Source organism: Amycolatopsis sp. NPDC098790, from assembly GCF_044759945.1.
Classification (GTDB): Bacteria; Actinomycetota; Actinomycetes; order Mycobacteriales; family Pseudonocardiaceae; genus Amycolatopsis.
This window is the reverse complement of record NZ_JBIWAI010000005.1, coordinates 111,879-169,549: the sequence shown is the minus strand read 5'-3', so window position 1 is coordinate 169,549 and position 57,671 is coordinate 111,879. Positions and strand designations below refer to the sequence as shown.

The window sequence follows — 57,671 nt, the reverse complement described above, 5'->3', positions numbered from 1 at the left end:
GGCCGCGCTCGCTCGACGAGGTCGTCGGCCAGCAGCACCTGCTGCGCGAAGGCGCCCCGCTGCGGCGGCTGGTCGAGGGCGCCGCGCCGGCGTCGGTGCTGCTCTACGGCCCGCCCGGCACGGGCAAGACGACGCTGGCCAACCTCGTCTCGATCGCCACCGGCCGCCGGTTCGTCGCGATGTCCGCGCTTTCGGCCGGCGTCAAGGAGGTGCGCGGCGTCATCGAGGAGGCGCGGCGGCGGCGCCAGTACAACACCGAAAACACCGTCCTGTTCATCGACGAGGTGCACCGCTTCTCCAAGACGCAGCAGGACGCGCTGCTCGGCGCGGTCGAGGACCGCACGGTGCTGCTCGTCGCCGCGACCACCGAGAACCCGTCGTTCTCCGTCGTCTCGCCGCTGCTGTCGCGGTCGCTGGTGCTGCAGCTGCGTCCGCTGACCGACGAAGACATCACCGAGCTGATCGAGCGCGCGCTGGCCGACGAACGCGGTCTCGGCGGCGAGCTGACGCTGACCGAGGACGCGCGTGCCCACCTCGTCCGGCTCGCGGGCGGGGACGCGCGCCGCGCGCTCACGGCGCTGGAGGCGGCGGCGGACGCCGCGTCGGCCACCGAGGCGAAGACGATCGACCTGCCCATCGTCGAGTCCACTGTGGACAAGGCGGCGGTCCGCTACGACCGCGACGGCGACCAGCACTACGACGTCATCAGCGCGTTCATCAAGTCGATCCGCGGGTCCGATGTGGACGCCGCGCTGCACTACCTGGCCCGGATGATCGAGGCGGGGGAGGACCCGCGGTTCCTCGCGCGGCGGCTGGTCGTGCACGCCAGCGAGGACGTCGGGCTGGCCGACCCGACCGCGCTGCAGGCGGCCGTCGCGGCCGCGCACGCCGTGCAGTTCATCGGCATGCCGGAGGGCAGGCTGGCGCTGGCCCAGGCGACCATCCACCTGGCCACCGCGCCGAAGTCCAACGCGGTCGTCACGAGCATCGACGCGGCACTGGCCGACGTCCGGGCCGGGCTGGCCGGCACCGTGCCGCCACACCTGCGGGACGGCCACTACGCGGGCGCCAAGAAGCTGGGCAACGCCCAGGGCTACCGGTACCCGCACAACGTCCCGGAAGGCGTGCTGGCCCAGCAGTACCCGCCGGACGACCTGGTCGGCCGGGACTACTACGAGCCCACCCAGCGCGGCGCCGAGCGCACCCTCGCCGACCGCGTCCCCAAGCTGCGCCGGACGATCCGCGGCGAACGGTGAGCCGGGCGGACGATTCTTCGGGCCCTGATCAACTTCGCGGCCCGCGACCGGCAAGATCATCGGGTTTCGTAAGCTGCACGCCTCGAAGGTGACCCGAACCCCGCTGGAGGCGTGCCCGTGCCCGCGACGCTGCAGTGCATCGTCCTGGATTGTCCGGAACCGGTCGTGCTCGCCCGGTTCTACCAGGCCCTGCTCGGCGGCGAGGTGGACCGGCCGGACCCGCGCTGGCGGGTCGACGAGGACTGGTCGACCCTGCATGTGAACGGGATGGTGCTGGGCTTCCAGCGGGCGCCGGACCACCAGCCGCCGCGCTGGCCGAACCCCGCGTTCCCGCAGCAGTTCCACCTCGACTTCGAGGTGGACGACTTCCGGGAGTCCCACCACGCGGTCCTGGTCAACGGCGGCCGGCTGCTCGACCCCGACCTCGGCGGCCGCGGCTGGCGCGTCTACGCCGACCCGGCGGGTCACCCGTTCTGCCTGCTCGGCGATTACTGAGCGCGGTGCGTGGGCACGTGGGAACCATGAGCGTCGCGTTTCTCGGAACCGGAATCATGGGCGCGCCGATGGCGGCCAACATCGCGAAGGCGGGCCTCGAGGTCCGGGTCTGGAACCGGACCCGGGCGAAGGCCGAGCCCCTCGCCGACGTCGCGACGGTCGCGGACTCGGCGGCCGCGGCGGCCGAAGGTGCGGACACCCTCGTGACGATGCTCGCGGACGGACCCGCGGTGTCCGAAGCGTTCGAAGCGGCTTCTCCTGCGTCGGGCACGTTGTGGCTGCAGATGAGCACGGTCGGGCTCGAGTGGACCGACCGGCTCGCCGAGCTGGCCGAGAAGGCGGGCGTGGTGTTCGTGGACGCGCCGGTGCTGGGCACCCGGCAGCCGGCGGAGCAGGCGCAGCTGCAGGTGCTGGCGTCCGGCCCGGAGGAAGCCCGCCCCAAGGCCACGCCGGTGTTCGACGCGGTCGCCGTGAAGACGCAGTGGCTCGGGCCCGCGGGCAACGGCAGCCGGCTCAAGCTGGTCATGAACGCGTGGGTGCTGGCGCTGACCAACGGCACGGCGGAGAGCCTCGGCCTGGCCCGGGCACTGGGCCTGGACCCGGCGCTGTTCCTGGAGACGATCGAGGGAGGCGGCCTCGACGTCGGCTACGCGCACGTGAAGGGCGGCGCGATGCTGTCGGGGGAGTACCCGCCGTCGTTCCCGGCGGGCCTGGCGGCGAAGGACGCGCGCCTGGTGGTCGAAGCCGCGGGCGACGACGTCGACGTGGCGGGCGCCCGAGCGGTCCTCTCGCACCTGGAAGCGGCGGTGGACGCGGGCCACGGCGACGAAGACATGGCGGCCCTCTACCGCGCGGTGCTCAAGGAGCGTTAGACGAGCGTCGCGAGCCGGTCCACGCCGAGGCCGCTCGTCATCAACCGCTCCTTCGCGTTGCCCGTCAGCTTGCGGGTCCACGGCGTGAAGCCGCCGTCGCCGACCTCGGCCAGGGAACCGCCGAAGGCCGCGTACACCTTGAAGCACAGCCCTTCGTAGTACCCGCCGCGCCCGCCTTCGCGCTCCGGGAACGGGTGCACCGGCACGCCTACCTCGTCCAGCAGGCCCTCGAACCGCGGGTCCAGCACCGTCACGCCGAGCGAAGCCTCGGTGGCCCCCAGCGCCCGGCAGGCCGCGACCACCAGCTCCGCGTGCTCGGCCAGCGCCGCCCGTTCGAACGCGAGGTTGCCCGTGTCCCGGCCCGCCGTCACCGCCCCGAACAGCGAGAAGTGCGCGAACAACCCCGTCGGGACCCGCTGGGCGCGCACCACCCGCTGCACCGTCGCCAGGCGGACCACGGACGCCGAAGCGCGCCGGACCGCCGCCTCCAGGGCCAGGCCCGCCGTGGGGTCCGCGGCGACCTCGGTGCCGCGGCCGGTCGGGACCACCCGGTGCTGGGCCAGCCCGGCCACCGCCGAGTGGGTGCCGAGCGGCGCCAGCGGCGAAAGCGCCACCAGCTCGAACGAAGCCGCCGCGCCGATGAGCGCGTCCTCGACCCGCCGCAGCAGCGCGAACGGCAGCGGGCTCGGCGCCGCGAACCGGTCTTCGCGGTGGCGGCGCAGCACGTCGGGACCGGACAGCCGGGCCGCCCGCCGCCGCGCGACCTCCAGCTGGACCGTCGTCAGGTCCGCACCCGGCAACGCGGCCAGCACGTCGGCCGCCGGTCCGCCCGGCCCGGAGAGGACCCGGCGCCCGGGTCCGTCGTCGTGTGCCACCGCCCAGGTGTACCGCCCCGCGGCGACCCGGGGCGACGGGTTTTCCGGCCCGCGCGGGGTGACACGGTCGGGAACCCGGCCAGGCGGTAACCTCACCAGCACCCCAGACCTGTGAACAGAGGAGGGCCCGTGTCGGCAGGGCAGATCGCCGCGTTGATCGCCGCAGGAGCATTCGTGGTGCTGGTCGTCCTGCTGGCGATCCCGCTGATCAAGCTCGGCAAGACGCTGGACGCGGCCACCGAGGCGATCGAGCGCACCAACAGCAACACCGACCCGCTGCTGATCGGCGCGAACCAGACGATCACCCACGTCAACGCCCAGCTCGAGCGGGTGGACGGGATCACGTCGAACGCGCAGGCCGTCACCGGCAACGTCTCCGCGCTGGCGTCGGTGTTCACCGCGACGCTGGGCGGCCCGCTGGTCAAGACCGCGGCGCTGTCCTACGGCCTGTCCAAGGCGATCAAGGCGCGCAAGAAGAAGAGCGCGCTGAAGGCCGCGAAGAAGGCCGCGAAGTGAAGCGGCTGTTCTGGCTCGGCGTCGGCGTCGTCACCGGCGTCGTGCTGTCCCGCAAGGCCGCCGAAACCGCTCGTCAGGCCACCCCGGCGGGGTTAGCATCGAACCTGGGCGACGCCGTGCGCGAGCTGGCGGGCGCCGTGGGTTCGTTCGGCGCCGAGGTGCGCGCGGGCATGAACGAGCGGGAGCAGGAGTTGCACGACATGGTCGAGGAGCGGGCGGGCGTCGCGGCGCCCCGCGCCGAAGGACGGCACGCGGCTGCCGCCCGGCGCCCGGTCCGGCGAGCTCGCCGGGCGGAGGGCTGATCCGGGCCTGCCCGGAACCCTTCCGCCGTCGCCGTCCGACCTCGTTCGCAGCCACCAGCACAAGGACTGACCCGTGGACACACACGAAATCACCGACCGCTTCCTGCGCCATTTCGAAAGCAAGGGCCACACGCGCGTGCCCAGCGCGCCGCTGATCCTCGACGACCCGAACCTGCTGTTCGTCAACGCCGGCATGGTGCAGTTCAAGCCGTACTTCCTCGGTGAGGCGCCGCCGCCGTACCCGCGCGCGACCTCCGTGCAGAAGTGCGTGCGCACGCCGGACATCGACGAGGTCGGCAAGACCACCCGGCACAACACGTTCTTCCAGATGGCCGGCAACTTCTCCTTCGGCGACTACTTCAAGGAAGGCGCCATCGAGAACGCCTGGGAGCTGATCACCAAGCCCCAGAGCGAGGGCGGCTACGGCCTCGACCCGAACCGGATCTGGGCGACCGTCTACAACGACGACGCCGAGGCGGCCGGGCTGTGGCGCAAGCTCACCGGCCTGCCGGGCGAGCGCATCCAGGAGCGCGACGGCAAGGACAACTACTGGGACATGGGCGTGCCCGGTCCCGGCGGCCCGTGCTCGGAGATCTACTACGACCGCGGCCCGGCGTACGGCCGCGAGGGCGGTCCGGTCGCGGACGAGGACCGCTACATCGAGATCTGGAACCTCGTCTTCATGCAGGACGTCCGCGGCGACCTGAGCCCCAAGCTCGGGCACAAGCCGATCGGCGAGCTGCCGAAGAAGAACATCGACACCGGCATGGGCGTCGAGCGCGTCGCGACGATCCTGCAGGGCGTCGAGAACGTCTACGAGACCGACCTCGTCCGCCCGGTCATCGGCCGCGCGGAGGAGTTCTCCGGCCGCCGCTACGGCTCGAACCACGCCGACGACGTCCGCTTCCGCGTCATCGCCGACCACGCCCGCACCGGCGTGCTGCTGATCGGCGACGGCGTCACCCCGGGCAACGACGGCCGCGGCTACGTCCTGCGCCGCCTCCTGCGCCGCATCGTCCGCTCCACGCGCCTGCTGGGCGTGCAGGAGCCGGTGCTGCAGGAGTTCGCGAAGGTCGTCCGCGACACGATGGGCCCGACCTACCCCGAGCTGGTCTCCGGCTTCGACCGGATCAACGAGGTCGTCCGGATCGAGGAGGAAGCCTTCCTCTCGACCCTCACGAGTGGCTCGCGCATCTTCGACATGGCGGCCGAGGAGACCAAGCGCGGCGGCGGCGACGTGCTGGCCGGCGACAAGGCGTTCCAGCTGCACGACACCTACGGCTTCCCGATCGACCTGACCCTCGAGATGGCGGCCGAGCAGGGCCTGACCGTCGACGAGGAGGGGTTCCGCACGCTCATGAACGAGCAGCGGACCCGCGCGAAGGCGGACGCTGCGGCCCGCAAGACCGGCCACGGCGACCTCTCGGAGTACCGCAAGGTCCTGGAGCAGCACGGCGAAACCGAGTTCCTCGGCTACACCGACCTGCAGGCCGAGGCGAAGGTCGTCGCGCTGCTCGAAGACGGGCAGCCGGTCCGCAGCGTCGCCGCGGGCAAGAAGGCGGAGCTGGTCCTCGACCGGACGCCGTTCTACGCCGAGAGCGGTGGCCAGGTCGCCGACACCGGCGTGCTGCTCGGCGACGGCGTCGAGCTGAAGGTCCTCGACGTCCAGAAGATCGTGCCCGGCCTGTACGTGCACCGCGTCGAGGTCACCGAGGGCGAGGTCGGCCTCGACACGAAGCTGACCGGCTCGGTCGACGCGCACCGCCGCCTGTCCATCGAGCGCTCGCACTCCGCGACGCACCTGGTGCACGCGGCCGTCCGCGGCGCGTACGGCAAGCGCGCGGCGCAGGCGGGCTCGCTGAACTCGCCGGGCCGCATGCGGTTCGACTTCACCACGCCGGGCTCGGTGTCGGCGGACGTGCTGACCGAGGTCGAGCAGGAGGTCAACGACTACCTGCAGACCAACGTCGAGGTGCAGAGCTTCACCACGACCAAGGACAAGGCCCTCGAGCTGGGCGCGGTCGCGCTGTTCGGCGAGAAGTACGGCAACGACGTCCGCGTGGTCGACATGGGCGACTACTCCCGCGAGCTCTGCGGTGGCACGCACGTCGAGCGGATCGGCCAGCTCGGCCTGGTCAAGCTCGTCTCGGACGCGTCCATCGGCTCCGGCGTGCACCGCGTCGAGGCGCTGGTCGGCTCGGACGCGCTGAAGTACGTCCGCAAGGAGCAGCTGCTGGTCTCGCAGCTGGCGAACACGTTCAAGGTGCCGTCGGACGAGCTGCCGGGCCGCATCGAGGACGTCCTGACCCGGCTGAAGAACGCCGAGAAGGAGATCATGCAGCTCAAGACCCAGCAGGTGCTGGGCTCGGCGGGCGCGCTGGTGGACAAGGCTCAGGAAATCGGCGGCGTGACCGTGGTAGCCGAGGTCGTCCCGGACGTCGACGGCAACGGCCTGCGCGCGCTCGCCTCCGACATCCGCGGCCGGCTCGGTTCGCGGCCCGGCGTGGTGGCGCTGTTCTCGCCGGCCGGCGAGAAGCTGAGCTTCGTCGTCGCGACGACGAAGGCGGCCCAGGACCAGGGCATCGCCGCGGGCAAGCTCGTGCCGTCGTTCGCCGGGAAGATCGGCGGCCGCGGCGGCGGCAAGCCCGACATGGCCCAGGGCGGTGGCACGAACCCGGCCGGCGCGAACGACGCGGTCACGGCCCTGCGCTCGGCGATTGCCGGCATTGGTTAACCGCGGAAACCGCGGCCCGGACCGGCCAGGAGAGGCCGATCCGGGGCGCGGCCGTCGCCTCGGCGTCGACGTCGGATCCGTCCGGGTCGGGGTGGCGCTGAGCGATCCGGCCCCCGTGCTCGCGTCGCCATTGGTTACCCTCTCCCGCGATGCGACCGACGACAGTGATCTGGACCAGCTGGCCGCCCTCGTCACCGAGCACGAGGTGGTCGAGGTGATCGTGGGACTGCCGCGAACGCTCGCGAACCGGCAGGGACCGGCGGCCGAGCTGGCGATCGCGTATTCTGAACGCCTGGCCGGGCGGATAGCGCCCGTGCCGGTCCGGCTGGGCGACGAGCGGCTGACCACGGTCACCGCATCCCGCATCCTCTCCCAGCGCGGGGTCAAAGGCCGCAAGCAGCGCGCGGTGGTCGACCAGGCCGCCGCCGTGGAGATCCTGCAGGCCTGGATCGACGCCGCCGCTGCGCACCGCGCCCGGGAGGGAGACCGATGAACGAGCAGCCACCTGAGCCCCCTCGCGGGCGCAGGCGACTCCGCGAACCGGGACCGGCCACGCCGCCGTCCCGCCCCGCGCCGAACGACCCGCGCGCGAGCGGGTACCAGGAGCTCCCGCAGCCGTCGCGGCACAGCGGGTCCCACGAACTGCCCCAGCCGTCGCGCCGGGCACGTCCCGAGCCGGGCTACGACCCGCGCCGCGACGCGCCGCCGTCCGGCCGTCGTCGCCGCCTCGAGCCGCCGGGCACGCTGCCCCCGGCCGAAGACGACTTCGACCCCCGGGAAGCCGAGCGTTCGGCCCCGGTCCGCGCCCGCCACGGGCTCGACGACGGTGCCGACGGCCCGGCCCCGCGCCGCGCGGCTCCCGAGCCGGGGCGCCGCCGCGCGGCCCCCGAGGAGCCGCCGCGCCGCCGCCGTCCCGCACCGGCCCCGGACGAGGGGGCGGACGCCCGCCGTCGCCGCCCGAGTCCCGAAGAGCTGGCCGAAGCCGACGCGGCCCGCCGGCACCAGGCGATGCTCGACCTCGAAGAGGCCGCCGAAGCGCAGGCCGCCCGGCTCCGCGGCGGATCGGAGGAGGTCCCGCGGCGCCGCCGCCGGGCCGAGCCCGAGCCCGAGGCTGTCGAGCCGCCGTCCGGCCGCCGTCGTGCCGCGCCGGAGCCGGTCGAGGCCGTCGAGCCGCCGCCGGGACGCCGTCGCGCGGTACCCGACCCGAACGAAGCCGACCCGGCGGCCGGTCGCCGTCGGGCCGCACCCGACCCGGCCGAAGCCGACTCGCACCGGCGTCGCGCGGCGCTCGACCCCGACGCCGACCCCCGCCGCGGCACCCCGGAGACCCCGCGGCGGCCCGTCCAGCCGGGTGACCGGTCTGTCGGCGTGCCCGAACCGGGCCTGGAGCCGCCGCGGCGCCGCCGCCCGCCGCCCCCGCCGGTCCGCGACGACCCGCCGACCGACATCATCCCGGCCCAGACCGCGCCGGAGCCGGTGCACGAAGAGCCCGAGGAGTTCTTCGCCGAGGACGGCGAGTACGCGGAGTACGAGGACTACGACGAGTACGCCGAGGACTACGACGACGCCGAGTACGACGAGTACGAGGACGAGCCGGCGCAGCCGCGCAAGAAGAAGAAGGGCAAGCGCGCCCTCGGCTGGGTCGCCGCGCTCGTCGTGATCGTGCTGCTCGCGGGCGGCGCCTACTACGGCTTCAACAAGATCTTCGGCTACGACGACTTCGAGGGTGCCGGCGACGGGGACGTGCTGTTCCAGGTCGACGACGGCGACTCGACGTCGGCGATCGGCGCGAAGCTGGCCACGGCGGGCGTCGTCGCCAGCGGCAAGGCGTTCGTCAAGGCCGGCGAGGACAACCCGAAGCTGGCCCGGATCCAGCACGGCTTCTACGTGATGAAGTCGCACATGTCGGGGGCCAGCGCGGTCGACCGGATCACCGACACGGCCTCGCGCGTCGGCCAGCTGGAAGTCCGGCCCTACACGCAGTTCGACGACATCACCCAGCCCGACGGCAAGGTCACGCCCGGCGTGTACAGCCTGATGGCGAAGGCGTCCTGCGCGCAGATCAACGGCAAGAGCACCTGCGTGACCGCCGACGACCTGCGCAAGGTGGTCGACGGCGCGGACCTGAAGACCCTCGGTGTGCCGGACTGGGCGATCGAGCCCGCCAACAAGGCCGACCGCAAGGACCGGCGGCTCGAAGGCCTCATCGCGCCCGGCCTCTACGACGTCCGGCCCGGAGCGTCCCCGCAGGAGATCATCGGGCAGCTGGTGCGCAGCTCCACCGAGGCGATCCAGAACGCCGGCCTGAGCGCGCAGTCGACCGGCCCGGGGATGACGCCGTACCAGACGCTGATCATCGCCTCGATCATCGAACGCGAAGCCGTGAAGAACGACTTCGGCAAGCTGTCGCGGGTCATCTACAACCGCCTGGCCATCAACATGCGGCTGCAGATGGACTCCACGGTCAACTACGTGCTGGACCGCCCGACCCTGGCGACCAACGACGACGACCGGAACCGGGCCGGGGCGTACAACACCTACAAGAACGCGGGCCTGACGCCGACCCCGATCTCGGTGCCCAGCGCCGACGCCATCCAAGCGGCGGTGCACCCGGTGGCCGGCGACTGGGTCTACTTCGTCAAGTGCGAGAAGAACGGCCTCTCCTGCTTCGGGGTCACGTTCGACGATCACAAGAGGAACGTCGAGAAGGCCAAGGCGAACGGTGCCTTCTGAGCCCCGGCGGGCCGCGGTGCTGGGCAGGCCGGTGGCGCACTCGCTGTCCCCGGTGCTGCACGGCGCCGCGTTCGCCGCGCTCGGCCTGACCGGCTGGACGTACGAGCGGATCGAGACGGGCGCCGACGAGCTGCCGGGCCTGGTCGACGGGCTCGGCCCGGAGTGGGCCGGGCTGTCGGTCACCATGCCGGGCAAGCGCGCGGCGCTGGACCACGCGGACGAGGTGACCCCGCGCGCGACCGCCGTCGGCGCGGCCAACACCCTGGTCCGCACGGCGAAGGGCTGGCTCGCGGACTGCACCGACGTCGACGGCGTCACGGGCGCGCTGCGCGCGGCGGGCGGCTACGAGCCGTCGCCGTCGGACACCGCGGTCGTGCTCGGCGCGGGCGGCACGGCGGCCGCGGCGGTCGTCGGGCTAGCGGCGCTCGGGGTGCGGCAGGTGCGGCTGGTCGTGCGGGAACCCGCGCGGGCGGGCGAAACCGTCGACGCGGCGAAGCGGGCTTCGCTCGACATCGACGTGCTTCGCTGGGCCGACACGGACTTCGCTTCCCTGGGGTCCGCCGCGGTGCTGGTGAACACCGTGCCGCCGGACGCGGTCGTCCCGCACGTGGCCGAGCTGGCGGCGGTCGCGCACGTCCTCGACGTCATCTACCACCCGTGGCCGACGCCGCTGGCCGAGGCCGTCGCGGCGCGGGGCGGCCGGCTCGCGACCGGGCTGGACATGCTGCTGCACCAGGCGTTCGGGCAGGCCGAGCACTTCACCGGCCGGCCGGCTCCGCGCGCGGCGATGCGCGACGCGCTGCGCGAAGCGACCGGGAACCTGCTGCCGCTGCCGATCTCCTGAAAACCGGTTGCGCCGGTCGATATTCTGGCGGACTGCCTTGAAGAAGGGGGTCAACCGGAATGACCAGCCAAGACGCGTTGAGCGATGACGAGATCCAGGACATCTGGGTCGGTGAAGCGCCGCAGCTCAACTCGACCGTCACCCTCGCCGAGTACGACCCGGAGTGGCCGGAGCTCTTCGAACGCGAAGCCGAGCGGATCCGGCGCCTGCTCGGCGACCGGGTGCTCGTCCTCGAGCACGTCGGCTCGACGTCGGTGCCCGGTCTCTGCGCCAAGCCGATCATCGACATCCTGCTCGAGGTGCCGGACTCGGCCGACGAGGACGCCTACGTCCCGGCGTTGGAGGCCGCGGGCTACCGGCTCGTCATCCGCGAACCGGACTGGGAGAAGCACCGCAGCTTCAAGGGCCCGGACACCAACATCAACCTGCACGTCTACTCGCCGGGCAACGGCCAGACCGAGCGCTACCGGCTCCTGCGCGAACGGATGCGCGCGCACCCGGAGGAGCGGGACCTGTACGCGGCGAAGAAGCGCGAGCTGGCCGCGAAGGAGTGGAAGTACATCCAGAACTACGCCGACGCCAAGACCGAGGTGATCGAGGAGATCCTCGGCCGGGCGCGCGCGGCGCAGTACGACGCGTTCAGCGAGGCCTACGCGTCGCACGCGGAGAAGTCCGTGACGAACGCGCTGTACGACCGCCCGGCGATCCTGGACCTGGCGGGCGACGTCTCGGGGCGCCGGGTGCTGGACGTCGGCTGCGCGGCCGGGCACCTGAGCGCGCTGCTGGCCGAGCGGGGCGCGGACGTCCTGGGCGTCGACGTGAGCGCGGGGATGGTCTCCGTGGCGCAGCGCGAGTTCGGCGACGTGGCGCGCTTCGAGGTCGCCGACGTGACCCGGCCGCTCCCGCTCGAGCCGGGCTCGATCGACGTGATCACGGCGTCGCTCGTGCTGCACTACCTGAAGGACTGGGGGCCGGCGCTGGCCGAGTTCCGCCGCGTCCTGAAACCCGGTGGCGCGCTGGTGTTCTCGGTGCACCACCCGGGGGAGGACTGGCGCTGGTTCGGCAAGGAGAACTACTTCGAGCTGGAGCTGCTCGAAGACGAGTTCCCGCCCGGGCAGCTCGTGCGCTTCTACCGGCGCCCGCTGAGCTGGACGTTCCGGGCGGTCCGCGAGGCGGGCTTCGCCGTCGACGAGCTGGTCGAGCCGATGCCGGTCCCGGAGACGGCCGAAGCCGATCCGAAGTGGGCGGAGAACCTGCGGACCAAGCCGCGGTTCCTCTACTTCCGCGCGGTCAGTCCCGCTTAGCCAGCTCCTGGACGAGGTCGACGATCTCCCGGCTGACCGGGCGGAACACCCGCAGCCGGGAGAGCGCGGCCAGCCGCGCGATCAGCGGGACGCTGCGCTCGACCAGCAGCCGGCTGCGCTTGGTGCCGGGCGAGCGGTCGTGGACCCAGTACAGCACCACGCCCATCTGGTAGAGCCACAGCAGCTCGGGCAGCCGGCCCCGCAGCTCCGGGTCGAGCTTGACGTCGGAACCGTCGACGACCTCGCGCATCAGACCGATCGACGCCTCTCGCGCGGCCGAGGAGTCGTCGCTGAACGGGCTCAGCGGCGACTCCGGGTCGGCCGCGTTGACGAAGAACTGCGTGCCGAAGCGGTGGTACGGCTCGGCGACGTCCAACCAGCACAGCAGCACGGTCTTCAGCCGGGCCGCGAAGGCGCTTTCGCCGTCGAGCCGGGCGCGGGCCGCGTCGAGGTGCTGCCGGGCGATCTCGTCGTAGAAGCCCTGGACGAGCTGTTCCTTCGACGAGAAGTAGTAGTAGGCGTTCCCGACGGAAACGCCCGCTTCGGCGGCGATCGCGCGCATCGTCGTGCGGTCGTAGCCGTTCTCGGTGAACAGCCGCATCGCGGTCGTGACGATCAGGGACCGCGTTTCCTCGCTCTTGGCCACGTGCGGCACGTTAGCGCCGGGGCCGGCCCGCTGTTCACCTGCCGCTCACCCGGACGGGCGAAACCCGGCATAGGGTGACCGCCGACTGGGAGGTACCACCGTGAAACGCTTCGCCGCCGGCCTGTCCGTGGCCGCGCTCGTCGCCCTGTTCGTCCCCGCCACCGCTGACGCGAGCTTCGGCACCAACGTCCGCTTCGCGACTTTCAACGCTTCGCTGAACCGCGCGGCCGCCGGGCAGCTGGTGACCGACCTCTCGACGCCGGGCAACGCCCAGGCGCGGGAGGTCGCCGAGGTCGTCCAGCGCAACCGCGCCGACGTCCAGCTGATCAACGAGTTCGACTACGTGCCCGGCAACCGGGCCGCGGACCTGTTCCGGAAGAACTACCTGGCCGTCGGGCAGAACGGCGCCCAGCCGATCGACTACCCGTACGCCTACACCGCGCCGGTCAACACGGGCGTCCCGACCGGCTTCGACCTCGACCGCGACGGCACCATCGGGCTCGGCAACGACGCTCAGGGCTTCGGCACCTTCGAGGGCCAGTACGGCCTGCTCGTGCTGTCGAAGTACCCGATCGACCTGGCGCACGTCCGGACGTTCCAGAAGTTCCTCTGGAAGGACATGCCGGGCGCGCTGCTGCCGGACGACCCGGCCACGCCGGCGCCGCACGACTGGTACAGCCCGGCGGAGCTGAACGTGCTGCGGCTGTCGTCGAAGTCGCACTGGGACCTGCCGCTGAAGATCGGCCGCTCGACCGTCCACTTCCTCGTCTCCCACCCGACGCCGCCGAGCTTCGACGGCCCGGAGGACCGCAACGGCACCCGCAACAACGACGAGATCCGCTTCTGGGCCGACTACGTGACGCCGGGCAAAGGCGGCTACATCCACGACGACCGCGGCCGGCGCGGCGGTCTGGGCGCGGCGGAGCGGTTCGTGGTGGCGGGCGACAACAACTCCGACCCGCTCGACGGCGACAGCGTCCCGGGCGCGATCGACCAGCTGCTCGACGCCCGCCGCGTGATCCAGACGCACCCGGGCAGCCGCGGCGCGGTGCTGGCGGCCCAGGCCCAGGGCGGCGCGAACGTGGGCCAGAAGAGCGACCCGTTCTACGACACGGGCGACTTCAACGACGTCGCTCCGGGCAACCTGCGGACCGACTACGTGCTGCCGTCGAAGGGCCTGCTGCCCTGGCACGCGGAGGTGTTCTGGCCGGTGCCGTCCGACCCGCTGTCCCGGCTGAACGACGCCTCCGACCACCACTTGGTCCGCGTGGACACGCTGGTGCCACTACGGTGAGGTCATGCGCATCGCGATCCTCGACGACTACCAGGACGTCGCCCTGACCTTCGGTGACTGGGACTCGCTGAAGGCCGACACAACGGTCTTCACCGAGCCCCTCACCGACGTCGTGCGGCAGATGCAGGGCTTCGAGGTGATCGTCGCGATGCGCGAGCGCACCCGCTTCCCGGCCGAGGTGCTCGACCGGCTGCCCGACCTGCGGCTGCTGGTCAGCACCGGCCCGCGCAACGCGGCCATCGACGTCCCGGCCGCGAAGCGCAACGGCGTCGTCGTGTCCCGGACCGGGTACCTCGGCCAGCCGACCGCCGAGCACACGTGGGCGCTCATCCTGGCCGCGTCGCGCAACCTGCCGCAGGAGTTCCGGTCCATGCGGGAAGGCGGCTGGCAGACGACCGTCGGGACCATGCTGCACGGCAAGACGCTCGGGCTGCTCGGCCTCGGCCGCCTCGGGGCGGGCGCGGCGAAGATCGGGCAGGCCTTCGGCATGGAGACCATCGCCTGGAGCCAGAACCTCACGCAGGAGAAGGCCGATCCGCACGGCGTGACGGCGGTGTCCAAAGAGGACTTGCTCGCCCGCTCGGACGTGCTCTCGATCCACCTGGTGCTCAGCGGCCGCACCCGCGGCCTGGTCGGCGCGGCCGAACTGGCGGCGATGAAGCCGAGCGCGTTGCTGGTGAACACCTCGCGCGGCCCGATCGTCGACGAGGCTGCGCTGGTGGACGCGTTGCGGCGCAAGGAAATCCGGGCGGCGGCGCTGGACGTCTACGACGTCGAGCCGTTCCCGGCCGACCATCCACTGAGGACGCTCGACAACGCCGTCCTCACGCCGCACCTGGGGTTCGTGGCGCGCGAGACGTACGAGATCTTCTACGGCGACGCGGTCGAGGACATCGCGGCCTACCAGGCGGGGGAACCGATCCGGCTGATGGAGTAGGCGTGCGGCCCGCCGGGGCCCGAGGTCCCCGCACCGGCCCGGCGGCGGGCCCGCACGAGAACCATGGCACCACCCGGAAACCGCACCGGGCAGGGTCCAAAGACCCTGGTCACGGCGTCCGTTCGGCTGAACGGTGGCCCCACGCGGGTCGTGAGTGAGAAACAGGGCTGGAACACTGTTTCTCACTCACGAGAACGGGACCGCGTCCGGCGCGCAGGTGGTCCCTTCCGCCGGCGCCGCCAGGTCTGTCAGGTACCGCGTCACCGCCGCCGAAGCGCACGCGCTCGGCGCGTCCAGCGACGTGTGCCCGAAGCCGTCGACGACGAGCACCCGGCCGTCACCCAGCTCCGCCGCCGTCGCCTGGGCGTTGTGCAGCGGCGTCGCCGGGTCGAACCGGTTGTTCAGCACCAGGATCGGGTTCTTCCGCGCCCGGTTCCACGGTCCGGTGTACCGGTCGGCGTCGTGCGCCGGCCAGCCGACGCACTGGGACATCGAAAACACCGAGCCCAGCCCGAAGTAGGGCTGACGCGCGCTCTCCCGGACGGCGAGTGCCGCATAATCCGCCGGCGAAGAAGGGTTGTCGCTGTCGACGCACTGGACCGCCAGGAAAGCGGGGGAGTGCGTCGGCACGTACGGGTCGAGCACAGGGGCGGCGGGGCCGGGATCCGAAGGCATCGCGGAAAGGGTCTGCGCGAGCCGCTTCCACCGTCCCGACTGGTACAGCGCGCTGTCGACGGTCCGCATCAGGGATCCGACGCCGGTTGTGCGTGACGCCCGCGCGAAGATCCCGGCGAACTTCGCCTTCGGGTCACCGCCGGAGAACGCGCACTTCGGCCCGGCCGCGGCGCACACCGCGAAGAACTGGTCGAGTTCCTGTTGCTGCGCTCCGGCGACGTCGGCGCGGACGTCGACCGGTTCCTTCTCCTGCCCCGGCTTCCCGGTGGCGTTCGCGACGAGGTCGAGCGTGCCGTCGAGGACCAGTGCGCGCACCTTGTCCGGGAACAGGTTCGCGTACGTCCCGCCCAGGTACGTGCCGTAGGAGTAGCCGTAGAAGTTCAGCGCCGGGTCGCCGACGGCCTGGCGCAGCAGCTCCAGGTCGCGCGCCACGTTCGCCGTCGACAGGTGGCTGAGCAAGGCGCCGGAGGCGGCGCAGGCCCGGCCGGTCGCGGCGCTCGCCGCGAAGTACGCGTCCGGCTGCCGCAAGGGCGACCCGGGTGCGGGCGCGTGGTCGGCGCCGGGGCAGCTGATCGGCGCGGACCCGCCGATCCCGCGCGGGTCGAAGCTCACCAGGTCGAACCGGGCCCGGACCTCGGCGGGGTAGCGGTCGGCGAACCGCGTCAGCTCGCCGACGCCGTCGGTGCCCGGGCCGCCGAAGTTGAAGAACAGCGAGCCGAGCCGCCGTCCCGGGTCGGTCGCCGGCAATCGGATCACCGAGAGCGTGATGGCCGGACCGTGCGGCTCGCGGTAGCTCAGCGGCACGGACGCGGCCGCGCACTGGAACTTCCCGTGGCACGGCGTCCAGTGCAGGGCCGGCACGGCGGCGCCGTTCGTGCCCAGAGCGGGCGGAGCGGTCGCGGTGGCCGGCGAGGAGGGCGGGGGAGCGGGTGCCGTCGCCGGGGCGCTGCAGGCGGCGAGCAGGAGCAGCAGCGCGGCGAGGAGCGGTTTCACGCGCTCAATTCCGCCAGCACGGCGTCGGTGTAGCGCGGCCAGACCTCGGCGGCCCACGGGCCGAACGCGCGGTCGGTCAGCGCGACGCAGGCCGCGCCCGCGTCCGGGTCGACCCAGAGGAACGTGCCCGACTGGCCGAAGTGCCCGAAGGTGCGTGGCGAGCTGTTCGCGCCGGTCCAGTGCGGGCTCTTGTGGTCGCGGATCTCGAAGCCGAGGCCCCAGTCGTTGGGCTTCTGGTGCCCGAAGCCGGGCAGCACGCCGGACAGGCCGGGGAACACGACGTTCGTCGCCTCGGCGACGGTGGCCGGGTCGAGCAGCTTGGGGGACTGCAGCTCGGCGGCGAAGGCGACCAGGTCGTCCACAGTGGACACGATGTCGGCGGCCGGTGAGCCGTCGAGCGTGGTGCTCGTCATGCCGAGCGGGGCGAAGAGCGCTTCGGCCTGGTACTGCGCGAAGGGGATGCCGGAGTGCTCGGCCAGCGCGTCGGCCAGCTCTTCGAACCCGGCGTTGGAGTAGAGCCGCCGCGTGCCCGGCGCGGCCATGGCCTTGTGCGCGTCGAACGCGAGGCCGGAGGTGTGGGCCAGCAGGTGCCGCACGGTCGAGCCCTCGGGCCCGGCCGGGGTGTCCAGGTCGACGACGCCCTCTTCGACCGCGATGAGCGCGGCGTAGGCCGTGAGCGGCTTGCTGACCGAGGCCAGCCGGAACTTCCGCGCGGTGTCGCCGTGGCGGCCCACGACGCTGCCGTCCGCGGAGACCACGGCCGTCGCGGCGGTGTCCACCGGCCAGTCTTCGACCAAGCGCACGCTTTCCATGCGCCCACCTTACGAAACGAAGGCCCCCGCACCGGTGTCGGGGACCGGTGCGGGGGCCTTCGCGGGTTCCTCAGGCGTCGAGGTCGGTGGCGACGAGCTGGGCGACCGCTTCCACGGCCTCCTCGGCACCCTCACCCTCGGCGCTGATCACGACCTCGTCGCCGTACCCGGCGGCGAGCGTCATCAGGTTGAGCACGCTGCCGGCGGCCACCGGGCTCCCGCCGGCCTTGGCGATCTGCACCGCGACGGGCTGCGCCGCGGCCGCCTTCGCCACCAGCGCGGCCGGCCTGGCGTGCAGGCCCACCTTGCTCGCCACGGCGACGCGTTTCTCCGGCATGTTCGTCCTCTCGCTACTGGGGTTTACGTCGGTGGAGATGTTACGCGGCGGCCGTGCGGTCGAGGTCGGCCTCGATCGAGTCGTCCTCGCGGCCGGGGGTCCGCAGGTTGAACTTGACGATCGCGAACCGGAAGACCACGTAGTAGATCACCGCGTAGACCAGGCCGATCGGCACGAGCAGCCACGGCTTCTGCGCCGCCGGGGCACCCAGGTTCAGCAGGAAGTCGATGCCGCCCGCGGAGAAGTTGAAGCTCTGGTGGATGCCCAGGGCGTTGCAGATCGCCAGCGAGGTGCCGGTCATGATCGCGTGGAACAGGTACAGCGGCCACGCGACGAACATGAACGAGAACTCGATCGGCTCGGTGACACCCGTGATGAACGAGGTCAGCGCGCCGGCGATCATCACACCGCCGACGACCTTCTTCTGCGCCGGACGCGCCGTCTGCCAGATGGCGAGGGCGGCGGCGGGCAGCGCGAACATGAAGATCGGGAAGAAGCCGGTGGTGAACGCACCCGCCGACATCTTGCCCGCGACGAAGTTGTTGATGTCGCCGCCGTCGAAGATGAACCACACCGGGACGTTCAGCAGCTGGTGCAGACCGACCGGGATGAGCAGCCGGTTCAGCGCGCCGTAGATGCCGCCACCGACGACCGGGGACGCCGTGACCGCGTCACCGGCGGCCTGGATGCCCTGGTCGACCCAGTGGAAGACGAGGCCGAAGAGCACACCGAGGATCACCATGACGCCCGCGGTGATGATCGGGACGAACCGGCGGCCGCCGAAGAACGCCAGGTAGGCGGGCAGCTTGATGCGGTGGTACTTCTGCCACAGCAACGCGGCCACGATGCCGACCACGACGCCGGCGAGCACCGAGTACGGCCACTTGATCGGCGCGAGCTCGGTGGCACCCGCCTTGTAGCCGGGCAGGTCGCTCAGCGGCGCGAACACCTGGACGACGGCGCTGAAGACGAAGAAGCCGACGACCGCGGCCACACCGGTCGAGCCGTCGCCCTTGCGGGCGAAGCCGACGGCGATGCCGACCGCGAACAGCAGCGGCAGCCAGTTGAACAGCGTGCCGCCCGCGGCGCCGAGCACCGAGGCGACCTTGTTCCAGCCGAGGCCGTCCTTGCCGAGCATGTCGTCCTGCCCGAACCGCAGCAGGATGCCCGCCGCCGGGAGCGTGGCGATCGGCAGCATGAGGCTACGGCCGAAGCGCTGAAGACCGGCGAGGCCGCCGCCGCTCTTCTTCGCCCCCTCCGCGGTGGTGGAGCTCATCTGGAACCTCCATAGTGGGGTGGTTGACCGGGTTCCGGGGTGTTCCGGTCCAACTGCATGGTCACCTGGTAGTGATCTCCCCGGTACCAGGACGTGATGTCTTCGATCGGGTCGCCGCCTGCGCTGGAGACCCGGCGGAACACGAGCAGGGGACTGCCGGCGCGCATGCCGAGCAGCCGGGCCGTCTCGCGGTCCGCTCCTTCGGCCCAGACCGTCTGCCACGCCTGGTCGGGACGCACGTCGTACGTCTCGGCCAGCTGCGCGTAGATGGACTGGGTCAGGTCGAGCTCGAGCAGGCCGGGAGCCCGGCCCGCGTGGTACCAGCCCCGTTCGACGGCCAGGGGCACGCCGTCGGCGTGGCGCAACCGCACCAGGTGGTGCGCGGGGGCGCCCTCGGTGAGGCCGAGGGCGTGCGCCGACGCGGTGGGCGGGACCTCGGTGGCCGCGGAGACCACCTCGGTCGTCGGGGTCAGCCCCCGCCGCCGCATGTCGTCGGTGAACGACATCAGGTACAGCTGCAGCTCCATCCGCCGGGCGGCGGTGAAGGTGCCCTTGCCGCGGACCCGGGCGAGCAGGCCCTCCTCGACCAGCTTGCCGATCGCCGATCTGACCGTGAGCCGCGACACGCCGTAGCGTTGTGCGAGCTCGCGTTCCGACGGGATCGGCGCGCCGGGCGGGAGTTCCCGTTCCACCGTGCGGCGGAGGATCTCGCGCAGCTGGGCGTGCTTGGGCGTGGGCCCGTTGACGACCCGGTCGGGTGGCGGGACGTGCGCGGCCGCGCTCATCGGCGTCACCCTCCTCGTTTCTGTCGCACCGGGGGACCGGTGCTCGCGTCCGGCCCGGAACATTGGTACGTTCCGGTCTAGACCAATGATCTGATGGGGCAGGATGCTCCGCCGTGCGGACGGGTGTCAACCACCGTTATCCGTTCGTGGCCCGCGGCGGGGTGCATGCCGACGAACGGCGTAGTACAGGTGGACACGCGGTTCGCGTCAGGTTGGGAACAAACAGTGATCAAGGAGACCGCGATGGCGGATGACAGGCCCGAAAAGATCCTCGCCGCACTCGGCGGCACGGAGAACCTCACCGAGATCGAGGGCTGCATCACGCGGCTGCGCTGCGAGGTCGAGGACATGAGCCTCGTCGACGAGGCGGCGCTGAAGAAGGCCGGCGCGATGGGCGTCGTCAAGATGGGGTCGTCGGCGCTGCAGGTGATCGTCGGGCCGGAGGCGGACACGATCGCCAGCGACATCGAGGACCTGCTGTGAGCCTGGAGATCCTCAGCCCGGTCGCCGGGCGCGTGGTGCCGATCACCGAGGTCCCGGACCCGGTGTTCGCGCAGGCCATGGTGGGTCCGGGCATCGCGGTGCAGCCCTCGGGCGGGCGGTCGGACGCGGTCGCGCCGGTCGACGGCACGGTCGCGACGCTGCACCCGCACGCCTACGTCGTGGCGACCGAGGACGGCCAGGCCGTGCTGGTCCACCTCGGGATCGACACGGTCAAGGAGAAGGGCGAAGGCTTCACGCTGCACGTCGTCAAGGGCGAGCAGGTGCGGGCCGGCCAGCCGATCGTCAGCTGGGACCCGGAAGCGGTGACCGCGGCGGGCTACTCGCCGATCGTCCCGGTCGTCGCGCTGGACGCCTCGGCGGACGTTCTGTCCGGTTTGGACGCCGAGCGCGACGTCGCGGCCGGCGAGAAGCTGTTCGGCTGGGACGCCTGAGTCGCTTCTGTCACACGGAGAGCCCTTGTGGACGGTGTCCGTCCACAAGGGCTCTCCGGCGTTGCCGGCCCGTCAGCCGGCGACGACCTTCCCGTTCTCGACCTTGACCGGCACGCTCGGCAGCGGCTTGTTCGCCGGGCCCTGCTTGACCTCCCCGGTGAGGGCGTTGAACACCGAGCCGTGGCACGGGCAGACGAGGTCGGCGCCCTGCGGGGCGACCGTGCAGCCCTGGTGCGTGCAGATCGCGCTGAAGGCGGCGCAGGCGGACTCGGACGTCCGGGCCACGATCACGTCGGAGCCGTCCGGGGCCTTGGCGGCCTTCGCCTGCCCGACCGGGACGTCGGCGAGCGCGACCAGCGGCGTCCCGGCGGCGATCGGTGCCTGCGCGGTGCCGGACTTGGCGTCGTCCGAGGAACAGGCGGTGAGCGCGACGGCGCCGACGGCGGCACCGGCGACGGCGGCACCCGTGGTCAGGACGGTGCGGCGGGAGTGCAGTTCGGCAGTCATGCCCTTATGAACGAGATCGGCACCGCATCGGTTCAATCCGCGGTGAACCCGATCGGCCCCTGTTCCGTGTATGTACCCGAGTGGGTGTGGATGGAGGAACGATCATGGTGGGTTGGGTTCTGCGCATCGTCGTGGCGGCCGCGCTGCTGGGCTCGGCGGGCGTGCACTACTTCCTGTGGACCGAGGACTACCCCGGCATCGTCGGGCCGTTGTTCCTGCTGGACGCGATCGGCGGCCTCGTCATCGCGATCGCGGTGCTGGCCTGGCGGCACTGGCTGCCGGCGCTGGGCGCGGTCGGGTTCGGCGTCGTGACGCTCGGTGCGTACGTGCTGGCCTTGACGGTCGGGTTCGCCGGGAACCACGACCAGTTCAACAGCCAGCCGGAGTACTGGGGCGTGATCACGGAGGCGGTCTGCATCGTCGGCGGCCTCGCGCTGCTGTTCGTGAAGGACCGGCGCCGGGTCTCGGCCTGAGTCCGTGGGCGAAGTCGCCGAAGACGCGCTGATGCGCGCGCTCCACGAGGAGCACGCCGCGGCGCTGTGGTCTTACGCGCTCCACCTGACGTCCGGGGACCGGATCCGGGCCGAGGACGTCGTCCAGGAGACGCTGCTGCGCGCCTGGCGGTCGACGACCGTGCTGGACCAGTCGACGGGCTCGGCGCGGGCGTGGCTGTTCACGGTGGCGCGACGCATCGCGATCGACGGCTGGCGCTCGGCGTCGGCCCGCTCGGAGGTGGTGACCGACCAGCCGCCGGAACGCGCGGTCGCGGACGGCACCGACCGCGCGGTCCAGGGCTGGCTGGTGGCCGAGGCGCTCGCGGAGCTGTCGGAGCGGCACCGCGAGGTGCTGGTGCTGTGTTACTTCCAGGGCTATTCCGTGGCGGACGCGGCACAGCGGCTGGGAGTGGCCGAAGGAACGGTCAAGTCGCGCACGCACTACGCGTTGCGCGCCCTGCGCCTGGTGCTCGAGGAGAGGGGGGTGACCCAGTGAGCGAGGACCCGTTCGCGACGTTCGACGCGGCGTACGTCCTCGGGGCGCTGTCCCCCGAGGACCGCCAGCGCTTCGAGGCGCACTTGAGGACGTGCGACCGTTGCGCGGCCTCGGTTCGCGAGCTGGCGGGCCTGCCGGGGTTGCTGGCGAGGGTCGACGCCCCGGCGGTGGTACCCGAGTTTTCGGCACCCCCACCGGACCTCCTGCCGACGGTGTTGAGGCGCGTCCGCCGTGGCCGCCGCATCCGGTTGGCGGTGACATCGGCCTCGGCGGCGTTGGCGGTATCGGCGTGCGTGGCGCTTGCGGTGGTGGCTTCATGGCCTCCGTCCGCGCCGCCGCCGTCGATCGCGATGACGGCGCTGGGCCAGTTCCCGGTCCGCGCGGACGCCCGCCTCGACGCGTTCGAGTGGGGCACGCAGGTCGACATGTCGTGCAGCTACACGGGCGGGCGTTCCGGCGGGGACTACGTGCTGGTGGCGATCGCGCATACAGGGGCGGAGACGCAGCTGGCGACGTGGAAGGCGGTGCCCGACAACACGGCGCGGATCGTGATCGGGACGGCGTTGAAGAGAACGGATTTGGCGGCGCTGGAGGTGCGTGGGGGCAGTGGGCGCCCGTTGCTGCGGTTGACGTTGTGACGGGTGGGGCTCGTCCGGGACGCAGGGGGTCCCGGACGAGCCCTGGTCTTGGGGTCGTTTGGCGTGCTTTGGGGCCCGCGTGGCGTCCGGCTTCCTGGCGGGTCTTTGGGGCCGTGTGCTCGGCCCGCCCCGGCGTTCCTCCGAGGCTGCGCGCGGTCCGCTTGGCTGTCGCCCTGGCGTGCCTTCGAGACCGCGTGTCGTGCCGACCCAACGATCGGCCCGGCGTCCGTTCGAGCCCGTGTGCCAGGCCGGCCCAGCGATCGGCCCGGCATCCCTTCGAGCCCGCGTGTCGTCCGCTCCGGCTGTCGCCCATAGGAGTGATTTCGGGGCGGGAGCGTAGCGAACGGACCTTTCGCTACGCCCGACATTTGCCCTGGTCAACTCGTCGGCGGCACCCTGGGTTCATGTCCCCGACGATCTTGCTCCCCCTCGCCGCGGCGGCCGCCGGAGCCGCCACCGTACCCGTCACAGCCCGCGCGCTCGACCGAGCCCGGGCCCCGATCCCGCGCAAGCCGGCGGCCGTCCTCACCGCGCTCGCGACGGCCGCGGTCGCCGCCCCCTGGGCGGCGGGCGCATGGCCGGCGTGGTGGCTGCCGATCCCCATGGTCCTCACGGTCGTCGCGGTCCCGCTGGCGCTGGCCGACCTGCGCCACCTGCGCCTCCCCGATGTGCTCACCCTGCCCGCCTACCCGCTGGTCGGCGCGGCGATCGGGGCAACGGCCCTCGGAGGCGGCGGCCCCTCCCTCGCGGCACGTGCAATCGCCGGCGCCCTCCTGTTCGGCGGCGCGCACGCGCTGGTGGCCCGCTGGGCACCGGGCAGCCTCGGCGCGGGAGACGTGAAGCTGTCCGGCAGCCTGGGCATGGTCCTGGGAGCGGCCGGCTGGCCCCACCTCGCACTGGCGGCGGTCCTGGCAGCGCTGTTCAGCCTGGCTCTCGCGATCGCCCTCACGATCCGAAGCCGAGCCTGCTCCCGAGCGGCCGCCGTTCACCGACCGGCATCGCCGAGCCCGCGACCACCCGGCCCGCACCGGGTGGCCACCACATCGGCGCCCGACCTGCACCCCACAAGCCCGGCGTCCCGGGCACCCGGCCCGCGCCCAGCGTCTGCCCCATCGCCGAAACCGGGCCCGAGACCGGCACCCGCCCTGCACCCGGCAACACCCCCGGCACCCGCCCCCACCCGCAACCCCGCGCCCACCCCCACCTCCCGACCAGCACACACCCGCACCCGCGCCGCTCCCTTCAGCCGCCGCCGGGTGCCGCACGGTCCCGCCCTCCTCGCCGCCACCTGGCTGTGCGCCCTCTTCCCGGGTGCGCCATGACCGGAACACTCTTCGGGCCCGCCCGGCCCCCGTGACAGGATTGAGCCCATGTTGCGCTGGATCACCGCAGGTGAATCGCACGGACCCGCGCTGGCCGCCGTGCTCGAAGGCATGCCCGCCGGCGTCGGCGTCACCACCGCCGACGTCACCCAGCAGCTCGCCCGCCGCCGCCTCGGCTTCGGGCGCAGCCCGCGGATGGGCTTCGAGACCGACCACATCGACTTCCTCGGCGGCGTCCGCCACGGCCTCACCCAGGGCGGACCCGTCGCGATCCAGATTGAAAACGCCGAGTGGCCCAAGTGGGAGCAGGTCATGGCGGCCGACCCCGTCGACCCGCAGATCCTCGAAGGCCTCGCGCGCAACGAACCGCTCACCCGCCCCCGCCCCGGCCACGCCGACCTGCCCGGCATGCAGAAGTACGGCTTCGACGAGGCCCGCCCCGTCCTCGAGCGCGCCAGCGCCCGCGAGACGGCGTCGCGGACCGCCCTCGGCACCGTCGCGCGCAACTACCTGAAGCAGCTGCTCGGCATCGAGATCCTCAGCCACGTCGTCTCGATCGGCGGCGCGGACGCTCCCGAAGGCCCCCTGCCCACCGCCGAGGACCTCGCCGCCATCGACGAGAGCCCGGTGCGCTCCTTCAGCCAGGAAGGCACCGACGCCATGGTCGCCGAGGTCGACGCCGTGCGGAAGGCGGGCGACACCGTCGGCGGCGTGATCGAGGTCCTCGCCTACGGCCTCCCGCCGGGCCTCGGCTCCCACGTCCACTGGGACCGCCGCCTCGACGCCCGCCTCGCCGGCGCGCTGATGGGCGTCCAGGCCATGAAGGGCGTCGAGGTCGGCGACGGCTTCACCACCGCCCGCCGCTGGGGCAGCCAGGCCCACGACGAAATCGACCGCGGCACCGGCCCGGTCGGCGTCACCCGCCGGTCCAATCGCGCGGGCGGCCTCGAAGGCGGCATCACCAACGGCGAGCCGCTGCGGGTCCGCGTGGCCATGAAGCCGATCTCGACCGTCCCCAAAGCACTGTCCACAGTGGACGTCAAGACCGGCGAACCGGCCGTTGCCATCCACCAGCGGTCGGACGTCTGCGCCGTGCCGCGCGCCGGCGTCGTGCTGGAGTCGGTGGTGGCGCTGATCCTCGCCGACGCCGCGCTCGAGAAGTTCGGCGGCGACTCCCTCGCCGAAAGCAAGCGCAACGCCGAGGCGTACCTGAAGGCCCTCGAGGAGCGCTGGTGAGCCCTCGCGCGGTGGTCGTCGGCCCGCCCGGCTCGGGCAAGAGCACGGTCGGCCCGCTGCTGGCGGCCGCGCTCGGCGTCGAATTCCGCGACAGCGACGACGACATCGTCGCGCGCACCGGGCGCACCATCGCCGACATCTTCGCGGAAGACGGCGAACCCGCGTTCCGCGCGCTGGAAGAAGAAGCGGTCGCGACGGCGCTGGCTGCCCACGACGGCGTGCTGTCGCTCGGCGGCGGCGCCCCGCTCACCCCGGGCACCCGCGCGCGGCTGGCCGAGCACACCGTCGTGTTCCTCAACGTCGGCCTCGCCGCCGGCGTGCAGCGCACCGGCCTGTCGAGTGCGCGGCCCCTGCTGGCCGGGGTGAACCCCCGCGCCACGTTCAAGAAACTGCTCGACGAGCGCGTGCCCGTCTACCGCGAGGTCGCCACCGTCGAGGTCGTCACCGACGACCGGACGCCCGCCGAGATCGTCGCGGACCTCGCCGCGCGGCTCGCCCCCGCCGAAGCCAAGGAGTGATCTTCCCCGTGTCCGATCCGGTGCGCATCCCGGTCGCCACCGCCCATCCCTACGACGTCGTGGTCGGCCGCGGCCTGCTCGGCGACCTCACCGCCCAGCTGGCCGACGCCTCGAAGATCGCGCTGATCCACCCGCCGACGCTGACCACCACGGCCGAGGCCATCCGCGAGGAGCTGATCGCCGCCGGGCTCGACGCGCACCGCGTCGAAATCCCCGACGCCGAGGACGGCAAGGCGCTCACCGTCGCGAGCTTCTGCTGGGAGGTGCTCGGCCGGATCGGGCTGGACCGGCGCGGGGTCGTCGTCGGGCTCGGCGGCGGCGCCGTCACCGACCTCGCCGGGTTCGTCGCGGGCACGTGGATGCGCGGGGTCCGGCTGATCAACGTGCCGACGACGCTGCTCGGCATGGTCGACGCCGCGGTCGGCGGCAAGACCGGCATCAACACCGACGCGGGCAAGAACCTCGTCGGGGTGTTCCACGAGCCGAGCGCGGTGTTCGTCGACCTCGCGACGCTGGAGACGCTGCCGCCGAACGAGCTCGTCGCCGGGATGGCCGAAGTCGTGAAGACGGGCTTCATCGCCGACCCTCGCATCCTCGAGCTGATCGAAGCCGACCCGGCCGCCGCGCTCGACCCGGCCGGCGACGTGCTGGGCGAGCTGGTCCGCCGGTCGATCCAGGTCAAGGCCGACGTCGTCGCCGCCGACCTGCGCGAGTCGGACCTGCGCGAAATCCTCAACTACGGCCACACGCTCGGCCACGCCATCGAGCGCCGCGAGCGGTACCGGTGGCGCCACGGTGCGGCGGTGAGCGTCGGGCTGGTGTTCGCCGCCGAGCTGGCGCGCCTGGCCGGCCGCCTCGACGACGCGACGGCCGAACGCCACGCGGCCGTGCTGAAGCTGCTCGGCCTGCCGACGACGTACGACGCCGACGCGCTGCCGCAGCTGCTGGAAACCATGAAGGGCGACAAGAAAACCCGCTCGGGAGTGCTGCGGTTCGTCGTCCTCGACGGCCTCGGCAAACCCGGCCGGCTCGAAGGTCCGGACCCGTCGCTGCTCGCGGCCGCGTACTCGGCGATCGCCGCCGACGCCCCGAAGAGTGGCGGGAGCGTGCTGCTGTGAAGGCGTTCGTGCTCAACGGGCCCAACCTCGGCCGGCTCGGCAAGCGCGAGCCGTCGGTGTACGGCTCGACCACCCACGCCGACCTCGCGGCGCTGTGCGTCAAGACGGGGGAGGAGCTGGGCATCGAGGTCGAGGTCCGGCAGACCGACCACGAAGGCGAGATGGTCGGCTGGCTGCACGAAGCCGCCGACGGCGGCCACCCGGTGGTGCTCAACGCCGGCGCGTGGACGCACTATTCGATCGCGGTGCGCGACGCCGCGGCGCAGCTTTCGGCGCCGCTGATCGAGCTGCACATCACGAACGTGCACAAGCGGGAGGCGTTCCGGCACCACAGCGTGCTGTCGGACATCGCGACCGCGGTGATCGCCGGCCTGGGCGTCGACGGCTACCCGCTCGCCCTGCGGTGGCTCGCCGAGCACCCGGAATGACGCTCCCGACGCTGACGACGGCGCGCCTGACGCTGCGCCGGCTGGTCGAGGCCGACCGCGAAGCCGTCGTGAAGGTGTTCTCCGACCCGGAGATGAGCCGGTTCTTCGCGGCGGACTTCTCGGACCCGGCCGCGGCGAACGCGATGGTCGACCGCCGCCTGTCCTACCGGGGTCCGGCGGGGCAGGGCCACTGGGCGATCGAGCGCGACGGCGAGGTGATCGGCGTCGCGCACCTGCGGTCGTCGTCGGAGCTGCCGGGCGGAGTGGCCGAGCTGGGCTACTACATCGCGAGCGCGCACGCGGGCCAGGGGTTGGCGACCGAGGCGGCCGGCGCGGTGCTCGACCACGGCCTCGACGCGCTCGGCCTCCCGGCGGTCTGGGCCCTGGTGCACGAAAACAACACGGCGAGCCGCAAAGTGGCCGGGCGCTTGGGTTTCCTCGACGTGGGCAGCGGCGTCCACTACGGCGACCTGCACCGGGTTCTGGTGGCGTTGGCGCCGGTGGCCGGGCGGCCGCACCACATCGAGCTGTGGGTGCCGGATCTGACGGAGGCGGAGCGAAGCTGGGGCTGGCTGCTGGCGGAGCTGGGCTGGCGCGAGTACCAGCGCTGGCCGGCGGGGATCAGCTGGCGCCGCGGCGGAACGTACGTGGTGGTCGAGCAGTCCCCGGCGATCAGCGCACCGGGTCACGAGCGCACCAGGCCGGGGCTGAACCACTTGGCGCTCCACGTGGCAACGCGCGCCGAGGTGGACGAGCTGGCCGAGCGAGCGGGGGACCACGGCTGGCGCCCGATGTTCGCCGACCGCTACCCGTATGCGGGCGGCGAGCAGCACTACGCGGCGTACCTCGAGAACGAGGCCGGCTTCGAGGTGGAGCTGGTCGCGCTCGAAGGCCCACCGGCGACGAGCTGACCCTCACCGGCCTCGCGACCGAGGTCCGGTTTTCGAGTCTGCCGCGGCTCGTCGTGAGTGGGAAACAGTGTTCTAACCCTGTTTCCCACTCACGACCGTCTGACCGGCGCCTTTCCGGAAACCCTTGCCCCGCCCGCGATCTTGCGCACGACCAGGGGACCGTCGACCAGGTGTGGCGTCACCCGATCGATTCAGCTCTCGCTACACTCCGGTGTCGTGCGCCCGTCTTGTCGTGCCTTGCTCGCCAGTGTTCTGGCCGGGCTGCTCGTCGCGGGGTGCACCGAGGGTTACGCCCAGCCGCAAGCCGCGGGGGACAAGCCCGCCATCGCCGGGGGGAAGACCGAGGCCAAACCCCGGCCCGTCGACGTCAAGCTCGCTTCGGGTGACCCCCGGCAGAGTGGTGGCGTGATCGCCGCCGGTGGGGCGGACGCCGTCTACAACTACGGGCCGTCGGTCATGCTCGACCGCGGGCAGACCCGGATGTGGTGGTGCAGCCAGTACGGCGGCGCCGGACCCGCCGGCGACGACATCCTCTACGCCCAGGCCCAGTCGATCGACGGGCCGTTCGCCGGGCCCGGGGGCGGGATCCCGGCCGCCGTCTTCTCCGGGGCACCCGGGCAGTTCGACGGCATGCACACCTGCGACCCGTCCGTCCTGCGCGTCGGCACGACCTACTACCTCTACTACACCGGCGCGGCGGGCGACCACGCGCTCGGCAACGCCGTCGGGCTCGCCACCAGCCCGGACGGCGTGCACTGGACCCGCGCCGCGGGCGGGAAGCCGATCCTCGGGCCGTCGCACGACGTGCACCGCGCCAACGTCTACGGCGCCGGCCAGCCCTCGGCCGTCTACCTCGACGGCTGGTTCTACCTGATGTTCACCGACACCACCGGCCGCGCCGCGGCGTGGAACGGCGCCGGGCAGTTCGTGCTCCGGTCGCGCGATCCCGCGTTCGGCTCGGGGGTCCAGGCGCTCGACGTCGGCGGGTTCGTGCCGGTCGCGACGACGTCGGCGCCGCGGAGCCGTTCGGTCGTCGAAGGGTTCAGCGCCGACCTGATGTGGGTGGGCGCGCTCGACGCGTTCGTCATCGCGCACGAGACCGACACCGGGACCACGCTGACGTTCTGGACCGCCGACTTCACCGAGAACCCGTACCGGCCGGTGGTCGTCCCGGGCCCGTGGAAGGAAGGGCCGGGGCTGGTGCGCCGCGCGGACGGGCACGCGCCGCTGTCGTCGGCCGCGCCGTGCGACCGGGTGCCGCTCGACGTCGTGCGCGCGACCGTCATCGGCTCCGCCGGGGCGCCGACCGACCTGCGCCACTACGGGCTCGACCTGCTGGACAGCCAGGCCTGCGCGAGCCCGGCCCGGCTGGCCGCGACGTTCGACGGCGTGACGATGCCCTCGCCCGACCGCACGATGGACCTGGTCCGCGCAGGAGAGCGAATCCGGGTGGACCGGCGCGGGGTCGCGGCGGCCCTGGCGGGCGAGCTGCTGGAGAAGGAGCCGCGCGAGGTGGCGGCGCTCCCGGTGGCGACGCGGCTGCGCTCGGGCGCGGAGGCGGTCCAGTCACCGGGCCGCGGGCTCGCGCTGGTCCTCGACGACCGCCGCCTGTGGTGGGTACCGGACGCCGCGATCCTCGCCGGCAACGGTTCGGCGGCCCGCCCGGTGACGGACGCCCAGTGGGACGGCACCCCGCAAGGCCCCTCGCTGGTCGGCTGAGCGGGCACGGCCACCGGCGCCCCGCGCGGCCACCGCGCTGAGCGCCTGGAGCAGTGCTGGGCGCGGGGTTTCTCTTTGCGTGGGTGGGTCTGCGGAGACGGCGCGGGGCGCCACGCTGAACACCCGGAGCAGTGCTAGGCGCGGGGTTTCTCGCTGCGAGGCCGGATCCGGGGAGACGGCCGGGGTGCGAGTCCTTCGCCGGCCGTCCGGACCCGGGGGTGCGGCCGGGTAACGGGCTCATCGTCCAGCACCCGGGGCTGCGGCCGGGTGACGGGCTCCTCGTCCGCGGCCTGGCGCGGCCGGGTGGCGCCCTGCTCGTCGGCGGCCCGGCGTGGCCGGGTCGCCGGGCGTTCTTCGTCCGCGGTGCGAGCCCGGCGGCGCGGCCGCGGTGAAGGCGAAGGCGAAGGCGCCTCCTCCGAAGCTTCGTCCTCATCCACCGGCCGGGTCCGCCCGATCCGCCCGCCCACGAACAGGCCGAGCCCCGCGGGGATCAGCACCAGCAGCGCCGAGAACGCCGCCCCGCCCGTCAACGCGCCACCCAGCTCCGAGACGCCCGTCTGGTCGACGAACACCGCCCGTCCGATGACATACAGGATTCCCGACACCACGCCCGCCACCAGCGCCGCGATGAACCACGCGCGGCCGCGGTCCGGGAGCCCGCGCCAGCCGTCCAGTGCGCTCCACAGCGCCGCCGCGCCGACCAGGACCGCCAACGCCACCGACGTCATCAGCGTCTGGTCCGTCGGGTGGTACACGGCGTACTTGGCCAGCAGCGTCAGCGCCACGCCGTGCAGCAGCGCCATGCCGAGTCCGCGGATCACCCAAGCGCTCATCCTGCGGAGTGTAGGCCAGGTTACTGACGAGTTGCCCACTCAGCGCCCACTAGGCTGGAGCCCGTGCCTGAAACCCATGGACGACGCCGGGCGGCGCTGCGCGGGCTTCTGACCGAAGCCGGCCTGGACGCGCTGCTGGTCACCGATCTGCTCAACATCCGCTACCTCACCGGGTTCACCGGGTCGAACGCCGCCGTGCTGCTGCACGCCGGGGGCGACGCCAAGACGCTCTTCTGCACCGACGGCCGCTACACGACCCAGTCGGCCGCCGAGGTGCCCGACCTCGACACGGTCGTCGACCGGGCCAGCGCCGCCGCCCTCGTCGCCAAGGCCGCGAAGGACGCCAAGACCTACGGCCGCGTCGGCTTCGAAAGCCAGCACATCAGCGTCGAAGAGTACGAGGCGCTGCGAGAACGAGTGGCCCTCGAGCGGTCCCCGGGCCTGGTCGAGCGACTGCGCCTGGTCAAGGACGAAGCCGAGGTCGACGCGCTGCGCCAGGCGTGCGCCGCCGCCGACCGGGCGCTCGACGACCTGCTCGCCGCCGGGGGCCTCCGGCCCGGCCGCACCGAGCTGGAAATCGCCCGTGACCTGGAGAACCGGATGCTGGAGCACGGCTCGAGCCAGCCCAGCTTCGCCTCCATCATCGCGGCCGGCGCGCACTCCGCCATCCCGCACCACCAGCCGACGCACGCCGAGCTCAAGCGCGGCGACTTCGTCAAGATGGACTTCGGCGCCACCGTCGACGGCTACCACTCCGACATGACCCGCACCTTCGTCCTCGGCGAGCCCGCGGATTGGCAGCGCGAGGTGTACGACCTCGTCCACACCGCCCAGGCGGCCGGGGTCGACGCCGTCGTGCCGGGCGCCGAGGTGTCCGATGTGGACGCCGCGGCGCGGAAGGTGATCGCCGACGCGGGCCACGGCGAGCACTTCGCCCACGGCCTCGGACACGGCGTCGGCCTGCAGATCCACGAGGCACCGAGCTTCGCCGCGACGGGCGTCGGTACACTGTCCGCCGGTATGGCGGTCACCGTCGAGCCCGGCGTCTACCTCGCGGGGCGCGGTGGCGTGCGCATCGAGGACACGCTCGTCGTGCGGGCCGGGGAGCCCGAACTCCTCACCCTGAGCACCAAGAACCTCGTGGTCGTCTGACAGCGGCCCCGAACCCGAACACACAGGAGACTGCAAGCTCGTGGCCACGACCAACGACCTGAAGAACGGGCTCGTCCTCAACCTCGAGGGCCAGCTGTGGACCGTCACCGCGTTCCAGCACGTCAAGCCGGGCAAGGGCGGCGCGTTCGTGCGCACGACCCTGAAGCACGTGCTCACCGGCAAGGTGGTCGACAAGACGTTCAACGCGGGCACGAAGGTCGAGACGGCCACGGTGGACCGCCGGAACATGACCTACCTGTACAAGGACGGCCAGGACTTCGTGTTCATGGACGGCGACACCTACGACCAGATCACCGTGCTGGCCGCGGTCGTCGGCGACAACGCCAACTACATGCTCGAGAACACCGAGGTCCAGGTCGCGGTGCACGAGAACGAGGCGCTCTACGTCGAGCTCCCGACCTCGGTCGAGATCATCATCCAGCACACCGACCCGGGCCTGCAGGGCGACCGTTCGACCGGCGGCACCAAGCCGGCGACGCTGGAGACCGGCGCGGAGATCCAGGTCCCGCTGTTCCTGTCCACCGGCGAGAAGATCAAGGTCGACACCCGCGACGGCCGTTACCTGGGCCGCGTCTCCAGCTGATGCCGACGTCGAAACCCCACCCGAACCGCGGCGGCGCGATCAGCCGCAGGCAGGCGCGCCGCCGCGCGGTGGAAATGCTGTACGAGGCCGCGCAGCGCGACACCGACGCGGTGACGCTGCTGGCCGACCGGGTCGGCGCGACGGAGGTCGACCCGATCGCGGACTACACGATCAGCCTGGTCGAGGGCGTCACGGGCCGGAAGGCGCAGATCGACGAGCTGCTGGCCGAGCACGCGCAGGGCTGGACCCTGGAGCGGATGCCGAAGGTCGACCTCGCGGTGCTGCGGGTCGGGGTCTACGAGCTGCTCTGGGCCGAGGACGTGCCGGACCCGGTCGCGATCGACGAGGCCGTCGGCCTCGCGAAGGAACTGTCCACGGACGACTCGCCGCGGTTCGTCAACGGCGTGCTGGGCCGCATCGGCACGATCGCCGACCGCCTCCGCGCCGTTCTGTAGAGCCCGCCTGGCCCCCCGGTCAGGCGTTTCCGGTCAGGTGACCACGACCGGGGTCCGGGGCTTGCCCCGGGCGGGGTGTGGGGGCTGCGCCCCCACAAGACACGGCGGAGAGAGGTTCGGCTCGCGCTCTCCGCGAGCAGGGCTCGCCCCCGAACGAGCCCCCCGACGAAGTCAGTGAGCGTCTCCGGTGCCCCACCGGGAACGCTCACTGCGTCGGTTTCGCGCACCCGCGATCAGTCCTCCTTGGAAGGACGCGCCTCCGGCGGCAGGACGCCCCAGTCGATGAGCTGCTCGGTCAGCTCGCCCGGGGTCATGTCGTAGATGATCGCCAGGGACCGCAGGTCCTCGGTGCGGATCGAGAGCACCTTGCCGTTGTAGTCGCCGCGCTGGCTCTGGATCGTCGCCGCGTAGCGGGCCAGCGGGCCCACCTTCTCGGCCGGCAGCTGCTGCAGGCGCTCGAGGTTGATGACGATCTTGGTGGCGGGCTCGGCACCGGACGGGACCCGGCCCTCGGGCAGCAGCTCGACCACCGGCACACCGTAGAAGTCGGCCAGCTCGGCCAGCTTCTGCACGGTGACGGCACGGTCGCCACGCTCGTACGAGCCGACGACGACGGCCTTCCAGCGCCCACCGGACTTCTGCTCGACCCCGTGCAGGGACAGGCCCTGCTGCTGGCGGATCCCGCGGAGCTTGGCCCCGAGCGCCTTGGCGTAATCGCCCATCTGGTCGTTCTCCGTTCTCCACCCCCTCCCGGTCGGGGTGACCGGTCCAGGGGACTCTTCGAGTCGAATACTCAGAGTAATGGTTACGCATTGTTGTCACCAGGTCAAGCGCGAGCTTGCCGCGAATCACGCCACACCACCCGGAAGACTGAGCAAAGTGCCTGCTACTGTCGGTGCGAAAGCCCCGACCAGCAGGGGAACAGACGTCCTTTAAGGACCCGTCCGGTGAGGCGGGGAAGGAGTCCGAAGTGTCGTCACGTCCGCGTGGCGCGGCTGGTTCGGCCGGGGAGCGCGAGCTCCTGACGGCCGGCGATGTCGCGCGCACGATCGCCCGAATGGCCCATCAGGTCATCGAAAAGACCGCGAACGGTGCGGAAAGCACTACCCCGCCCGTGTTGCTCGGGATCCCGTCCCGCGGCACCCCGCTCGCCGTCCGGCTGGCCGACAAGATCGGCGAGTTCTCCGGGGTCCGCCCGCCCACCGGCGCCCTCGACGTCACCCTCTACCGGGACGACCTCCGCCGCCGCCCGCCGCGCGCGCTCGAGCAGACGCAGCTGCCCACCGACGGCATCGACGACCGGGTGGTGATCCTGGTCGACGACGTGCTCTTCTCCGGCCGGACGATCCGGGCCGCGCTCGATGCCCTCCGTGATCACGGCCGCCCCCGTGCGGTGCAGCTGGCCGTGCTGGTCGACCGCGGTCACCGGGAGCTGCCGATCCGCGCCGACTACGTCGGCAAGAACGTCCCGACCGCGCGCACCGAGGGCGTGTCCGTCCTGCTGGCCGAGATCGACGGCCGCGACGCGGTCCTGCTGCGCCCATCGGACACTGCTGCTGGAGAGGACTCGTGAAGCACCTGCTCGCCACCGACGGCCTGGACCCGGCGGTCGCCACGGCCGTGCTCGACACCGCCGACGAGCTGAAGCACACGCTGCTCGGCCGCGAGGTCAAGAAGCTGCCGACGCTGCGCGGCCGCACGGTCATCACCCTGTTCTACGAGAACTCGACGCGCACGCGGGTGTCGTTCGAGATCGCCGGGAAGTGGATGAGCGCCGACGTGATCAACGTCTCCGCGTCCAGCTCCTCGGTCAACAAGGGCGAATCCCTGCGCGACACGGCCCTGACGCTGGCCGCCGCGGGCGCCGACTGCGTGATCGTCCGGCACCCCGCCAGCGGCGCCGCCCAGCGGCTCTCGGAGTGGCTGGCCGAGCCCGGCACGTCCGTGGTCAACGCCGGCGACGGCACCCACGAGCACCCGACGCAGGCGCTGCTCGACGCGGCCACGCTGCGGGAGCGCCTCGGCTCGCTGAAGGACCGCCGGGTCGCGATCGTCGGGGACGTCCTGCACAGCCGGGTCGCCCGCTCGAACATCCACCTGCTCTCGGCGCTCGGCGCGGAGGTGGTGCTGGTCGCGCCGCCGACGTTGTTGCCCTACGGCGTCGAGAGCCTGCCGGTCACCGTCTCGCACGACCTCGACGCCGAGCTGCCCGCGGTCGACGCGGTGATGATGCTGCGGGTCCAGGCGGAACGCATGCACGGCGGGTTCTTCCCGTCCGCCCGCGAGTACTCGATCGCCTACGGCCTCTCGGAAAAGCGGCAGAAGCTGCTGCCGGACCACGCGGTCGTCCTGCACCCCGGCCCGATGCTGCGCGGGATGGAGATCGCGAGCGCGGTCGCCGACTCCCCGGCCTCGGCCATCACCGAACAGGTCCGCAACGGCGTCCACGTGCGCATGGCGGTCCTCTACCACCTCCTGGCCAGCGAAGGAGCCGCCGCGTGACCACCGTGATCAAGGGCGCCCGCCCGTACGGCGAAGGCGACCCCGTCGACGTCCTGGTCGAGGACGGCGTGATCACCGCGATCGGCGCCGTCGACGCACCCGAAGACGCCGAAGTCATCGAAGCCGCCGGTCAGGTGCTGCTGCCGGGCTTCGTGGACCTGCACACCCACCTGCGCGAACCCGGCCGCGAAGACACCGAGACGGTCGACTCCGGCTCGGCCGCCGCGGCGCTCGGCGGCTACACCGCGGTGTTCGCCATGGCCAACACGAGCCCGGTCGCCGACAACGCCGTGGTCGTCGACCACGTCTGGCGGCGCGGGCTGGAGGTCGGCCTGGTCGACGTGCACCCGGTCGGCGCGGTCACCGTCGGGCTCAAGGGCGAGAAGCTCGCCGAGCTGGGCACCATGGCGAACGCCCAGGCCCGGGTGACAGTGTTCTCCGACGACGGCCTCTGCGTCGCCGACCCGCTGCTCATGCGCCGCGCGCTGGAGTACTCGACCGCGCTCGACGTCGTCATCGCGCAGCACGCCGAGGAGCCGCGGCTGACCGTCGGCGCCCAGGCCCACGAGGGCGAGCGCGCGGCCCGGCTCGGCTACACCGGCTGGCCCGCCGCGGCGGAAGAGTCCATCGTGGCCCGCGACTGCCTGCTGGCGCTGCACGCGAACGCGCGGCTGCACGTCTGCCACGTCTCGACGTCGGGCACGGCGGACGTCCTGCGCTGGGCGAAGGACCGCGGCACGAAGGTGTCGGCCGAGGTCACGCCGCACCACCTGCTGCTCACCGACGAGCGCCTGGCCACCTACGACCCGGTCAACAAGGTGAACCCGCCGCTGCGCACCGAGTCCGACGCCGAAAAGCTGCGGGCGGCGCTGGCCGAGGGCGTCATCGACTGCGTCGCCACCGACCACGCGCCGCACGCCGTGCAGGACAAGGACACCGAGTGGACCGCGGCCCGGCCGGGCATGCTCGGGCTCCAGACGGCCCTTTCGATCGTCGCCGAGACGATGGTCCGCACCGGGCTGCTCGACTGGCGCGGCGTCGCCCGCGTCATGAGCGAGCGGCCGGCCGAGATCGGCAACCTGGCCGACCAGGGCCGTCCCATCGAGGTCGGCGAGCCGGCGAACCTGGCGCTCGTCGACCCCGACGCCGAGTGGACGGTCCGGGGCGCCGAGCTGGCCAGCATCGCGGCCAACACCCCGTACGAGGGAATGCGGCTGCCCGGCGTGGTGACCGCCACGCTGCTGCGCGGGCGGGTCACCGCCCGGGACGGGAAGATCTGCTGATGGAACGCCTTTGGCTGGTGCTGGCGATCGTCGCCTTCTTCCTGCTCTGCCTGTGGGGCATGTACGTCGGCTGGCGGCGCAAGTCCCGCTCGCAGAGCGTGCGGGTGCCGCCGTTCCCGGAGATCCCCTCGGAGCCGGGTGACGTCCTGCTGGAGTCCACCGGCGTCTACGTCGCCACGACGTTCGCGGGAGAGTGGCAGAACCGGGTCGTCACCCGCGGCGCGGGACTGCGGACTTCCGCTTCCTGGCGGCTGCACGACGGCGGGATCGCGGTCGAACGCGGGGGAGCGCCCGACTTCTGGATCCCGCGCGAGGCCGTCACCGGCGTCCGGCGCGACTCGAAGATCGCCGGGAAGGTGATGGGCACGGACGCGTTGCTCGTCCTCACCTGGCGCGCCGGTGAGACCGAGGTCGACACGGGCTTCCGCGGCGACGACCTCGACGACTATCCACAGTGGATCGAACAGCTCAAGATCAAGGGAGGTGCCCAGTGAACGCGCGCGCTCAGGCCGCACTGGTACTCGAAGACGGCCGGGTGTTCCGCGGCGCTGCCTACGGCGCGCAGGGGCGAACCCTCGGCGAGGCGGTGTTCTGCACCGGCATGACCGGTTACCAGGAGACGCTGACGGACCCGTCCTACCACGGGCAGATCGTGGTGCAGACCGCGCCGCAGATCGGCAACACCGGCTGGAACGACGAGGACGACGAGTCCTCGAAGATCTGGGTCAACGGCTACGTGGTCCGCGACCCCGCGCGCACACCGTCCAACTGGCGCTCCCGCCGGACCCTGGACGAAGAATTGGTGCGCCAGGGGATCGTGGGCATCGCCGAGGTGGACACCCGGTCGCTGACTCGTCACCTGCGCGAGGTCGGCGCGATGCGCGCCGGCGTCTTCTCCGGCGACGCGCTGGGCACGGTCGACGAGATGGTCGCTTCGGTGCTGGAGAGCCCGCAGATGGAGGGTGCCGACCTGGCCGGCCAGGTCACGACGCCTCAGCCGTACGTGGTCTCGCCTTCCGGTGAAGTGCGTTTCCGCGTGGTCGCGCTGGACCTGGGCATCAAGTCGAACACCCCGCGGCAGATGGTCAAGCGGGGCATCGAGGTGCACGTGCTGCCCTCTTCTGCTTCCCTGGACGACGTGCTGGCGGTCGAGCCGGACGGGGTGTTCCTGTCGAACGGCCCGGGCGACCCGGCCACGACGACGCACGCCACCGAGCTGACCAAGCAGGTCCTCGGCCGCGAGATCCCGCTGTTCGGCATCTGCTTCGGCAACCAGGTCCTGGGCCGCGCTTTGGGTCTGGGCACGTACAAGATGCGCTACGGCCACCGCGGCATCAACATCCCGGTGATCGACGTGGCCACCAAGTCAGTGGCGATCACGGCGCAGAACCACGGTTTCGCCCTGGAAGGCGAGCCGGGGCAACGCTTCGAGTCCCCGTTCGGCGCGGCCCAGGTCAGCCACTACTGCGCCAACGACGGCGCGGTCGAAGGCCTGCGGGCGTTCGACGTCCCGGCGTTCTCGGTCCAGTACCACCCCGAAGCCGCGGCCGGCCCCCACGACGCGGCCCCCCTGTTCGACGATTTCGTTTCGCTCATGGAGAAGCGGTCGTGACCCTCACGACCGGCATCGAGCGGCTCCGGATCCGGAACTTCCGGGTACTCCGGGACGTCGAGCTGGACGGTTTGACGCCGGTGACGGCGTTGATCGGGCCGAATGGGAGCGGGAAGTCCACGGTGTTCGAAGCCTTAAACTTCCTCTCCGAGTCATTCCGGATCGGGTTGCGCGCAGCGTGGGACCAGCGTGGCGGTGCCGCCGACATCATCACCCACGGCGCCGAGAGTCCTGTCGAAATCGAGGTGACCTGCCGTGTCGAAGGTGCGGTGGGGGAGTACCGACTCGTCATCGACGACGAGGATGACGGGCCGGTGATTGCCGAGGAGAAGCTGACCTGGCAGCCAGCGGGCGCTGATGCCCCCTCCGAAGCTCTGGAGTTCCGAGGTGGGATGGGGACGGTTGCCGGTCTGGGCGCCGTCGGGGAGCAGGTCTCATTGGCCGGCCCAGACTTGCTCGGCGTAAGCGTGGTCAGTCAACTCGCCACCGCGGCCGAGGTTGGCAAGTTCCACCGATTCATAGCTGAGATCGGGCTCTCGGACCTGAATCTCGATGCGATGCGCAACGGCGCGAAGGACGACAAGCCTTCCCGGCTCAAACCGGATGGCCGGAACGTGGGCGCCATTGTCCGGCGCCTCCGCGATGGTGTTCCACGCGAGTGGCAAGTCATCAGGGCTTCTCTGCGCAAGTACGTCCCGGGATTCGAAGACATCGAACCGTTCCGACAGGGCAACGGCGCCTGGATCGTCAGGCTGCGCGAGCAGGGCAAGGAAGACCTCATCACCCCGGAGAACATCTCCGACGGCACGCTGCTGCTGCTGGGCTATCTGGTGGCCCTGCGCACGAACACCTCGGTGCTCCTCATCGAGGAGCCGGAGAACCAGGTCCACCCGCGGCTCCACTATTCGCTCGCCGAAGACGCGCGCGGGGCTCGCGCCGACCAGGTCATCATCGCGACCCACGCGCCTCGCTTCGTCGACGCGTTGCGGCCGGACGAGGTCTGGACGTTCGCCCGGGACAACGACGGGTACGCCGAGACCAAACGGGCTTCCGACGAAGCGGCGGTCGTCCGCATGGTCGAGTCCGGCGGAGCGCTCGGCGACCTGTGGACCGAGGGATACTTCCGGTTCGGTGACCCGCTCGAGGAGCGCCCGTGACCGTGCTGGCTCCCTGTCGCCTCGAAGTGCTCGTCGAGGAACCATCCGCGGAAGAGGCGTTGAGGACCCTTCTGCCGAAGATCGTTCCTGGCGTCGAATTCCAGATCGTCCCCTTCAACGGCAAGACCGATCTGCTGCGCAAGCTGCCCGTCCGGCTCCGGGACTACACGCACTACTGGGCCGAGATGGGCCTGCGGATCGTTGTCCTGCTGGATCGGGACAACGACGACTGCGCCGAACTCAAGCGCCGTCTCGTCGAGATCGCGCACGAAGCAGGACTGCCCGCCGAAGCGACACTGTTCCGCATCGTGATCGAAGAGCTCGAGGCTTGGTTCCTCGGCGACGTGCCCGCGCTGCACGCGGCCTACCCGAAGGTGCCTCCGAGCTTGGGAAGCCAGACCAAGTTCCGCGACCCGGAGAACGTTCCCGGCGGCACTTGGGAAGGTCTGGAGCACGTGCTGCAGAAGCACGGCTACCACAAGAAGGGCCTCCAGAAGGTCCGGGCGGCGAGCGAGATCGCGCCCCACATGGACATCGAGAACAACCGATCCAAAAGCTTTCAGGTCTTCCGCGACGGCTTGCGGCGCCTGGTGAAAGAAGGTAACTGATGCCGAAGAGGACGGACATCCAGCACGTGCTGGTGATCGGCTCCGGGCCGATCGTGATCGGGCAGGCCGCGGAGTTCGACTACTCCGGTACCCAGGCCTGCCGGGTGCTGCGCAGCGAAGGCCTGCGCGTCTCCCTGGTGAACTCGAACCCGGCCACCATCATGACCGACCCCGAGTTCGCCGACGCCACCTACATCGAGCCGGTGACCCCCGACTTCGTCGAGAAGGTCATCGCGGCGGAACGCCCCGACGCCATCCTCGCGACCCTCGGCGGGCAGACCGCGCTCAACTGCGCCGTCGCGCTGCACGAGCGTGGCGTGCTCGACAAGTACGGCGTCGAGCTGATCGGGGCCGACATCGACGCCATCCAGCGCGGGGAAGACCGGCAGAAGTTCAAGGACATCGTCCGCACCATCGGCGCCGACGTCCCGCGCAGCCGCGTCTGCCACGACATGGACGAGGTCCGCGACACCGTCAAGGACCTGGGCCTGCCGGTCGTCATCCGGCCGTCCTTCACCATGGGCGGGCTCGGGTCCGGCATGGCGCACACGCCCGAAGACCTCGAACGCCTCGCCTCCACCGGGCTCACCGAGTCTCCCGTCACCGAGGTGCTCATCGAGGAGAGCGTGCTCGGCTGGAAGGAGTACGAGCTCGAGCTGATGCGCGACAAGCACGACAACGTCGTGGTCGTCTGCTCGATCGAGAACGTCGACGCGATGGGCGTGCACACCGGCGACTCGGTCACCGTCGCACCGACCATGACCCTCACCGACCGCGAGTACCAGGTGATGCGGGACGTCGGCATCGCCGTGCTGCGCGAGGTCGGCGTCGACACCGGCGGCTGCAACATCCAGTTCGCGATCAACCCGGCCGACGGCCGGATGGTCGTCATCGAGATGAACCCGCGCGTGTCCCGAAGCAGCGCTCTGGCGTCCAAGGCCACCGGCTTCCCGATCGCCAAGATCGCCGCGAAGCTCGCCATCGGCTACACCCTCGACGAGATCCAGAACGACATCACCGGCGAGACGCCGGCCGCGTTCGAGCCCACTTTGGACTACGTCGTCGTCAAGATGCCGCGGTTCGCCTTCGAGAAGTTCCCGGGCGCGGACCCGACGCTGACCACGACGATGAAGAGCGTCGGTGAGGCGATGTCGTTCGGCCGCAGCTTCCCCGAGGCGCTCGGCAAGGTGATGCGGTCGATCGAGACCAAGGCGACCGGGTTCTGGACGCTGCCGGACCCCGAGGGTGCGACCGTCGAGTCCACTTTGGACTCGCTGCGCACCGCGCACGAAGGCCGGCTGTACGAAGTGGAACTGGCGCTGCGCCTCGGCGCCAGCGTCGAGCAGGTGCACGAAGCCTCCGGCATCGACCCGTGGTTCGTCGACCAGATCGCCCTCATCGGCGAGGTCGGCGCCGAGGTCCGCGACGCGCCGGTGCTCAACGAGGACCTGCTGCGCCGCGCCAAGCGCACCGGCCTCTCGGACCGCCAGATCGCCGCGCTGCGGCCGGAACTGGCGGGCGAGGACGGCGTCCGCGCGTTGCGCCACCGCCTCGGCGTGCGGCCGGTGTTCAAGACCGTCGACACCTGCGCGGCCGAGTTCGCCGCCAAGACGCCGTACCACTACTCGGCCTACGAGTCGGACCCCGACGCCCAGTCCGAAGTGGCCGTCCAGAGTGACAAGCCGAAGGTGCTCATCCTCGGCTCCGGCCCGAACCGGATCGGCCAGGGCATCGAGTTCGACTACTCCTGCGTGCACGCGGCGATCGCGTTGCGGGAGGCCGGGTTCGAGGCCGTCATGGTCAACTGCAACCCGGAAACCGTGTCCACCGACTACGACACGTCCGACCGGCTGTACTTCGAGCCGCTGTCCTTCGAGGACGTCCTCGAAGTCGTGCACGCCGAGCAGGCGTCCGGCACGGTCGCCGGCGTCATCGTCCAGCTCGGCGGCCAGACCCCGCTGGGCCTGGCCAAGCGCCTGGCCGACGCCGGTGTCCCGGTGGTCGGGACGCCGCCGGAGGCCATCCACCTGGCCGAGGACCGCGGCGCGTTCGGCGAGGTGCTCACCGACGCCGGCCTCCCCGCGCCGCGCTACGGCACGGCGACGTCCTTCGAGGGCGCCAAGCGGATCGCCGACGAGATCGGCTACCCGGTCCTCGTCCGGCCGTCCTACGTCCTCGGCGGGCGCGGCATGGAGATCGTCTACGACGAGGAGACCCTGGCCGGCTACATCGGCCGCGCCACGGAGATCACCCCCGAGCACCCGGTGCTCGTGGACCGCTTCCTCGACGACGCCATCGAAATCGACGTCGACGCGCTGTTCGACGGCGAGGAGCTCTACCTCGGCGGCGTCATGGAGCACATCGAGGAGGCCGGGATCCACTCCGGCGACTCCTCCTGCGCGCTGCCGCCGATCACCCTCGGCCACACGGACCTGCAGGCCGTCCGCCGCTCCACCGAGGCGATCGCGCGGGGCGTCGGCGTGCGTGGGCTCCTGAACGTCCAGTACGCGCTCAAGGACGACGTCCTGTACGTCCTGGAGGCCAACCCGCGCGCGTCGCGGACGGTGCCGTTCGTGTCCAAGGCGACGGCCGTGCCGCTGGCCAAGGCCGCCGCGCTGATCATGACCGGCTCGACGATCAAGGACCTGCGCGAGAGCGGCGTCCTGCCGGCCGAGGGCGACGGCGGGCGGATGCCGGCCGACTCGCCGGTCGCGGTCAAGGAAGCGGTCCTGCCCTTCCACCGCTTCCGCACGCCGGAGGGCCACGGCGTGGATTCCTTGCTGGGCCCGGAGATGAAGTCCACCGGCGAGGTGATGGGCGTCGACGTCGACTTCGGCAAGGCGTTCGCCAAGTCGCAGAGCGGCGCGTACGGCTCGCTGCCGACGTCCGGGCGCGTGTTCGTCTCGGTCGCCAACCGCGACAAGCGCTCGCTGGTGTTCCCGGTGAAGCGCCTGGCTGACCTCGGGTTCGAGATCCTCGCCACGTCCGGCACCGCGGAAGTGCTGCGCCGCAACGGAGTCGCGTGCACCGTGGTGCGCAAGCACTACGAAGGTTCGACCGAAGCCGAGCCGAACATCGTGGACGTCATCCTGAACGGCGACGTCGACATGGTGATCAACACCCCTTACGGGAACAGCGGTCCGCGCGTCGACGGCTACGAAATCCGCACCGCCGCGGTGTCGCGGGACATCCCGTGCGTGACGACCGTGCAGGGCGCCGCGGCGGCCGTGCACGGCATCGAAGCGCTGATCCGGGGCGACATCGGGGTCAAGTCGCTGCAGGAGCTCCAGGCGGCCCTGAAGGCGCAGTCGTGAGCACGAGGGAGCGGTTCGGGGCGCGGCTGGCCAAGGCCGTCGCGGCCCGGGGCCCGCTGTGCGCCGGGATCGACCCCCACCCGGGCCTGATCGAGGCGTGGGGCCTCCCGGTGGACGCTTCGGGCCTGGAACGGTTCGCGCTGTCCGCCACGGAGGTCCTGGCGGCCCGCGCGGCGGTCGTGAAGCCGCAGTCGGCGTTCTTCGAAAGTTTCGGAGCGGCCGGCGTCCGCGTGCTGGAGCGGGTCGTCGAGACGGCCCGCGACGCGGGCGCGCTGGTGCTGCTGGACGTCAAGCGCGGCGACATCGGCTCGACGATGGCGGCGTACACGGCCGCATACGTGGCCGACGGGGCGGCGATCGCGGCCGACGCGATCACCGTTTCGCCGTACCTCGGGTTCGGCTCTTTGGCCCAATGCGCCGAAACGGCGGTCTCCGCGGGGCGCGGCATCTTCGTGCTTGCGCGGACTTCCAACCCGGAAGCGGCCGCGGTGCAGAACGCGAAGCTGCCCGACGGGCGCACGGTGGGGCAGTCGATCGTCGATTCCGCGGCGGCGCTCAACGCATCCGCGGCACCGCTCGGCGATGTGGGCGTCGTCGTCGGGGCCACCGTCGCGCCGGGAGAGCTGGATCTTTCCGGGCTGAACGGCCCGGTGCTGGCCCCCGGTTTCGGGGCCCAGGGAGCCACTGTGGCCGATTTGAAGGCCCTCTTTAGCACTGCAGCCGGGCCCGGACTGCCGGGTGTCCTGCCCGCGTCGTCCCGGGACATCCTGAAGCACGGTCCGGAGCAAGCGGCTTTGCGCCAAGCGGTCGAACGGGTCGCCGAACTGCTGGCCGACCCGCAGGAAAACGGCCAATAGCAGGGCCCGGAACCGGGTCCCACCAGGCACCCCCGCATTGTGGCCGGTGCTCACGGGTGGGTACCGTCGCGTCACCCACCCAGATTTGAGAACTACCGGAGGAAAACGTGGCACTTCCCCAGCTGACAGAGGAACAGCGCGCTGCGGCGCTGGAGAAGGCCGCCGCCGCTCGCAAGATCCGTGCTGAGCTGAAGGAGCGGCTGAAGCGGGGCGGTACCACTCTGGTCGACGTGCTGAAGCAGGCCGAGGAGAACGAAGTCCTCGGCAAGATGAAGGTTTCGGCTCTGCTCGAGGCCCTCCCGGGCGTCGGCAAGGTCCGCGCGCAGCAGACCATGGAACGACTGGAGATCGCCCCCAGCCGTCGCCTTCGCGGCCTCGGCGACCGGCAGCGCAAGGCGCTGCTGGCCGAGTTCAGCGGCGAGTGAACGGCGCCGGTCGTGACTACCCGGTGAACCCGGGCGCCGACCGCGGCAGTGAGCCGGTGGCGGGGGACATCCCCCGGCACCGGCTCACCGTCGTATCGGGGCCTTCGGGGGTCGGGAAGTCGAGCGTGGTGGGCGAGCTGCGGAAGCTGGAGCCCGACGTCTGGTTCAGCGTCTCGGTCACCACGCGCGAGGCACGCCCCGGTGAGGTCGAAGGGGCGCACTACCACTTCGTCGACCGGGCGGAGTTCGACGCCATGGTCGCCGACGGCAGGCTGCTCGAGTGGGCCGAGTTCGCGGGCAACCGCTACGGCACCCCGCGCGAGCCCGTCGAGAAGGCCCTCGCCGAGGGCCGCCCGGCCGTCCTGGAGATCGAGCTGCAGGGCGCCCGCCAGGTCCGCGCGGCGATGCCGGAGGCCCGGCTGGTGATGCTGATGCCGCCGTCGTGGGAAGAACTGGTCGGCAGGCTCACCGGGCGTGGTACCGAAAGCGAGGCCGCGGTGCAGGCCCGGCTGGCCGAAGCGGAGCGCGAGCTGGCGGCGGCGGGGGAGTTCGACCACCGCCTCGTCAACGCCGACGTGCGGGAGGCCGCCGAGCACTTGCTAAACTTGATTACTGATCAGTCTTCCGACGAATCGGAGCACCACGCGTGACCAGCCAGATCGCTTTGACCGAAGAACTCGAGGGCATCACCAACCCCCCGATCGACGACCTGCTCGAAAAGGTCAGCTCGAAGTACGCGCTGGTGATCTACTCGGCCAAGCGCGCCCGCCAGATCAACGACTACTACGCCCAGCTGGGCGAGGGCCTGCTGGAGTACGTCGGCCCGCTCGTCGAGCCGGGTCCGCGCGAGAAGCCGCTCTCGATCGCGCTGCGCGAGATCCACGGCGGCCTGCTCGAGCACACCGAGGGTGAGTAAACCCCGCGTCGTCCTGGGCGTGGGCGGCGGCATCGCCGCCTACAAGGCCTGTGAGGTCCTGCGCGGCCTGACCGAGTCCGGTCACGACGTCCGCGTGGTCCCCACGGAAGCCGCGCTGAACTTCGTCGGCGCGGCCACCTTCGAAGCCCTCTCCGGGCACCCGGTGCACACGGGCGTGTTCACCGAGGTGCCGGAGGTCCAGCACGTCCGCGTCGGCAAGGAAGCCGATCTCGTCCTGGTCGTCCCGGCCACGGCGAACCTGCTCGCCAAGGCCGCCCACGGCCTCGCCGACGACCTGCTGACGAACACCCTGCTCACCGCCCGGTGCCCGGTCGCCTTCTTCCCGGCGATGCACACGGAGATGTGGGAGCACCCCGCGACCCGCGACAACGTGGCCATGCTGCGTTCGCGCGGCGCGATCGTCACCGAACCCGATTCGGGCCGGCTGACCGGCGTCGACACCGGCAAGGGCCGCCTCGCGAACCCCGCCGAGATCGTCGACCTGGCGCGGCTGCTGCTGGCCCGCCCCGACGCCCTCCCGCGCGACCTCGAAGGCGTCCGCGTCGTCGTGTCCGCCGGCGGGACGCGCGAGCCGCTCGACCCGGTCCGCTACCTCGGCAACCGCTCGTCCGGCAAGCAGGGCTACGCGCTGGCCCGCGTCGCCGCCCAGCGCGGCGCCGAGGTCACCCTGGTCACCGCGCACACCGTCGCGCTGCCGGACCCGGCGGGCGCGACCGTCTCGCACGTCTCGACGGCGGAGGAGCTGCGGCAGGCGGTGCACGCCGCGTCCGAGAGCGCCGACGTCGTCGTGATGGCGGCCGCCGTCGCCGACTTCCGGCCGGCGAACCGGGCCGACCACAAGATCAAGAAGTCGGACGACCAGCCGGACCCGGTGATCACGCTCGACCGCAATGCCGACATCCTCGCGGAACTGGTGCGGAACCGGCGGCCCGGTCAGGTCGTCGTGGGATTCGCCGCGGAAACCGGCGACGAGCACGGCGACGTCCTCGACCACGCCCGCGTCAAGCTCAAGCGCAAGGGCGCGGATCTGCTGGTCGTGAACGCCGTCGGCGACGGAAAGGCGTTCGGCACGGAGGACAATTCGGGCTGGCTGCTCGGGTCCGACGGCACGGAAATCCCCATACCCCTCGGCGCGAAGGCTGAACTGGCGTCCACTCTGTGGGACGCTGTTGTGAGCTTCATGAAGCGTTGACCGTCCCCCGAGCGATAGTCAGTACGCTTGCACAGGTAAGGGGTGCCTAACTTTCGGGGCATCCGACGACAAGGTGAGGAAGTGACGGCCACCGTGACCGCGTCTAGCAGCAGATTGTTCACCTCGGAGTCGGTGACCGAAGGGCACCCCGACAAGATTTGCGACGCCATCAGCGACTCGATCCTCGACGGCCTGCTGTCGAAGGACCCCCGTAGCCGCGTCGCGGTCGAGACCCTGATCACCACCGGCCAGGTGCACGTCGCCGGCGAGGTGACCACGGAGGCGTACGCCGACATCCCCACGATCGTCCGCGACGTCATCCTGAAGATCGGCTACGACTCCTCGGCCAAGGGCTTCGACGGCAACTCCTGCGGCGTCAACGTCGCGATCGGCTCCCAGTCGGCCGACATCGCCCAGGGCGTCGACACCGCCTACGAGTCGCGGGTCGAGTCCGACGACGACGAGATCAACCGCCAGGGCGCCGGCGACCAGGGCCTGATGTTCGGCTACGCCTGCTCGGACACCCCCGAGCTGATGCCGCTGCCGATCGCGCTCGCCCACCGGCTGTCGAAGCGGCTGACCGCGGTCCGCAAGGACGGCGTGCTGCCGTACCTGCGCCCGGACGGCAAGACCCAGGTCACCATCGAGTACGCCGGCGACCAGCCGGTCCGGCTCGACACGGTCGTCGTGTCCTCGCAGCACGCCGACGGCATCGACCTCGACCGGATGCTCAGCGTCGACGTCAAGGAGCACGTCGTCGGCCCCGAGCTCGAGGGTCTGGGCATCGACACCTCCGGCGCGCGGCTGCTGGTCAACCCGACCGGCCGGTTCGTCATCGGCGGCCCGATGGGCGACGCCGGCCTGACCGGCCGCAAGATCATCGTCGACACCTACGGCGGCATGGCCCGCCACGGCGGCGGCGCGTTCTCCGGCAAGGACCCGTCCAAGGTCGACCGGTCCGCCGCGTACGCGATGCGCTGGGTGGCCAAGAACGTCGTCGCCGCGGGCCTGGCCCAGCGGACCGAGGTCCAGGTCGCGTACGCGATCGGCAAGGCGGCCCCGGTGGGCCTGTTCGTCGAGACGTTCGGGACCGAGACGGTCGACCCGTCGAAGATCCAGCAGGCCATCACCGAGGTCTTCGACCTGCGGCCGGCGGCGATCATCCGCGACCTCGACCTGCTGCGCCCGATCTACGCCCCGACGGCGGCCTACGGCCACTTCGGCCGTCCCGAGCTGGGCCTCCCGTGGGAGAGCACGGCCCGCGCCGAGGCGCTGAAGGCCGCGGCCGGCGCCTGATCCACGCGGGCTGAAGGGCACCTTCGTCGCATCTGATGCGAGGAAGGTGCCCTTCAGCGCGTCGGATGCACTGAAGGTGCCTTTCAGCCCGTTCGGCGCGAGGGGTGTCGGAGGGGTCTGGTAGAGATCGTGGCGTGAGTAGCTCCGAGCCCGCCGCTCTCTGGGACCTCCCGGAGACGCCGCCCGCACCCAAGGCGGCCCCCTCGCGTGCCCGGAAACCGCCGAAGCCGGGGGCGAAGACCAAGGGCGCGCAGAAGCCCGCGCCCGAGCGGCCGGTCGCGCGGATCGTCGTCGACATCCCCCTGGCGCACCTGGACCGCACGTTCGACTACCTCGTGCCGGAGAAGCTGCACGAGACCGCCGTGCCCGGGTGCCGCGTGCGCGTCCGGTTCGCCGGGCAGCTCGTCGACGGCTACCTGATCGAGCGCGGCGAGACCAGCGACTACGGCAGCAAGCTGGCGTTCCTCGACCGCGTCACGTCGCCGGAGCCGGTGCTGCCGCCGTCGTTGCACGCGGTCTGCCGGGCGGTCGCCGACCGCTACGGCGGCACGCTGTCCGACGTCCTGCGCCTCGCGATCCCGCCCCGGCACGCGAAGGCCGAAGGGGAGCCGGCCGTGGCGCCGGCGGCGTCTCCCGACGTGCCCGATACGACGGCCTGGGCGCGCTACCAGCGGGGTCCGGCGTTCGTGGAGGCACTGGGGGAGGGGAAGCCCGCGAACGCCGTCTGGCAGGCCCTGCCGGGCGAGGACTGGCCGCGCCGGCTGGCCGAGGCGGCCGGGGTCGTGGCCGCGGCCGGCCGGGGCGCGGTGCTGGTGGTACCGGACCACCGCGACCTGACCCGGGTCCACGAGGCGTGCGCGGCGGTCGTCGGCGAGGACGCCGTGGTGGCGCTGATCGCCGGCCTCGGGCCCGCCGAGCGCTACCGCCGCTGGCTGGCGGTGCTGCGCGGCGCGGTCCGGGTGGTGGTCGGCACGCGGGCGGCGATGTTCGCGCCGGTCCACGACCCGGGCCTGTTCGTCGTCTGGGACGACGGCGACGACCTGCACCTCGACCAGCACGCGCCGTACCCGCACGTCCGGGACGTGCTGATGGACCGCGCGCACGCGGCGAAGGCGTCCCTGCTGGTGGGAGGCTTCGCCCGGACGGCCGAGGCGCAGCTGCTGGTCGAGTCGGGCTGGGCCGCGCCGGTGCTGGCGGACCGCACGGTGCTGCGGGCCGCGGCGCCCCGCGTGACACCGGTCGGCGAGGACTTCGACGTGGCCCGCGACGAGGCCGCGCGGGTGGCCCGCCTGCCGGCGGTGGCGTTCGAAGCGGCGCGCCAGGCGTTCGCGGCGGGCCACCCGGCGCTGGTCCAGGTCCCGCGGCGCGGGTACGTCCCGGGCCTGGCGTGCGGGAACTGCCGCACACCTGCCCACTGCCGCCGCTGCGCGGGGCCGCTGGCGCTGCCGGGCGGATCGGTGGACGGGCAGCCGAAGCCCCCGGCGTGCCGCTGGTGCGGCGTCCCGGAGACGGCGTTCCGCTGCACGGCGTGTGGTTCGGTCCGGTTGCGCGCGGTGATCGTGGGCGCGAAGCGGACGGCGGAGGAGCTGGGGCGCGCGTTCCCGGGCATCCCGGTCCGCACGTCGGGCGCGGCGGAGGTGTTGGCTTCGGTGCCGGGAAAGCCGGCGCTGGTGGTGTGCACGCCCGGCGCCGAACCGGTGGCCGAAGGCGGCTATGGCGCGGCGCTTCTGTTGGACGGCTGGGCATTGCTGGGGCGCCAGGACCTGCGTGCGGGCGAGGAGGCGTTGCGCCGCTGGATGGCGGCGGCGGCATTGGTGCGTCCTTCGTCGTCCGGTGGCCGGGTGATCGTCGGGGCGGAGGCGGGGATGCCGGTCGTGCAGGCGCTGGTCCGCTGGGACCCGGCGTGGCACGCGGGCCAGGAACTGGCGGAGCGGCGGGAGCTGGGCTTCCCGCCGGCGATGCGGATGGCGAGCGTGGAGGGCAGCCCGGACGCGGTGGCCGGGTTGCTGGCGGACCTGCCGTTGCCCGAGTCGGGTGAGGTTCTCGGTCCGGTACCCCTGGGCGAAATCGACGAAGAGGGCAACGCTTCGCGCGAGCGGGCATTGGTCCGGGTGTCGCGCGCCGAGGGCAAGGCGTTGTCCTCGGCGATCCACGCGGCGGCGGCCCGGCGAGACGCGAAGAAGGCGACCGAGCCGATCCGCATCCAGCTGGACCCGCTGGACCTGATCTGAGCCGTGTACGCCACGAAATCCGTGGCAGCAGGGTACGGCCGAGCTGACGGCCGCGTTCAAACGACCGCGTAGAAAATGACTCCGGGGTAGTCGGGTAGTGACCACAGGTGGTATATCAAGCCGGTGCTCGGGTCCATGCCGACAACAGTGGGAGGTAATGGCGGACCGAATTCGGTCCGCCATCCCTGTGGTCGGAAAAGTTCTCGGAAAGCTTTCACGTAACCGGCGATCTGATCCCGCGTGGCCTGGCTCAGACCTTTGCCTCTGCCTTTGCCTTTACTTTTCGATGGCGCCTTGACCTCGTAGACGAAGGTGATGCTGTCGCCGGGATCAACAACGATGTCGGGGCGGCCCTTGTTCTTTCCCGGGTTGTCCGCGGATGCGCCGGCCAGCCACTCCGTACTCGGATCCAGGCCATGTGGGTTGATGTAGCTGAGGTATTTGTAGCCGGCCACGTCGCCGTAGACGTAGCTGTGGTCGAAGAAAGTTTTCAAGGTGGGTATGACTGCTCGTACGGCACCGTCGTGTTTCTGAGTGTTGGAGAGTCCGATCCCCTTTGGTTTGGGGGCTGCCTGTTGCCCCTGTGCCAGCCGGTTCTCGTCCACCTGGGCCCGGGCGCCGGCCTGCTGCGCCGCGAGGTCGGTGATGGTGGCGTTTTCCGCGGCCGTGTGCGCAGCGTAGGCGGCGTCGGCCGCGGCAACCGTCAACTCGTGGGCTGCCGCGACGGCGTCCGCCGGGCTTTGCGCACCCGTGATTCTTGCGGAGGCGTCGGCCGCGAGGTGGGCCAGGGTTCCGGCGTTTCCGGCCATGAGCGCGGCGTTCTTCGCCGCGTCGACCGCGGCCCGCGCGGCCTGCCGTATCGAGTACGACCTGTCCTTGGTGCGGTCCTGTGCGGCACGAGCGGTGGTCATCGCCGCGTTCGCGGCTGCCTCCGCTCCTTCCCATGCCGACCGGATGAGCGCCGCTGCCGCGTCCGCGGCACGCTGCGCGGCGTCGGTATTGTTCCGGGTAGCGGCCTGAGCAGCCTGTTGCGCCTGTTCGACCGCGGTGGTGCCGGCGGCCTGTGCGCCCTGTTCCGCCAGTTGAATCGCCTGGGAAAGGGGCAGCTGGAGTGGCGGAGCGGCTTCCGGCGCGGGCAGACCGGGTGGCGTGGCACCGGCGACCGCCACCGCGTCGGCCGGCAGCGCCGGATCCGGCTGTCCGGCCGCGGCACCGCGAGCCAGGCTGTTCGCAGCGTGCACGGCCGCTGTCAAGCCGACCAGGAGAGCGACCACCACGGAGCCGACGACGGCCTGGGCCGGCCCGCAGTTCTCCATCGGGTCCCCGGCGTCGATCTGCATGGAGGGACCGCACCTCGCACTGGCCGTGCCCGGTGACAGCAGAAGGAACAGGATCATCGCGTTGAGCACGACAAGGACCCTGGTGATCACGACTCCACCTCCGCTGCCGGGGGGACGGGCGTCGTCCTGGCTCCCTCGTCCTTGAGCCGCAGCACCCGGTCGCGAAGCAGCGCCTCGGCCGGGGACCAGGGGTCGACCTCGCCGCGGCTCCGATGCCAGCGCTGCGCGGCGAGGTCGAACTGAGCCGCGTGCAGCCGGCGCAGGTGCCGGTAGGCGGGAAAACCGCCATTCCGAAGCGCCTTGACGGTCACGAAGAACCGGCGGGCGGGGCGCTGCAGCGCGGATACCTCGTCAGTGGTGATCGCGCCGTAGCCGGTGCGGACCTCGAGGGGAAGCTCGACGGCCATCGCGCCGGCCTGAGCGCGCAAGCCACGACGCAGCAGGAGCAGGTAGAGGACCACGACCGGGCCCTGCAGGACGATCACGGTCAGAGGGGTACCGACCAGGTTGGCGAGCCACGGGTTGTCACCGAACAGCGCGTCGGTCGCCCGTAGCATGTGCGCGGCCAACGCGTTGACCGTGAAGTGACCGGTGACGGCGACGACGAACCCGCAGGCGACGACCCGGGTTCTGCGCCGACGCCCGCGCAGCTGCCGGGCAACACCGAAAGCCGCGCCCACCACGGCTGTGAGCGCCACGTGCGCTGCGAACAGGCCGACCGACTGGCGAAGCCAGTACTGGTAGGCGGATACGCCGGTGCCGTACTCGCCCATGTACAGCACGCTCTCGGAGAAGTTGAACCCGAGTCCGATCGCGGCGCCGAGCACGAGCCCGGACACGAGACCGTCGATGTGCCGGCGGAACCCGAAGTACACCACCGCGATCCCCGCGGCCTTGCCGAGTTCCTCGAAAAGCGCGGCGTTCAACGCTCGTGCCGTGCGCATTTCACCGACCGCGGACGCGGGATCCCGCAGGAGGTCGAACACATCGACCAGGTACGCCATCCCGTACTGGTCGAGCCACGAGTTCATGGCGGCGCCGAACCCGACGGCGACGAAGCCGCCCCATGCGAACGCGGCCGCCGGAAGCCGTGCCGGCATGCGGCGGTAGCGCTGCATCCTGGTGATCGCCCAGAACGCGAAGGCGGTGCTCGGCACGCAGATCGCCGTCTGGACGAGGTTGCCGCCCAGGACGGCGACGGGGCGGATGAGGAACGGCAGGAGAAGGACGGCGGCGGTCGCCAGTTTCAACGACCGCCCGTTGTCGGCCAGCATCGCCGGGCGCGCGACGACCGGTGGGCGTAGCCGCGCCAACGCCCAGGTGACCAGCGCGAGTCCCCAGCTCGCCACGACGCACGCACGCACCAGGTCGAACGGCCACACCTTGACGGGTTCGCCGATCCCCACGAGCGGGACCGAGTCGTCCACCCCGGGCTTGAACCAGTCGAGCAGCATGCCGCAGCCGTAGGCCGCCGAAAGGACGATCGCGACGGCGAGAACGTCGCGTGTCCTGGTGTCCCTTCGTCCGGTTGTCACGGTCATCTACCTGTCGGCGAAGTCGGAGAGGGAGGCGCCGTCCGTGGTTGGGTGAGGCCCGGCGGAACCTTCGTCACGCTGGGAATCGGTGTGCTGGAGGTGGACAACGGCTGGAAAAGGACCGACACCACCAACACGATGACGAAGCCGACGAGTCCTACCAGACCGCAGCGCACCATGAAGCGGAAATGCGGGTCGGGTTCGTAGCCGACGGTTCGCGGTTCTGCGTCTTGCCGAGGCGAGCCGCTCGCAGCGGCGGATTTTCGCTGCCGCAGGAACGCCCATCGCGCTGTGAACACCACCACCACGACCACCGCGGCGAGCCAGAGCACGGGGGTGAACCAAGACGAGCCGCCGCCGGCGGGTTTCGGTGGCGCTGCCCGAGGCGGCGTTGTGACGTCCGCGAAGTCGACGTGGCAAACGGCCGTGTAGTTGGTGAACGTCTCTTCGCTGTACATCGTGCCGTCGACCGCAATTCCGCACCTGATCGTCGGCGGGAACACCGGAGTGGTGTTCCCCTTCCGCTCGAGGTCGGCGGTGGCCTGGAGGTCCAAGCCGAGGGCTTCGCGGAACCTGCCGGTCACCGTGGTTTGAAAGGCCGTTGTCCCCGACGGCTCCTCGTGAATGCCGTCGGTGTCGGTGAAATGCACGGTGACCGAGTCGTGCGCTCCGACGACCACGGCGAAATACGTGACGCTGCGATACTGGTAAAAGTCGTCGTCGGACCACAGGCCGCAGCCGGACGTCAGGCCCAGCAGGCCCAACAAGATCACGACCACCCGCACGAGGCGCATCGCCCACCTATACCGAAGCGCACCGGCGAGAGCAATCCCCCATCTGCCGATCACCATTCACGCTTGAACGGGTCGACGCGCGCTCGCCCATTTGGTGAATCAAGCGTGCTTGCGGGTCCTCTGCTTTCGGTGGGAAATGCATCGGAGAGCCGCTGGAACCTCGGGCGCGCGACGGCCGGACGAGGGGGGCCACCACCGGTTTCATCGGGATTTCATCGCCTCTCCCTAGCCTCTCGGCATTCGCAGATCGAGCTGCAGAGGGGACGGCCCGATGGGGTACAGGGGGACAAGGCGCGCCACACTGCCGGTGGTGATCGTCGCCGTGCTGGCGATGACGACCACGATGGCGGCCGCAACGACGGCGGCGGCGGCGGACCCGCCGACCATCCGCTACACCGAGTACGGCATCCCACACATCATCGCTTCGGACTGGGAGGGCCTGGGCACCGGCTACGGCTACGCCGCGGCGAAGGACAACATCTGCACCCTCGCCGACACCTACCTGATGGTCAACGCCCAGCGCTCCCGCTACCTGGGGCCCGACGGCAAGGCGAGCCCTGGCCAGAACCAGAACACCACGACGAACCTCAACAGCGACCTGTACTTCCAGCGGATCAACGACAACCGGGTCGTGGAGCGGCTGCTGGAGCAGCCCGCGCCGAACGGCCCGGAGCCGGAGGTCCGGGACGCCATCCGCGGCTACGTCCAGGGGTACAACCGCTACCTGGCCGAAACCGGCGTCGGCAATATCACCGACCCGGCCTGCCGCGGCGCCGCCTGGGTGCGGCCCATCACGGAACTGGACGTCTACCGGCACGCGCACGCCGAAATCATCATGGGTGCCGCCGATCCGCTCCTGGACGGTGAAGTGACCGCGCAGCCGCCGGGAGCCGCTGCGGCGCAAGCACTGCCGGCCGAGGACACCGCCAAACAGATCGCCGATCGCGTCGCCGCCGCGCGGCAGCAGAGCATGGGCAGCAACGCCCTCGCCGTCGGCTCGCAGGGGGTGTCCGGTGGCACCGGCATGCTGCTCGCCAATCCGCACTTCCCGTGGCAGGGCAAGAACCGGATGTGGCAGAGCCAGCTGACCATCCCCGGGAAGCTCGACGTCTCCGGGGCCAGCCTGCTCGGCTTCCCGGCGGTGAACATCGGGCACAACAACGACGTCGCCTGGAGCCACACGGTCGCCACGGTGTCGCCCTTCGGGTTGTTCGACGTGCAGGTGGATCCGCTGCACCCGACCAAGTACCTGGTCGACGGCGCCTGGGAGGACATGACCTCGCAGCAGGTCGCCGTCGACGTGCGGAACCCCGACGGCTCGATCGGCAAGGTGACCAGGACGCTGTGGGCCACCCGCTACGGCCCGATCACCACGTCGATGCAGGGCGTCCCGCTGCCGTGGGTGGTCAGCGCGCACGCGGTCCGGGACGTGAACATGGACAACCTGCGGGCGCTCAACACCTGGTTCCGCCTCGACCAGGCCACGGACGTCCACGACGTGGTGCACACGCTGGAGACCACGCAGGGCGTCCCGTTCTTCAACACCGTCGCCACCGACCGCGCGGGCAACGCGCTGTACGCGGACATCCAGGCCGCGCCGAACATCACCGACGAGCACGCGCAGTCGTGCCTCACCGCGACCGGCCAGGTCCTGTTCAACCAGGTGAAGCTGGCGAACGTCCCGCCGATCTCCATCTTCGACGGCAAACGCAGCGCATGCGACTGGCCGGACGACCCGAACGCGGCCGCCCCCGGCCTGCTGGACCCGCACAAGCAGCCTCGCCTGATCCGCACGGACTTCGCGGGCAACGCCAACGACAGCGCGTGGCTGGCCAACCCCGAGCAGCCGTTGACCTACCCGCGGGTGATGGGCGACTCCGCGTCGCCGCGGTCACTGCGCACCCAGCAGCTCATCCTGACCGCGCAGAACCGGATCAACGGCACCGACGGCCTGCCCGGCCGGGGTTTCACGCCGGAAACCCTGCGGCAGTCGCTGTTCTCCGACCGGAGCCGGGCGGCCGATCTGGCGCTCGACACCGTCGTGTCGATGTGCCGGAGCGTGCCCTTCGGGCTGATCGTGGTGGACGCCACGGTGGTCAACGTGAGCGAGGCGTGCCCGATCCTGGCCGCCTGGAAGGACCACAGCTACACGCTGGGCAGCCGGGGTTCCTGGCTGTTCGCGAACTTCTGGTCGTACCTGACCAGCGCACCGATCGACACCGTCCCGTGGCGGGTCCCGTTCGACGCCCACGACCCGGTGCACACGCCCAACTCACTGGACGGGGGGAGCTCCGCGGTCCGCGACGCGTTCGGCCGGGCGGTCATCGCGCTGCGCACCGCCGGCATCCCGCTGAACGCGCCGCTGTCGGACATCCAGAAGATCACCCGCGGCGGCGAGCAGATCCCGATCCACGGCTCGCTGTCCAAACTGGGCGTGCTGAACGTGATCGAGCCCGGCCAGACCGCGGACGGGAAGCTGGACGTCCTCTTCGGATCCAGTTTCGTCCAGCAGGTGAAGTTCACCGCCGACGGACCGCCGCAGGCCTCTTCGGTGCTGGCCTACTCCCAATCGGCCGACTCGACCTCGCCGCACTACACGGATCAGACCAAGCTGTTCTCGGCAGGCCAATGGGTGCCCGAACGGTTCACCGCGGCGGAGATCGCGGCGTCACCCGCGCTGGAAACCAAAGTCCTGGACTGAAGGGGGAAATCCATGAGGAGAACACCGGGCCGGTGGCGGCTCGCGGTGGTGCTCACCGCCGTCGCCGCGATGACGGCGACGGCGAACACCGCGCAGGCCACCGAAACCGCGCCACCGACGTTGCGCGACGGCTTCGGGCTGACCCAGACGGGCACCGCGACCGGCACGCCGACCGATTTCGTCATCACCGTGACCACACCCGAGGTCACCGGACCGCACCACATCAAGATCATCCTGCCGGGCGGCTACTACGACAACCCGGCGAAACGCTACCCCGTGCTGTACTTCCTGCACGGTTCGCCGGACGACCCCGTCCAGCAGACCTACCCGGCCCTGACGACGTCCACCTCGATGATCACCGTCATCCCGGACGGCGGTGCCCGCGGCTGGTACGCCAACTGGCTCGACCAGCACACCGTGCTCGGTGCCCAGAACTGGGAGAACTTCCACATCGGCCAAGTGATCCCGTTCATCGACGCGAACCTGCGGACCGTCGCCACGAAGCAGGGACGGGCGGTCGCGGGGGTCTCCATGGGCGGGTTCGGGGCGTTGCACTACGCCCAGAACCACCCCGGCCTGTTCGGCCAGACCGCATCCCTGTCCGGCGACACCGACCTGTCGGCGGCGTCGATGGACCTGCGCCTGGCCGTGGTGGCCTCCCTCGTCGACGCCCAGGGCGTGCTCTGCGGCTCGGCTTCGGGCGGCTGCGGGGATCCCGCCGTCGACCCGTACCAGCCGGCCGTCAGCAGCGATGCCCTGTTCGGATCGCCCTACCCGGTGTTCAACGCCGACCGCAAGTGGAACGAGGCCGATCCGACCGCCCACATGGACAAGC

General features: G+C 71.6%; 56 protein-coding genes and 1 pseudogene (2 of these 57 cut by a window edge). 44 read left to right on the top strand and 13 right to left on the bottom strand.

Features of this window, described 5'->3' with window-relative positions; all coding sequences use genetic code 11:
• The 3 genes from ACIQWX_RS34390 to ACIQWX_RS34380 all read left to right on the top strand — a co-directional run.
• Positions 1-1,256: the 3' portion of a replication-associated recombination protein A gene (locus ACIQWX_RS34390; protein WP_400880235.1), read on the top strand. The gene continues 121 nt to the left of window position 1, outside the view; the window shows 1,256 of its 1,377 coding nt (coding positions 122-1,377); the start codon falls outside the window, past its left edge; its stop codon occupies positions 1,254-1,256.
• Positions 1,257-1,373: 117 nt separating this feature from the next.
• Positions 1,374-1,751, top strand: coding sequence for a VOC family protein (locus ACIQWX_RS34385; RefSeq protein ID WP_400880232.1), 378 nt, complete (start codon positions 1,374-1,376; stop codon positions 1,749-1,751).
• A 26-nt stretch (positions 1,752-1,777) separates the two neighbouring features.
• On the top strand, positions 1,778-2,623 hold the full coding sequence (locus ACIQWX_RS34380; RefSeq protein WP_400880230.1) for an NAD(P)-dependent oxidoreductase: 846 nt from the start codon (positions 1,778-1,780) through the stop codon (positions 2,621-2,623).
• Here ACIQWX_RS34380 and ACIQWX_RS34375 read toward each other — a convergent pair.
• Entirely contained in the window at positions 2,620-3,498 is an 879-nt protein-coding gene (locus ACIQWX_RS34375; protein WP_400880227.1) for a hypothetical protein, read from the bottom strand. The genes ACIQWX_RS34380 and ACIQWX_RS34375 overlap by 4 nt on opposite strands.
• A 129-nt stretch (positions 3,499-3,627) precedes the next feature.
• On the opposite strand from ACIQWX_RS34375, the gene ACIQWX_RS34370 reads away from it, so the two are divergent.
• The 7 genes from ACIQWX_RS34370 (at position 3,628) to ACIQWX_RS34340 (ending at position 11,931) form a co-directional block, all read left to right on the top strand.
• Positions 3,628-4,014: a DUF948 domain-containing protein gene (locus tag ACIQWX_RS34370; protein ID WP_086678291.1), complete on the top strand. Its 387-nt coding sequence runs from the start codon at positions 3,628-3,630 to the stop codon at positions 4,012-4,014.
• The gene (locus ACIQWX_RS34365; protein ID WP_400880223.1) at positions 4,011-4,316 is read left to right on the top strand and encodes a hypothetical protein; all 306 of its coding nucleotides are present in this window, start codon (positions 4,011-4,013) and stop codon (positions 4,314-4,316) included. Before ACIQWX_RS34370 ends, ACIQWX_RS34365 begins: the two co-directional genes overlap by 4 nt.
• 73 nt (positions 4,317-4,389) lie before the next feature.
• On the top strand, positions 4,390-7,050 hold the full coding sequence (gene alaS / locus ACIQWX_RS34360) for an alanine--tRNA ligase (RefSeq protein ID WP_400880221.1): 2,661 nt from the start codon (positions 4,390-4,392) through the stop codon (positions 7,048-7,050).
• Entirely contained in the window at positions 7,043-7,543 is a 501-nt protein-coding gene (ruvX, locus tag ACIQWX_RS34355; RefSeq protein WP_086678288.1) for a Holliday junction resolvase RuvX, read from the top strand. The genes alaS and ruvX overlap by 8 nt, the downstream gene beginning before the upstream one ends.
• Positions 7,540-9,783 carry an endolytic transglycosylase MltG gene (gene mltG / locus ACIQWX_RS34350; RefSeq protein ID WP_400880218.1) on the top strand — a complete coding sequence of 748 codons (2,244 nt, stop codon included), beginning with the start codon at positions 7,540-7,542 and terminating at the stop codon, positions 9,781-9,783. The genes ruvX and mltG overlap by 4 nt, the downstream gene beginning before the upstream one ends.
• The gene (locus ACIQWX_RS34345) at positions 9,773-10,627 is read left to right on the top strand and encodes a shikimate dehydrogenase (protein WP_400880215.1); all 855 of its coding nucleotides are present in this window, start codon (positions 9,773-9,775) and stop codon (positions 10,625-10,627) included. The genes mltG and ACIQWX_RS34345 overlap by 11 nt, the downstream gene beginning before the upstream one ends.
• Positions 10,628-10,686: 59 nt before the next feature.
• Positions 10,687-11,931 (top strand): GrpB family protein, encoded by a 1,245-nt coding sequence (locus ACIQWX_RS34340; RefSeq protein WP_400880213.1) that lies wholly within the window; start codon positions 10,687-10,689, stop codon positions 11,929-11,931.
• On the opposite strand, the gene ACIQWX_RS34335 is transcribed toward ACIQWX_RS34340, so the two are convergent.
• Positions 11,918-12,577, bottom strand: a complete 660-nt coding sequence (locus tag ACIQWX_RS34335; RefSeq protein ID WP_400880210.1) for a TetR family transcriptional regulator — start codon at positions 12,575-12,577, stop codon at positions 11,918-11,920. The genes ACIQWX_RS34340 and ACIQWX_RS34335 overlap by 14 nt on opposite strands.
• Positions 12,578-12,677: 100 nt before the next feature.
• Between ACIQWX_RS34335 and ACIQWX_RS34330 the strand changes: the two genes are divergently transcribed.
• The gene (locus ACIQWX_RS34330; protein WP_400880208.1) at positions 12,678-13,871 is read left to right on the top strand and encodes an endonuclease/exonuclease/phosphatase family protein; all 1,194 of its coding nucleotides are present in this window, start codon (positions 12,678-12,680) and stop codon (positions 13,869-13,871) included.
• A 4-nt stretch (positions 13,872-13,875) separates the two neighbouring features.
• Positions 13,876-14,808 (top strand): D-2-hydroxyacid dehydrogenase family protein, encoded by a 933-nt coding sequence (locus tag ACIQWX_RS34325; protein WP_400880205.1) that lies wholly within the window; start codon positions 13,876-13,878, stop codon positions 14,806-14,808.
• Positions 14,809-14,994: 186 nt separating this feature from the next.
• Here ACIQWX_RS34325 and ACIQWX_RS34320 read toward each other — a convergent pair whose 3' ends face one another.
• The 5 genes from ACIQWX_RS34320 to ACIQWX_RS34300 form a co-directional block, all read right to left on the bottom strand.
• Entirely contained in the window at positions 14,995-16,476 is a 1,482-nt protein-coding gene (locus tag ACIQWX_RS34320; RefSeq protein ID WP_400880202.1) for an alpha/beta hydrolase, read from the bottom strand.
• Complete coding sequence (locus ACIQWX_RS34315; protein WP_400880199.1) at positions 16,473-17,288, bottom strand: serine hydrolase domain-containing protein; 816 nt, start codon at positions 17,286-17,288, stop codon at positions 16,473-16,475. The genes ACIQWX_RS34320 and ACIQWX_RS34315 overlap by 4 nt, the downstream gene beginning before the upstream one ends.
• Before the next feature lie 70 nt (positions 17,289-17,358).
• On the bottom strand, positions 17,359-17,625 hold the full coding sequence (locus ACIQWX_RS34310) for an HPr family phosphocarrier protein (protein ID WP_013224593.1): 267 nt from the start codon (positions 17,623-17,625) through the stop codon (positions 17,359-17,361).
• Positions 17,626-17,665: 40 nt separating this feature from the next.
• Positions 17,666-18,901, bottom strand: a complete 1,236-nt coding sequence (locus tag ACIQWX_RS34305; RefSeq protein WP_400880195.1) for a PTS transporter subunit EIIC — start codon at positions 18,899-18,901, stop codon at positions 17,666-17,668.
• The gene (locus ACIQWX_RS34300; RefSeq protein ID WP_086678278.1) at positions 18,898-19,686 is read right to left on the bottom strand and encodes a GntR family transcriptional regulator; all 789 of its coding nucleotides are present in this window, start codon (positions 19,684-19,686) and stop codon (positions 18,898-18,900) included. The genes ACIQWX_RS34305 and ACIQWX_RS34300 overlap by 4 nt, the downstream gene beginning before the upstream one ends.
• 243 nt (positions 19,687-19,929) lie before the next feature.
• Here ACIQWX_RS34300 and ACIQWX_RS34295 point away from each other — a divergent pair, with 243 nt between their 5' ends.
• Entirely contained in the window at positions 19,930-20,169 is a 240-nt protein-coding gene (locus tag ACIQWX_RS34295) for a glucose PTS transporter subunit EIIB (protein WP_167379806.1), read from the top strand.
• Positions 20,166-20,621 carry a PTS glucose transporter subunit IIA gene (locus ACIQWX_RS34290; RefSeq protein WP_400880191.1) on the top strand — a complete coding sequence of 152 codons (456 nt, stop codon included), beginning with the start codon at positions 20,166-20,168 and terminating at the stop codon, positions 20,619-20,621. Before ACIQWX_RS34295 ends, ACIQWX_RS34290 begins: the two co-directional genes overlap by 4 nt.
• A gap of 72 nt (positions 20,622-20,693) precedes the next feature.
• Here the strand turns inward: ACIQWX_RS34290 and ACIQWX_RS34285 are convergent, their stop codons facing one another.
• Positions 20,694-21,128, bottom strand: coding sequence for a ubiquinol-cytochrome c reductase iron-sulfur subunit (locus tag ACIQWX_RS34285; RefSeq protein ID WP_400880188.1), 435 nt, complete (start codon positions 21,126-21,128; stop codon positions 20,694-20,696).
• A 104-nt stretch (positions 21,129-21,232) separates the two neighbouring features.
• Between ACIQWX_RS34285 and ACIQWX_RS34280 the strand changes: the two genes are divergently transcribed.
• From ACIQWX_RS34280 to ACIQWX_RS34235, 10 genes are all read left to right on the top strand, one after another.
• Complete coding sequence (locus tag ACIQWX_RS34280; RefSeq protein ID WP_400880185.1) at positions 21,233-21,601, top strand: hypothetical protein; 369 nt, start codon at positions 21,233-21,235, stop codon at positions 21,599-21,601.
• Positions 21,602-21,605: 4 nt separating this feature from the next.
• A complete protein-coding gene (locus ACIQWX_RS34275) occupies positions 21,606-22,118 on the top strand; it encodes a sigma-70 family RNA polymerase sigma factor (protein WP_400880182.1) in 513 nt (170 codons plus the stop codon).
• Positions 22,115-22,756, top strand: coding sequence for an anti-sigma factor family protein (locus tag ACIQWX_RS34270; protein ID WP_400880179.1), 642 nt, complete (start codon positions 22,115-22,117; stop codon positions 22,754-22,756). The genes ACIQWX_RS34275 and ACIQWX_RS34270 overlap by 4 nt, the downstream gene beginning before the upstream one ends.
• A 404-nt stretch (positions 22,757-23,160) precedes the next feature.
• Positions 23,161-24,078: a prepilin peptidase gene (locus ACIQWX_RS34265; RefSeq protein ID WP_400880177.1), complete on the top strand. Its 918-nt coding sequence runs from the start codon at positions 23,161-23,163 to the stop codon at positions 24,076-24,078.
• A gap of 48 nt (positions 24,079-24,126) precedes the next feature.
• On the top strand, positions 24,127-25,314 hold the full coding sequence (gene aroC / locus ACIQWX_RS34260; protein WP_400880174.1) for a chorismate synthase: 1,188 nt from the start codon (positions 24,127-24,129) through the stop codon (positions 25,312-25,314).
• Entirely contained in the window at positions 25,311-25,832 is a 522-nt protein-coding gene (locus ACIQWX_RS34255) for a shikimate kinase (RefSeq protein WP_400880171.1), read from the top strand. The genes aroC and ACIQWX_RS34255 overlap by 4 nt, the downstream gene beginning before the upstream one ends.
• An 8-nt stretch (positions 25,833-25,840) precedes the next feature.
• The gene (aroB, locus tag ACIQWX_RS34250; protein ID WP_400880169.1) at positions 25,841-26,950 is read left to right on the top strand and encodes a 3-dehydroquinate synthase; all 1,110 of its coding nucleotides are present in this window, start codon (positions 25,841-25,843) and stop codon (positions 26,948-26,950) included.
• Positions 26,947-27,378, top strand: a complete 432-nt coding sequence (aroQ, locus tag ACIQWX_RS34245) for a type II 3-dehydroquinate dehydratase (protein WP_400880166.1) — start codon at positions 26,947-26,949, stop codon at positions 27,376-27,378. The genes aroB and aroQ overlap by 4 nt, the downstream gene beginning before the upstream one ends.
• Complete coding sequence (locus tag ACIQWX_RS34240) at positions 27,375-28,289, top strand: GNAT family N-acetyltransferase (protein WP_400880164.1); 915 nt, start codon at positions 27,375-27,377, stop codon at positions 28,287-28,289. Before aroQ ends, ACIQWX_RS34240 begins: the two co-directional genes overlap by 4 nt.
• A 237-nt stretch (positions 28,290-28,526) precedes the next feature.
• A complete protein-coding gene (locus ACIQWX_RS34235) occupies positions 28,527-30,008 on the top strand; it encodes a beta-xylosidase (protein WP_400880161.1) in 1,482 nt (493 codons plus the stop codon).
• Between the two features lie 374 nt (positions 30,009-30,382).
• Here the strand turns inward: ACIQWX_RS34235 and ACIQWX_RS34230 are convergent.
• Positions 30,383-30,811, bottom strand: a pseudogene (locus ACIQWX_RS34230) (B-4DMT family transporter); the annotation flags it as partial.
• Between the two features lie 93 nt (positions 30,812-30,904).
• On the opposite strand from ACIQWX_RS34230, the gene ACIQWX_RS34225 reads away from it, so the two are divergent.
• Genes ACIQWX_RS34225 through nusB form a run of 3 tightly spaced genes read left to right on the top strand, consistent with a single transcriptional unit; the run spans position 30,905 to position 33,052 of the window.
• Positions 30,905-31,993, top strand: coding sequence for a M24 family metallopeptidase (locus ACIQWX_RS34225; protein ID WP_400880159.1), 1,089 nt, complete (start codon positions 30,905-30,907; stop codon positions 31,991-31,993).
• A gap of 40 nt (positions 31,994-32,033) precedes the next feature.
• Positions 32,034-32,597 carry an elongation factor P gene (gene efp / locus ACIQWX_RS34220; protein WP_370961382.1) on the top strand — a complete coding sequence of 188 codons (564 nt, stop codon included), beginning with the start codon at positions 32,034-32,036 and terminating at the stop codon, positions 32,595-32,597.
• Positions 32,597-33,052, top strand: a complete 456-nt coding sequence (gene nusB, locus ACIQWX_RS34215) for a transcription antitermination factor NusB (protein ID WP_160703072.1) — start codon at positions 32,597-32,599, stop codon at positions 33,050-33,052. The genes efp and nusB overlap by 1 nt, the downstream gene beginning before the upstream one ends.
• Positions 33,053-33,285: 233 nt before the next feature.
• Here nusB and ACIQWX_RS34210 read toward each other — a convergent pair whose 3' ends face one another.
• Positions 33,286-33,774: a transcriptional regulator gene (locus ACIQWX_RS34210; protein WP_003096372.1), complete on the bottom strand. Its 489-nt coding sequence runs from the start codon at positions 33,772-33,774 to the stop codon at positions 33,286-33,288.
• 248 nt (positions 33,775-34,022) lie between these two features.
• Here ACIQWX_RS34210 and pyrR point away from each other — a divergent pair, with 248 nt between their 5' ends.
• The 15 genes from pyrR (at position 34,023) to ACIQWX_RS34135 (ending at position 50,466) form a co-directional block, all read left to right on the top strand.
• Complete coding sequence (gene pyrR, locus ACIQWX_RS34205; protein ID WP_400880155.1) at positions 34,023-34,625, top strand: bifunctional pyr operon transcriptional regulator/uracil phosphoribosyltransferase PyrR; 603 nt, start codon at positions 34,023-34,025, stop codon at positions 34,623-34,625.
• Complete coding sequence (locus ACIQWX_RS34200; protein WP_400880152.1) at positions 34,622-35,554, top strand: aspartate carbamoyltransferase catalytic subunit; 933 nt, start codon at positions 34,622-34,624, stop codon at positions 35,552-35,554. Before pyrR ends, ACIQWX_RS34200 begins: the two co-directional genes overlap by 4 nt.
• A complete protein-coding gene (locus ACIQWX_RS34195) occupies positions 35,551-36,837 on the top strand; it encodes a dihydroorotase (protein ID WP_400880149.1) in 1,287 nt (428 codons plus the stop codon). Before ACIQWX_RS34200 ends, ACIQWX_RS34195 begins: the two co-directional genes overlap by 4 nt.
• Positions 36,837-37,331 carry a transporter gene (locus tag ACIQWX_RS34190; protein ID WP_400880146.1) on the top strand — a complete coding sequence of 165 codons (495 nt, stop codon included), beginning with the start codon at positions 36,837-36,839 and terminating at the stop codon, positions 37,329-37,331. The genes ACIQWX_RS34195 and ACIQWX_RS34190 overlap by 1 nt, the downstream gene beginning before the upstream one ends.
• On the top strand, positions 37,328-38,449 hold the full coding sequence (gene carA, locus ACIQWX_RS34185; RefSeq protein WP_400880143.1) for a glutamine-hydrolyzing carbamoyl-phosphate synthase small subunit: 1,122 nt from the start codon (positions 37,328-37,330) through the stop codon (positions 38,447-38,449). The genes ACIQWX_RS34190 and carA overlap by 4 nt, the downstream gene beginning before the upstream one ends.
• Positions 38,446-39,606 (top strand): AAA family ATPase, encoded by a 1,161-nt coding sequence (locus tag ACIQWX_RS34180; protein ID WP_400880136.1) that lies wholly within the window; start codon positions 38,446-38,448, stop codon positions 39,604-39,606. The genes carA and ACIQWX_RS34180 overlap by 4 nt, the downstream gene beginning before the upstream one ends.
• Entirely contained in the window at positions 39,603-40,214 is a 612-nt protein-coding gene (locus ACIQWX_RS34175; protein WP_400880133.1) for a DUF4276 family protein, read from the top strand. The genes ACIQWX_RS34180 and ACIQWX_RS34175 overlap by 4 nt, the downstream gene beginning before the upstream one ends.
• Positions 40,214-43,528 (top strand): carbamoyl-phosphate synthase large subunit, encoded by a 3,315-nt coding sequence (carB, locus tag ACIQWX_RS34170; protein ID WP_400880130.1) that lies wholly within the window; start codon positions 40,214-40,216, stop codon positions 43,526-43,528. Before ACIQWX_RS34175 ends, carB begins: the two co-directional genes overlap by 1 nt.
• Positions 43,525-44,385: an orotidine-5'-phosphate decarboxylase gene (pyrF, locus tag ACIQWX_RS34165; protein ID WP_400880127.1), complete on the top strand. Its 861-nt coding sequence runs from the start codon at positions 43,525-43,527 to the stop codon at positions 44,383-44,385. The genes carB and pyrF overlap by 4 nt, the downstream gene beginning before the upstream one ends.
• 107 nt (positions 44,386-44,492) lie before the next feature.
• A complete protein-coding gene (gene mihF, locus ACIQWX_RS34160) occupies positions 44,493-44,810 on the top strand; it encodes an integration host factor, actinobacterial type (protein WP_013224622.1) in 318 nt (105 codons plus the stop codon).
• Positions 44,807-45,460 carry a guanylate kinase gene (gene gmk / locus ACIQWX_RS34155; RefSeq protein WP_400880124.1) on the top strand — a complete coding sequence of 218 codons (654 nt, stop codon included), beginning with the start codon at positions 44,807-44,809 and terminating at the stop codon, positions 45,458-45,460. Before mihF ends, gmk begins: the two co-directional genes overlap by 4 nt.
• Positions 45,457-45,726, top strand: coding sequence for a DNA-directed RNA polymerase subunit omega (gene rpoZ / locus ACIQWX_RS34150; RefSeq protein WP_086671175.1), 270 nt, complete (start codon positions 45,457-45,459; stop codon positions 45,724-45,726). Before gmk ends, rpoZ begins: the two co-directional genes overlap by 4 nt.
• Positions 45,719-46,939: a bifunctional phosphopantothenoylcysteine decarboxylase/phosphopantothenate--cysteine ligase CoaBC gene (coaBC, locus tag ACIQWX_RS34145; RefSeq protein WP_400880120.1), complete on the top strand. Its 1,221-nt coding sequence runs from the start codon at positions 45,719-45,721 to the stop codon at positions 46,937-46,939. The genes rpoZ and coaBC overlap by 8 nt, the downstream gene beginning before the upstream one ends.
• A 93-nt stretch (positions 46,940-47,032) precedes the next feature.
• Positions 47,033-48,235, top strand: coding sequence for a methionine adenosyltransferase (metK, locus tag ACIQWX_RS34140; protein ID WP_400881428.1), 1,203 nt, complete (start codon positions 47,033-47,035; stop codon positions 48,233-48,235).
• 134 nt (positions 48,236-48,369) lie between these two features.
• Entirely contained in the window at positions 48,370-50,466 is a 2,097-nt protein-coding gene (locus ACIQWX_RS34135; RefSeq protein ID WP_400880117.1) for a primosomal protein N', read from the top strand.
• A 56-nt stretch (positions 50,467-50,522) separates the two neighbouring features.
• Here the strand turns inward: ACIQWX_RS34135 and ACIQWX_RS34130 are convergent, their stop codons facing one another.
• From ACIQWX_RS34130 to ACIQWX_RS34120, 3 genes are read right to left on the bottom strand one after another with little or no spacing between them, the layout of a single operon-like run.
• On the bottom strand, positions 50,523-51,896 hold the full coding sequence (locus ACIQWX_RS34130; RefSeq protein WP_400880114.1) for a hypothetical protein: 1,374 nt from the start codon (positions 51,894-51,896) through the stop codon (positions 50,523-50,525).
• Positions 51,893-53,341: a PrsW family intramembrane metalloprotease gene (locus ACIQWX_RS34125; RefSeq protein WP_400880112.1), complete on the bottom strand. Its 1,449-nt coding sequence runs from the start codon at positions 53,339-53,341 to the stop codon at positions 51,893-51,895. Before ACIQWX_RS34125 ends, ACIQWX_RS34130 begins: the two co-directional genes overlap by 4 nt.
• A 2-nt stretch (positions 53,342-53,343) precedes the next feature.
• Complete coding sequence (locus tag ACIQWX_RS34120) at positions 53,344-54,135, bottom strand: hypothetical protein (RefSeq protein ID WP_400880110.1); 792 nt, start codon at positions 54,133-54,135, stop codon at positions 53,344-53,346.
• A 310-nt stretch (positions 54,136-54,445) separates the two neighbouring features.
• Here ACIQWX_RS34120 and ACIQWX_RS34115 point away from each other — a divergent pair, with 310 nt between their 5' ends.
• Both ACIQWX_RS34115 and ACIQWX_RS34110 read left to right on the top strand, forming a co-directional pair.
• Positions 54,446-56,836 carry a penicillin acylase family protein gene (locus tag ACIQWX_RS34115; RefSeq protein ID WP_400880107.1) on the top strand — a complete coding sequence of 797 codons (2,391 nt, stop codon included), beginning with the start codon at positions 54,446-54,448 and terminating at the stop codon, positions 56,834-56,836.
• A gap of 12 nt (positions 56,837-56,848) precedes the next feature.
• Positions 56,849-57,671: the 5' portion of an alpha/beta hydrolase gene (locus tag ACIQWX_RS34110; RefSeq protein WP_400880104.1), read on the top strand. The gene runs 251 nt beyond the window's last position; only the first 823 of its 1,074 coding nucleotides appear in the window; its start codon is at positions 56,849-56,851; the stop codon falls past the right edge of the window.

Coding starts and splice junctions, on each gene's coding strand:
- ACIQWX_RS34380 (WP_400880230.1), top strand. CDS start 1,778: ATGAGCGTCGCGTTTCTCGGAACCGGAATCATGGGCGCGCCGATGGCG.
- mltG (WP_400880218.1), top strand. CDS start 7,540: ATGAACGAGCAGCCACCTGAGCCCCCTCGCGGGCGCAGGCGACTCCGC.
- ACIQWX_RS34340 (WP_400880213.1), top strand. CDS start 10,687: ATGACCAGCCAAGACGCGTTGAGCGATGACGAGATCCAGGACATCTGG.
- ACIQWX_RS34325 (WP_400880205.1), top strand. CDS start 13,876: ATGCGCATCGCGATCCTCGACGACTACCAGGACGTCGCCCTGACCTTC.
- ACIQWX_RS34315 (WP_400880199.1), bottom strand. CDS start 17,288: ATGGAAAGCGTGCGCTTGGTCGAAGACTGGCCGGTGGACACCGCCGCG.
- ACIQWX_RS34310 (WP_013224593.1), bottom strand. CDS start 17,625: ATGCCGGAGAAACGCGTCGCCGTGGCGAGCAAGGTGGGCCTGCACGCC.
- ACIQWX_RS34305 (WP_400880195.1), bottom strand. CDS start 18,901: ATGAGCTCCACCACCGCGGAGGGGGCGAAGAAGAGCGGCGGCGGCCTC.
- ACIQWX_RS34300 (WP_086678278.1), bottom strand. CDS start 19,686: ATGAGCGCGGCCGCGCACGTCCCGCCACCCGACCGGGTCGTCAACGGG.
- ACIQWX_RS34295 (WP_167379806.1), top strand. CDS start 19,930: ATGGCGGATGACAGGCCCGAAAAGATCCTCGCCGCACTCGGCGGCACG.
- ACIQWX_RS34285 (WP_400880188.1), bottom strand. CDS start 21,128: ATGACTGCCGAACTGCACTCCCGCCGCACCGTCCTGACCACGGGTGCC.
- ACIQWX_RS34280 (WP_400880185.1), top strand. CDS start 21,233: ATGGTGGGTTGGGTTCTGCGCATCGTCGTGGCGGCCGCGCTGCTGGGC.
- ACIQWX_RS34265 (WP_400880177.1), top strand. CDS start 23,161: ATGTCCCCGACGATCTTGCTCCCCCTCGCCGCGGCGGCCGCCGGAGCC.
- aroC (WP_400880174.1), top strand. CDS start 24,127: ATGTTGCGCTGGATCACCGCAGGTGAATCGCACGGACCCGCGCTGGCC.
- ACIQWX_RS34240 (WP_400880164.1), top strand. CDS start 27,375: ATGACGCTCCCGACGCTGACGACGGCGCGCCTGACGCTGCGCCGGCTG.
- nusB (WP_160703072.1), top strand. CDS start 32,597: ATGCCGACGTCGAAACCCCACCCGAACCGCGGCGGCGCGATCAGCCGC.
- ACIQWX_RS34210 (WP_003096372.1), bottom strand. CDS start 33,774: ATGGGCGATTACGCCAAGGCGCTCGGGGCCAAGCTCCGCGGGATCCGC.
- ACIQWX_RS34190 (WP_400880146.1), top strand. CDS start 36,837: ATGGAACGCCTTTGGCTGGTGCTGGCGATCGTCGCCTTCTTCCTGCTC.
- carB (WP_400880130.1), top strand. CDS start 40,214: ATGCCGAAGAGGACGGACATCCAGCACGTGCTGGTGATCGGCTCCGGG.
- ACIQWX_RS34120 (WP_400880110.1), bottom strand. CDS start 54,135: ATGCGCCTCGTGCGGGTGGTCGTGATCTTGTTGGGCCTGCTGGGCCTG.